We start from the raw sequence: 55,698 nt of genomic DNA, 5'->3' as shown, positions 1-55,698 counted from the left end.
CCCCACGTGACGAAGACGACGGGGATGCCCTGGATGCGCCCGCCGTCGATGTCGTGATGGCGGTCGCCGATCAGCACCGGCCGCGACGTGTCGACGCCGGATGCGCGCAGGCGCCGCAGCGCCTCGGCGATGATGTCGGACTTGGCGCTGAGCGTCTTCTCGTCCTGCGTCGCGCCGGCGATCGCGGTGAAGGCGGGCGACAGGTCGAAGTGGTCCATGAGCGCGACGACCTGCACCTCGGGCTTCGAGCTCGCCGTCGCCTGCGGGATGCCGGCCGCAGCGATGTCGTGGATGAGGGTGTCGACGCCGTCGAAGACCCGGGCGCCGGTGGTGTACCCCTCCTGCTTCGACAGCGAGCGGTAGAACGCGACGGCTTCGGTGGACTGCGCCGGAGTCATCCCGACGTTCACCTGGAAGGACTCGTACATCGGCGGGCCGATCCAGTGCACGAGCTCGTCGCGCGTGGGGGCGGGGAGGCCGAAGTGCTCGAGGGTGACGGTCAAGCGGTGGAGGATGCCGACCGAGGCGTCGACGATGGTGCCGTCGACGTCCCACAGCACGCAGGTCCAGGGAGAACGGGAGGGCATGCTCTCAGCCTATGGGCGTTCCCGCGCACGGCTCGCGTCAGAAGAGCCGGAGGTGCCCCGAGTCCACGCCCTTCATGCCCTCGTAGTCGAGGGTCACACAGCGGATGCCGCGGTCCGCGGCGAGCACCTTCGCCTGCGGCTTGATCTCCTGGGCGGCGAAGACGCCGGTCACCGGAGACAGGTGCGGGTCGCGGTCGAGGAGCTCGAGGTAGCGCGTGAGCTGCTCGACGCCGTCGATGTCGCCGCGGCGCTTGACCTCGACCGCGATCGTGCCGCCGGCGGGGTCGCGGAGCAGCAGGTCGACCGGACCGATCGCGGTGGGGAACTCACGGCGGACGAGCGTGAGGCCGTCGCCGATCACCTCGACCTGCTCGGCGAGGAGACGCTGCAGGTCGGCTTCGACGCCGTCCTTCTGCAGGCCCGGGTCGATGCCGAGTTCGTGCGACGAGTCGTGCAGCACCTCGTAGATGCGCACGAGCAGCGCGTCGCCCGTCTTCGCGTGCGTGACGCGCCAGTACTCCTGCACGCCCGCGGCGGCGGAGTCGGCATCCGGCTCCTCGACGTCCAGACGGCACGGCGGGCTCATCCAGTTCAGCGGCTTGTACGATCCGCCGTCGGAGTGCACGAGCAGGCTTCCGTCGCCCTTGTGGACGAGGAGGCGGGTCGCCAGCGGAAGGTGAGCGGTGAGGCGCCCGGTGTAGTCGACCGAGCAGCGGGCGATGACAAGACGCACCCGTCGAGCCTAGTCGCGCGCGGGCACCTCGTCGCGGTCGCCCGTCCGGTCACCGGAGACGGGGGTGCGGTGGCCGCCGCCCACGGTCGAGGTCGCCAGGGGCTTGGCGGCGCCCGAGGCGAAGCCCGACATCGCGATGAGGGCGACGATGATCCACAGGGTCGGGAGGATGCCGATCTGGTGGCTGATCCAGCCGAGCACCGGCGGGCCGCAGAGGAACGCGAGGTAGCCGATGGTCGCCGCCGCCGACACCGAGGCGGCGGCGCGCTTGGGATCGTCTGCGGCCGCCGACATCCCGAGCGGGAAGCCGAGCGACGCGCCCGCGCCCCACAGGGCGACACCGACGAGGGCGATCGGGAGCGACGGCGCGAGGATGAACACCACGAGACCGACGCCTGCGGTGACGGCGAGGATGCGCAGCGTCCACACGCGACCGAAGCGGTCGACCAGCGGACCGCCGATGACGCGGAAGACGGTCATCGCGACGGAGAAGACGGTGAGGGCGACCGCGCCGAAGGCCTCGGTCTCGCCGTGGCCGTCCACCATCGCGATGGTCAGCCAGTCGTTCGCGCTCCCCTCGGCGAAGGCCATGCCGAGCATGATCACGCCGATCGCGTAGGTGCGCGGGGTCTTCCACACCGCGGCCAGCTCCGCGAAGCGCTCGCGGCGGGTCGGCGTGGGCGCGTCGCCGTCGAGCACCTCGTCGCGCTGGGGCACGAAACCGAGCGCGACGATCCCCGCGACGAGGGCCAGGATGCCCGCGAGGCCGAGGTGCCACTGCACGCCGACCTGCCACGCGGCCATCGCGATGCCGGCACCGGCACCGGCGACCGTGCCGAACGAGAAGAAGGCGTGGAAGAGAGGCATGAGGGTGCGGCCGAAAGACTGCTCGACGGCGGCCGCCTCGACGTTCATCATGACGTCGGTCGCGCTCATCCCGAGCCCCACGAGGACGAGGGCGGCGGCGGCGAGCTCGAAGGACTGCGCGACCTGCACGGCGAGCCCGACGAGGATCAGGCCCGCCGAGAAGCACGAGATCGTGGCGACCATGCCGCGCCGTGCTCCCCATCGCGCGACGATGAGGTTCGCCAGCGAAAGGCCCACGATCGAGGCGGCACCCATGACGAGGAGCAGGATGCCGATGCCGAAGTCGTCGGTGTCGAGCGCCTGCTTCACGGCCGGCAGACGCGACGCCCAGGAGGCGAAGCCGAGGCCCACCACGAAGAAGATCGTGAAGATGGCGGTCCGCCAGCGCACGAGCTGGGAGCGGGTGAGGGTCTGATCCACCGGTGCATGGTATCGAATCGATTCGACCGTCCGCTACGCGGTGGGTACGATCGGGGCGTGAACATGCGCCGGGCGACCATCGCCGACGTCGCCCGCGAGGCGGGCGTCTCCCCGTCGACGGCATCCGTCGTCTTCAGCGGCAAGACGCCGGTGTCCGAGGCCACGCGGGGGCGCGTCCTCGCGGCGGCCGCGTCGCTCGGGTACACCGGGCCCGACCCGCGCGCCGCCTCGCTGCGCCGCGGCCGTTCGGGAATCGTCGGGGTGGTGTTCGAGGAGTACCTCGGCGCAGCCTTCCTCGATCCGGTGAAGACGCTGATGATGGACGGCCTCGCCGATGGGGTCGCCCCGCTCGGGGCAGGGCTGCTGCTCCTTCGCGACGACATCGCCGGCTCCGGTGCCTCCCTGACGACCGCTCCGCTCGACGCCGCGGTCCTCATCGGCTGCAGCGGTCATCTCCGTGCCTCGCTCGACGTCGTCCGCGCGCGCGGCATTCCGGTCGTCGTGGTGGAGGGGGATGCCGGCGACGACGTGCCACGGATCGGCTTGGACAACCGCGAGGCCCAGCGTCAGGCGGCCAGCCACGTGTGCACGCTCGGCCACCGCCGGGTGGCCGTCGTCGCGCTGCCCCTGTCGGGCGGGTGGGAGCGCGGCTGGATGCCCGACGACGCGCGGATCACGGTCGACGTCACCCGGGAGCGCCTGGCCGGTGCGCGGGAGGTCTTCCCGGATGCCCGGGTGTGGGCGGCCGCGGGCAGCTTCATCGCCGAGGGGCTCGAGGCCGGGCGTGCGCTGTTCGCCGATGAGGCCGAGCGGCCGACGGCGGTCCTCGCCCAGAGCGACCTGCTGGCCGCCGGAGTCATCCGCGCTGCCGAGGAAGCGGGGCTTCGCGTCCCCGAGGACGTCAGCGTCACGGGATTCGACGGCATCGCCGTGGACGGCCTCGCCCCCTACGAACTGACGACGCTCCATCAGCCCGCGGCCGAGAAGGGCCGCGCCGCCGGGCGGGCCGTCACGGCGATGATCGAAGGCGGACAGGCGGCGTCCATCCACTTCACCTGCGCATTCCGCGAGGGCAATACCACCGGCCCCCCGCCCGGGGAATCCGGAATCACGCGGTAGACTGTTCGCTGACCCCGATCGCCCGAGCCGTGCACGCCCGCCGGCCGACGACCAGAGGAGGCCGTCCCTGCTCGCCCTCCTGCTCGCCTTCGCGATCGTCCCCCTCCTGCTGCCGCTACTGACCGCGAAGCTCGGCCCGCGGGTCTTCCTCGTCGCCGCCGCCCTCCCGCTCGCGGCCTTCGCGCACACCGTCTGGCTCGGCCCCGAGGTGCTCGCCGGCGGCGTTCCGTTCTCGTCCTACACGTGGATCGCGCCCCTCGGCATCGAGCTGTCGATGCGCATGGACTTCCTGTCGTGGCTGATGACCCTCATCGTCACCGGCGTCGGCGCGCTCGTGATGATCTACTGCCGCTGGTACTTCCGCGGCAAGTCCGACGGGCTCGGCCAGTTCTCCGCCGTCCTCCTCGCGTTCGCGGGGGCGATGTACGGTCTCGTCCTCACCGACGACCTCGTCGTGCTGGTGATGTTCTGGGAGATCACCAGCGTCCTGTCCTACCTCCTCATCGGGTACTACAACAACCGCGCCGCCAGTCGTCGATCGGCGCTGCAGGCGCTGCTCGTGACGACCCTCGGCGGTCTGGTCATGCTGATCGGCGTCGTCCTGCTCGTCGTCGAGTCCGGCACCACGTCGATGACGACGATGCTGTCGGATGCCCCGACCGGAATGGTCGTCGACGTCGCCCTCGTCCTCGTGCTCGTCGGCGCCCTGAGCAAGTCCGCGATCTTCCCCTTCCACTTCTGGCTGCCCGGTGCGATGGCGGCGCCCACTCCGGTGAGCGCCTACCTCCACGCCGCGGCGATGGTCAAGGCCGGCATCTACCTCATCGCCCGCTTCGCTCCCGTGTTCGCGTTCGCCCCCACGTGGCGACCCATCGTCATCGGGCTCGGGGTGTTCACGATGCTCCTCGGCGGGTTTCAGGCGCTCCGCGAGACGGACCTCAAGCGCGTGCTCGCCTTCGGCACGGTGAGTCAGCTCGGCTTCCTCACCGTCATCCTCGGCTTCGGCACGCGCGACGCCGCCCTGGCCGGCCTCGCCCTCCTCCTCAGCCACGCGCTGTTCAAGTCCGCACTGTTCCTCGTCGTCGGGATCATCGACCGCCAGCTCTCCACGCGAGATCTCCGCGAGCTCAGCGGCTTGGGCCGCCAGGCCCCCGTGCTCGCGACCGTGTCGATCGTCGCGGTCGCATCCATGGTCGGCGTCATCCCGACCCTCGGATTCGTCGGCAAGGAGACGGCGCTCGCCGCGCTGCTCACCGAGGCCGAGAACGGCTCGGTCTGGGGTCTGGTCGCCCTCATCGGCATCCTCCTGGGCTCGATCCTCACCGCCGCCTACGGCGCGCGCTTCGTCTGGGGCGCCTTCTGGTCCAAGAAGCGTGCCGACGGCGGCATGAAGCCGCGGACCGAGTGGCCGACGCCGCCGATCGGCTTCGTCGTCTCGCCCCTCGTACTGGCCGGCCTGACCGTGGTCGCGGGTCTCGCCGCCCCGGCGCTGGACCGCGCGTTCGCTCTCTACGCCGATCTGTCCCCGGTGTCCTCGCCCGGCATCGCGGCGCCGGAATACCCGGGATACCTCGCCCTGTGGCACGGCCTCGAGCTGGAGCTCTTCCTGTCGCTCGGCACGATCGTGATCGGGTTCGTGGTCTTCTGGCTGACGGCGCGGCGCGATCTCGCCGCGCGCATGCTGCCGTTCACCGCCGCCGACGTCTACAACGCCAGCCTCCGCGGCATCGCGCAGCTGTCGGTGTGGACGACGAGTCTCACCCAGCGCGGGTCGCTGCCCATTTACGTCGGCACGATCTTCGTGGTCCTGGTGGCCGCCGAGGGGACGGCGCTCCTCGCGAGCCCGGCGTGGCAGGCGGAGCTCGTCGCGTACCACACGCCCATGCAGCTCGTGGTCGCCCCGATCATGATCGCCGCCGGCCTGGTCGCGGTCCGTGCCCGCAAGCGCTACACCGGCGTTGTCCTCGTCTCGGTGACGGGTCTCGGCATGGTCGTGATCTTCGCCACCGGCGGCGCCCCCGACCTCGCCCTCACCCAGATCCTCGTCGAGACGGTCACCCTCATCGCCTTCGCGCTGGTGCTCCGCCGCATCCCCTCCCGCATGGGCGACCACAACGCCTCCGTCGCGCCCATCACGCGCGGCGTGATCGGCGGCGCCGTCGGCCTCACCATGATCGCGATCGCGATCGTCGCCACCGGCGCGCGCGTCGACCCGCCGGTGTCCGAGAACTATCCCGAGCTCGCCTACGAGCTCGGGCACGGCAGCAACGTGGTCAACGTCACGCTCGTCGACATCCGCGGCTGGGACACGATGGGCGAACTCTCGGTCCTCGTGCTCGCGGCCACCGGCGTGGCCTCCCTCGTCTTCGTCACTCACCGCTCCGACACGCTGTCGCGGGCGATCGCGCCGCTCCCTGCGGCCTCCGGTCGCGGTCGCCGACCGCTCGTGGAGACCTCCGAGGGCGTGCAGCCGCGCGAGACGGGATCGACGCGCGGGCGCACCGCGTGGCTCGTGGGCGGGCAGAAGGTGCGTCCCGAGGAGCGCTCCTTCATCCTCGAGGTGATCGTGCGGATCCTCTTCCACTCGATCATCATCGTCTCGCTCTACCTCCTCTTCGCCGGTCACAACCTGCCCGGCGGCGGCTTCGCCGGAGGCCTCGTCGCCGGTATGGCCCTCGTGATGCGCTACGTCGCGGGCGGACGCTACGAGCTCGGAGCCGCGGCGCCGACGGATGCCGGGCGCCTCCTCGGCGTCGGCATGACGATCGCCCTCGCCTGTGCGATCGTGCCGCTGTTCTTCGGCGTCGCGCCGCTGACGAGCACCTGGTGGGAGGCGGAGATCCCCGTCTTCGGCCACATCGAGTTCGTCACGTCGACGCTGTTCGACGTCGGTGTGTACCTCGTGGTCATCGGACTCGTTCTGGACGTGCTCCGCAGTCTCGGGGCCGAGGTCGACCGACAGGGCAAGCAGGCCCGGCTGGGGGTGAACGCCTGATGGAGGCATCCCTCGTCCTGATCATCATCATGGGCGTCCTCTTCGCGTGCGGCGTCTACGCGATGCTCGAGCGCAGCCTCACCCGCGTGCTCATCGGCTTCCTGCTGCTCGGCAACGCCGCCAACCTGTTCATCATCATCTCGATGGGTCCCCCCGGCATCGCGCCGTTCTACGGCGCGGGGGAGCGCGACGAGATGTCCGATCCCCTGCCGCAGGCCCTCACGCTGACCGCGATCGTCATCACCTTCGCGATCTCCGCGTTCCTCCTGGCCCTCATCTACCGTTCCTGGCAGCTCGGTCAGGCCGATGACGTGTCGGACGACGAGGCCGACATCGCGGTGCGCGAGCGCACCGGCGACCCCGGCGACACGATGGACGACGAGACCGAGATCGAAGACGCCGACGCGGAGGACACCACCGACTTCGTGGGGCTCGCCTCGACCCCCATCACCGTGCTCGGGAACCGCGATCTCGCGGGCCTCTCCGACGACGCCGGCGTCGATCGGCCGGCACCCCTCCGCCGCGACCACCGCACGGTGAGCGAGGACGATGACGCATGACCGAGATCGCCCCCGCCCTTGCACCCCTGCTGGTGACCCTGCCCCTTCTCGGGGCGGCGATCGCGCTGATCGCCGGTCGTCACCGTCGCACCCAGGTCGTGGTGTCCGTCCTGACCCTCACGGTCGTCTGCATCATCGCCGCCATCCTCCTCGTGGTCGTGGACGGCGGCGACCAGGCGATCGCCGTCTCGGTCGGCGGCTGGCCGATCCCGGTCGGCATCGTCATCTACGTCGACCGGCTCGCGGCGCTCCTGGTCATGGTCTCCAGCGTCGTGCTGCTCGCGGTCCTCCTCTTCTCCGTCGGCCAGGGCGCGGCCGACGGCGACGACGACACACCGGTGACGATCTTCCACCCGACGTATCTGATCCTCGCCGCGGGCATCTTCACCGCGTTCATCGCGGGAGACCTGTTCAACCTCTACGTCGGCTTCGAGATCCTCCTCGTCGCCTCATACGTCCTGATCACGCTCGGCGGGACGGAATCGCGGATCCGCACCGGTGTCGTCTACATCGTCGTGTCGCTGGTCTCGTCGATCCTCTTCCTCGCGGCGATCGCGGCGATCTACGCGGCCCTCGGCACGGTGAACATCGTCCAGATCTCCGAGCGGATGCCGCAGCTCCCGCAGGAGACGCAGCTCGTGCTGCACCTCCTCCTCCTGGTCGCCTTCGCCATCAAGGCGGCGGTGTTCCCCCTGTCGTTCTGGCTCCCCGACTCGTATCCGACGGCTCCCGCCCCCGTGACGGCGGTGTTCGCCGGACTCCTCACGAAGGTCGGCGTCTACGCGATCATCCGCACCGAGACGGAGATGTTCCTCGACAACGACGTGAACACCCTCCTGCTGTGGGTGGCGATGGCGACGATGATCGTCGGGGTGCTCGGCGCCGTCGCCCAGGCGGAGCTGAAACGCATCCTGTCGTTCACGCTCGTCAGCCATATCGGCTACATGATCTTCGGGCTCGCAATCGCGACTCCGGCGGCCATCGGCGCGACGATCTACTACATGGTCCACCACATCGTGGTGCAGACGACCCTGTTCCTCGCCGTCGGTCTCGTCGAGCGTCGCGCGGGCAGCACGTCGATCCTCAAGGTCAAGGGGCTGATGAAGGCGGCGCCGCTCATCGCCGTGCTCTACTTCATCCCCGCGGTGAACCTCGGCGGTCTCCCCCCGTTCTCCGGCTTCATCGGCAAGTACGCGATCTTCGACGCCGCGGCCGAGGTCGGCAGCCCGCTGATGATCACCCTCATCGTCGCGGGCATCGTCACGAGCCTCCTGACGCTCTACGCGCTGATGCGCGCGTGGAACCTCGCCTTCTGGCGCGAGGGCGACGAATCGGTCGAGGCCGACGCGCGCATCGAGTACCTCGGCGACGCCCCCGCCGCCGGCATCCAGACCGAGCGTCGTGTGATCCCGCGCATCATGACCGCCTCGACCGCCGGCATGGTGGCCCTCACCGTCGCGCTGACGGTCTTCGCCGGCCCGCTGTACGACGTGTGCACCCGGATCGGCGCGGCGCTCCTGGAGCCGGTCACCCTGGTGCAGCTCGAGGAGCAGCACCAGATCAGCACCGGCGGCGACGACAAGAGCCTCGACGTCGACCAGGGGGGGACACCGTGACCGCACCCGCGACCCTCCCCGACGGACGCGCGCGCCGCGTCTTCACGATCCTCTGGCGTCAGCTGCCGTTCTTCGTGTGGCTCATCGCGCTGTGGATGTTGCTGTGGGGACAGTTCACGTGGACGGCCTTCGTGACGGGGCTCGTCGCGGCGATCGTCGTCACCCGGATCTTCCGCCTGCCACCGGTGGAGCTGTCGGGCCGGGTGAACATCTGGTACGGACTCGTCTTCGTCGTCACCTTCTTCCTCGCCCTCATCCGCGGTTCGCTCCTGGTCGCGTGGCAGGTGATCGATCCGCGTCGACTGCCCCACAGTGCGATCATCGCGGTGCCGCTGCGCACCGACGACGACCTCATCATGACGCACACCGCTGTCACGGCATCCCTCATCCCCGGGTCGCTCCTGGTGGATGTCGACCGGCCCCGTCGGATCCTGTACCTGCACGCGCTCGGCGTGGCCACCCCGGAGGATGCCGCGCACCAGCGCCGCGCCGTCCAGGGGTGGGAGGCGCGGATCGTCCGGGCGGTCGGGTCGCGCGCACAGCTCGAGACCATCCGGAAGGCCGCGGTGGACACGCCACGGCAGGGAGGGGCGTCGCTGTGAGCATCCTCATGATCGCGATCTACGCCGTCTTCGGCATCGCGGCGCTGCTGATCCTGTGGCGCGTGATCGTCGGCCCGTCGATCCTCGACCGCGCGGTCGCCTCTGACGTGCTGCTGACGCTCGTCCTGTGCGTCCTCGGCGCCGACATGGCGATCAACCACCACACGCGCTCGCTTCCGGTGATGCTCATCATCGCCGCCGTCGGTGTGTTCGGGTCGATCGCGATCGCCCGCTTCGTCGCACGGAAGGACAACACCGACCAATGACTCCGGACGCACCCGTGAGCGCCCTCGACGTCGTCGCGCTCGTCCTCATCCTCATCGGGGCGCTCCTGTGCCTCACCGCCGCCATCGGTCTGCTCCGCTTCCGCGACGTCCCCACCCGGCTGCACGCCGCCACGAAGCCCCAGGTGCTGGGGTTTATCCTCATCTGCCTCGCGATCGCCCTCGCCCTGGAATCGTGGGCGGTCGTGGCCTTCCTCGTGCCGGTCGTCCTCGTGCAGCTCGCCACCGCGCCGCTGTCGGCGCACATCGTCGGTCGGCAGGCCTACCGCAACGGCACCATCGACCGTCAGTCGCTGTCGATGGACGACCTGGCGGAGTCGAAGCGCACGCCTCCCGCCGCGGGGGGCTGAGCGGGTCCTGCGCATCCGCCCCGGTCAGCCGGCGAGGTCGACCGGCGCCGTCCGCCCGAAGGTGTGCCGCAGAGCCGATCGGGCGGCGTACCAGCCGGAGAGCCCGTGCACGCCGGGGCCGGGAACGGTCGACGCGCCGCACAGGTAGAACCCGTCGAGAGCCGTGCGCCACGGGTCGCGAGAGAGCACCGGACGCGCGAGCAGCTGCCACAGGGTGGCCGCCCCGGCACTGATGTCGCCGCCGACGTAGTTCGGGTTCTGTCCGGCGAGGTCGACGGCCGTGGCGCTCCGGTGGGCGACGATGAGATCGCGGAAGCCGGGCGCGACGCGTTCGATCGTCCGGGTGATGGCCTCGGTCTGGTCCACGTCGGACCCCGCCGGCACGTGCGTGTACGCCCACAGCACGTGGTGGTCGCCGGGAGCGCGTGAGTCGTCGAGCACCGACGGCTGGGAGACGAGGACGTAGGGGTCCGCCGCGTGACGGCCTCGGGCGACCTGGTTCTCGGCCCACGCCATGTCGGCGCGCGTGCCGCCGAGGTGGACCGTCCCCGCCTTCCGCACCCGTTCGTCGGCCCACGGAACCGGGCCGGAGAGGGCGAAGTCCACCTTCGCCGCCGCGTTCCCGTGCCGGAAGCGCGAGAGCGCGCGCCGGTAGCGGGCGGGCAGGCGATCCCCGGTGAGGGCGAGGAATGCCCGCGGGGTGATGTCCATCACCGTCGCGCGCGCGGGCGGCAGATCGGCCAGGCGCCGGATGTCGTGTCCGGTGATCACCTCGCCGCCGTGAGCGCGGATGTCGGCGACCAGCGCATCGGCGATCGCCTGGCTGCCGCCGCGCGGGATCGGCCAGCCGCCCGCATGGGCGTGCGCTTGGAGGGCGAGACCTGCGCCGGCGGCGACGAGGCTCGGCTGGCGCACGATCGCGTGCGCCGAGACGCCGGTGATCATCGCCGGCGCCTGCTCCTCACGGAAGCGCGCGTTCCACACCGGCGTCCCCTGCTCGAGGACCCGAGCGGCGAAGAACCCCGCGGCGATCGGGTCGTCGGGAATGCCGAGGAGGCTCGAGCCGGTGAAGCGCGCCACGGCGAGGGCGCGGTCCGCGAGCGGCTCGATCATCCGGCGGTACGCCGCGCCGTCCGCACCGAGTTCGTGCGCGGTGCGCGCGAGATCGAGGTACGCCACCCCCGCCGGCCGATCGGGAAGGGGATGGGCGAACGACACCTCGGGGGTGAGGAGCTCGAGACGCTCGGCGAGCCCGAACGCCCGGAAGAACGGCGACGCGACCGCGAGGGGGTGCACCGCCGAGCAGATGTCGTGGTGATAGCCGGGGAGGGTCAGCTCCGCGGTCCGGGTGCCGCCGCCCGGTGCCTCGGAGCGCTCGAAGACCTGCACGCCCAGGCCCGCCCGGGCGAGGGTCGCGGCGGCGGCCAGCCCGTTGGGGCCGGACCCGACGACCACCACGTCGGGAGAGGTCACTCGCGCTTCTCCGGAGGATCGATCTGTTCCGGGTTCTCCGCCGCGTCGTGGGCCTCGTCCGCCTCGGCGACGTCCTCGCGCGCTTCGGGGTCGGCCTGCGGGCCGGGTTCTTCCGCGGGCACGTCGGCCCGGATCACACGGTCGTTCTCGAGTCTGGCCTGCGCCCGCCCCTCGGCGAGGAAGGCCAGGCGGCGCAGGGTCTCGGTGTTGCGCAGGCGCATGACCGGCGCCCACAGGAAGCGGGGGATCCGGGCGGCGATCCCGGCCACCGGCTCCTCGCCCATCCGCACGATGCAGTGATCCCCGCGCGGGCGGACGTCGATGACCACCACCGCCCGACCGAAGGGGCCGATCCGTGCGCGCAGGCGCAGCCGGCGGGGCGGGTCCCACTCGACGACCTCGGTGCGGTCGTCGATGAGGACCGGCCAGATGCCGAGCGAATGGTGGATCTCGGCCCCGGCCTGCGGCCAGTCGCCGGTGACGTCTCGCATGCGCGCGGCACCGACCACCCACACCGGATACAGCCATCCGTCCGAGAACACCGCGAAGACGTCATCCGGCGTGCTGCGGACGATGCGGGCGTTCCCGGTGGCCACGGTGGCCGCCTCAGTCCGTTCCCGAGTCGAAGGCCGCGGCCTCGCTGGCGGCATCCACCGCGTCGGCGAGCTTCTCGCCGCGCGCGTCGACCGGCGTGGCCGACCCGGTGATCTCTTCAGCGCCGCCCGCGCTCAGGGTGCCGACGAGCTCGCCGGTCGCGCCGCCGATGATCCCCGCGGCGGCGTAGTGCTCGAGGCGCGCGCGCGAGTCGGCGATGTCGAGGTTCCGCATCGTCAGCTGACCGATGCGGTCGATCGGGCCGAACGCGGCATCCCCCACCCGCTCCATCGAGAGCTTCTCGGGCGCGTACGAGAGGTTCGGCGAGACGGTGTCGAGGATCGTCCAGTCGTCGCCGCGGCGGAGGCGCAGGGTGACCGTGCCGTTGATCGTGGACCCGACCCACTTCTGGATCGACTCGCGCAGCATGAGGGACTGCGGCTCGAGCCAGCGGCCCTCGTACATGAGGCGCCCGAGCCGGCGGCCCTGCTCGTGGTAGGTCGCGAGCGTGTCCTCGTTCAGGATGCCGTTGACGAGGCGCTCGTAGGCGATGAAGAGCAGCGCCATCCCCGGGGCCTCGTAGATGCCGCGGGACTTCGCCTCGATGATGCGGTTCTCGATCTGGTCGCTCATGCCCAGGCCGTGGCGCCCGCCGATGCGGTTGGCCTCGAAGACCAGCTCGACCGGGTCGGCGTACTCGACCCCGTTGAGGGCGACGGGGCGACCGGCGTCGAAGGTGACCGAGACGTCCTCGGTCTCGATGGCGACCGCGGGGTCCCAGAACCGCACGCCCATGATGGGGTCGACGACCTCGAGCGAGACCTCGAGGTGCTCGAGCGTCTTCGCCTCGTGGGTCGCACCCCAGATGTTCGCGTCGGTCGAGTAGGCCTTCTCCGCCGAGTCGCGGTAGGGGAAGCCGTGCTCGGTGAGCCACTCGCTCATCTCCTGCCGACCGCCCAGCTCGGTGACGAAGTCGGCGTCGAGCCACGGCTTGTAGATGCGAAGAGCGGGGTTGGCGAGCAGGCCGTAGCGGTAGAACCGCTCGATGTCGTTGCCCTTGTAGGTCGATCCGTCGCCCCAGATGTCGACACCGTCCTCCTTCATCGCGCGGACGAGGAGCGTGCCGGTCACGGCGCGGCCGAGGGGCGTGGTGTTGAAGTACGTCTTGCCGCCGGAGCGGATGTGGAAGGCGCCGCACGCGAGGGCTCCGAAGCCCTCCTCCACGAGCGCGCGCTTGCAGTCGACCAGGCGCGAGATCTCGGCGCCATACTCGAGCGCGCGGCCGGGGATCGCGGCGATGTCGTCCTCGTCGGGCTGGCCGAGGTCTCCGGTGTACGTGCAGGGGACGGCGCCCTTGTCGCGCATCCACGCCACGGCGACGGAGGTATCGAGCCCCCCGGAGAAGGCGATGCCGACGCGCTCGCCGACGGGCAGGGACTGAAGGACCTTCGACATGCCCTCCAGCTTAGTGAGCGGCATCCGTCTCTCTATCACGGGGAAATCACCCTCCGCAGGGGTTTGCCGAAGCGGGGTTTGTGAACGAGAGTGTGACGATGGCACTCCACGTCAACGCCGACAACTTCGTGCGAGCCGAAACGGACCGCATGTTCGCCGACATCCAGGCGGATGCGGGCGGCATCGGCGTCTTCCGCCATAACCGCGAACCCGCGTCGATCGACGCCCAGACGGTCATCCGCCTCAACCGCGACACTCTCTACAGCTTCGCGATCGCCGATCTCGCCGCCGGCGCGACGCTGACGGTGCCGGATGCCGGTGCCCGCTACGTCTCGGTGATGATCGTGGACAACGACCACTACATCCGCGCGGTGCTCCACGAGCCGGGGGAGCACGACCTCGCGGAGCTCGCCCCCGAGTCCCGCTACGTGCTCGTCGCGGTGCGCACCCTCGTCGATCCCGCCTCCCCGGCGGACGTCGAGGCGGTCGCGGCCGTTCAAGACGGTTTCGTGCTCGACAACGACGGGGCGGAGACCTTCTCACCGCCCGCGTACGACGTCGCGTCGCTCGACGCCACGCGCACCGCGCTGCTGAGTCTCGCCAGTGGACTGCGCGCTTTCGAGCGCACCTTCGGCGGCCCCGACGAGGTCGACCCGGTCCGTCACCTCATCGGCACGGCCGCCGGGTGGGGCGGACTGCCCCTCACCGAGGCGTCATATGTGGGTGTGGCGCCGAACCTTCCGGTCGGGCACTACGAGCTGACGATGCGAGACGTCCCGGTCGACGCGTTCTGGTCGGTCTCCGTCTACAACGCGCGCGGCTACTTCGAGCCGAACGGCGACGACCGCTACAGCGTGAACAGCATCACCGGCGTCGCCGACGAGGACGGGGCGATCACCGTGCGCTTCACCCCGCCGGGAGAGGCCACCGGTCCGAACGACATCCCCCTGCCCGAGGGCTGGAACTACCTGCTGCGGCTGTACCGGCCGCGCGCGGAGTTCCTCGAAGGTCGGTGGGAGGTGCCCGACCTCGTGCGGCTCGACGCCGCCGTCGTCGCCGAGGTCGAGGTTTCCGATCAGCCCGCGGCTGAGCCCGAGGACGACCCCGAAGAGTCCGAAGCCCCCGCCGGGCGCTGAGCACGGCGGCGTCCGAGGAAGACCACTGCGGCGCCCACGAACAGGATCCCGACGGCGATCCCGACGACGTACACGGCCACACCGGCGTAGCCCGGGGGCTGGAGGGCAGGATTGTTCGGGTTCAGGAACGGGTAGGGGTACCAGAACGGATCGCCCGTGACCGGGTTGGTGACGAGGGTCCCCCGCACCATCGTGTAGACCACCCAGACGATCGGGAACGCCACGATCGCCCACAGCGCCCGCCACACCAGCGCGCGGCGGCGCGGCCCGAGGAAGAGGTCGAGGGCGAGGAACAGAGGCGCCACGACGTGAAGGACCTCGTTCGACCAGGGCACGGTCGTCCCCGGGGCGAGCTCGATCCCCCGCAGCAGCAGGTTGTAGACGATGCCGGTGATGACCATGTAGGTCGTCACCGACGCCAGCGCCACGGCCAGTGGCCTTCCGTCGGTCCTGGCCGGGTGGCGGAGCCCGTGCACCCCCGCGACGGCGAGCACGATCGCCGCGGAGACATTGGAGAGGATCGTGAAGAAGCTGAAGAAGTTCGCCACGGTCGTGGTCACGTCGCGGCCGGCGTCCAGCGCGATGTCGACGGTGAGGGCGAGCTGACTGACGACGGCGGCCACCACCGCGGCCGCCATGGCGAGGCGCAGGATCTGCCAGATCCGATCGCGCGTGCGAGCGTGCATAGGGTGACTGTAGTGGTCTGCGACGCCCGATAGACTGAGGTCTAACCGCGTCGACAACGGGGGGAAAGCCCATGCCAGGCATCGTCATCGTCGGAGTCCAGTGGGGGGACGAGGGCAAGGGCAAAGCCACCGACCTCCTCGGGGAACGCACCGACTGGGTCGTGAAGTTCAACGGCGGGAACAACGCCGGCCACACCGTGGTGATCGGCGACGAGAAGTACGCTCTGCACCTGCTGCCCTCCGGAATCCTCTCGCCCGGCGTCAACGCCGTCATCGGCAACGGCGTCGTGGTCGACCCCGAGGTGCTCTTCAACGAGCTCGAGGCGCTCACCGCGCGCGGCATGGACATCTCGCGCCTGCGCATCAGCGCCAACGCGCACCTCATCACCCAGTACCACCGCACGCTCGACAAGGTCACCGAGCGCTTCCTCGGCAAGCGCCAGATCGGCACCACGGGCCGCGGGATCGGGCCGGCCTACGCCGACAAGATCAACCGGGTCGGCATCCGCGTGCAGGATCTCTTCGACGAGAACATCCTGCGCCAGAAGGTCGAGGGCGCGCTCGACCAGAAGAACCACCTCCTCGTGAAGGTCTTCAACCGCCGCTCCATCACCGTCGACGAGATCGTCGACGAGCTGCTGTCGTACGCCGAGCGCCTTCGCCCGATGGTCGCCGACACCGGGCTGCTCCTCAGCGATGCCCTCGACCGTGACGAGGTCGTCGTCTTCGAGGGCGGCCAGGCCACGATGCTCGACGTCGACCACGGCACCTATCCGTTCGTCACCTCGTCGTCGGCGACCGCCGGTGGCGCGGCGACCGGGTCGGGCATCGGCCCCAACCGCCTCGACCGCATCGTCGGCATCGTGAAGGCCTACACGACCCGGGTGGGCTCGGGCCCGTTCCCCACGGAGCTCTTCGACGAGAACGGCGACTTCCTGCGCTCGCGCGGGTTCGAGTTCGGCACGACCACCGGGCGCCCCCGCCGCGTCGGCTGGTACGACGCCCCCATCACCCGGTACGCAACCCGGATCAACGGCATCACCGACCTCGTGCTCACCAAGCTCGACATCCTGACCGGACTTGACCGGATCCCGGTGTGCGTCGCCTACGACGTCGACGGTCAGCGCTTCGACGAGGTGCCGGTGAACCAGTCCGACTTCCACCACGCGCGGCCGATCCTGGAGTACCTCCCCGGCTGGAAGGAGGACATCTCGGGCGCCCGCACGTTCGAGGACCTCCCCGTCGCGGCGCAGGAGTACGTCCTCGCTCTCGAGGCGATGAGCGGCACGCGCATCTCGGTGATCGGGGTCGGCCCCGCGCGCGACGCGGTCATCGTCCGGCACGACCTCGTGGACTGAGCCCGTGCGCTTCCTCGTGGGCGGCTACACCGCGGACGCGGAAGGTTCGGCGACGGGCATCGCGCTCCTCGATGCCGGGTCCCCCGACGATGCGCTCGCCGGGGGTGTGTTGCGCGGTGCTGGGGATGCCGTCGCAGTGACGGGGTCTCCGTCCTGGATCACCCCGCACCCGACGCTCGACGTCGTCTATGCCGCTCTGGAGGGAGCGGGGACCGTGCAGGCGTTCCGTCGTGTCGGCCCCGAACGCCTCGCGGCCCTCGGCGTCGCGGTCCCGGCGGGGGACGCGGTCTGCCACGTGGCGGTCTCTCCCGACGGCGCCTTCCTCGTCGCCTCGTGCTGGGGGGACGGCCGCGTCGTGCGGATGCGCCTGGATGCCGCAGGGCTCCCGTCGCGCCCCGTCGAGTCCGCTGCTCCCGTCGATCCGCATGGTTCGGCTGGGACGCAGGCCCTTACGGCGGCCGCGTCGGGCGGGACGGAGGAGGTCATCGACCTCGCCGCCGCCGCCCGCGCCCTCCGCGAGGCGGCGGGCGCGGAGTTCGCTCACCTCGTCCCGGAGCACGATCGCGATGAGGTCCCGCACCCTGCGACGCCGGAGCAGCCGTCCGCGGAGACCGCGCGCACCCCGCACGCGCATCAGGCGCGGTTCCTGCCACGCGGCCTCGTCGCCACCACCGACATGGGGTACGACACCGTGCGCCTCTGGAGCGTCACGGCCGACGGCCTCCGCCATCGGCAGGACGTCGTGCTCCCGCGCGGATCCGGCCCGCGCCACACCGTGTGGCATCCGAGCGGTCACCTCTACGTCGTCACCGAGCTGTCTCACGAGGTCTTCGCCCTCGCCCCCGACGTCACGGGGGCGTGGCGCATCGTCGCCGGGACGAGCCTCGGCGCCGGCATCCTCCCCGATGACACGGCGGCCGAGCTCGCGATGTCCCATGACGCCGAGACGCTGTATGCGGGCGTGCGCGGGACCGACACCATCGCGGTCCTCCGCGTCCACGGCGGGGGCGAGGCGCTCAGCCCGGTCGCGCTCGTCGAGGCGGACGTGCGGTGGCCGCGCCACCACCTCGTGGTCCGCGACACGCTGCTGGTGGCCGGACAGCATTCCGACGACGTCGTTTCGCGCCCGCTCGATCCCCGCACGGGTATCCCGGGACGGGTCCGGCACCGCGCGTCGGTCGCGTCGCCGAGCTGCCTGGTGCCGCTCGGCTGAGTCCCGGTTCGCCTCCGCGTCGAGACCCCGCGTCCCGCTAGGTGACCGGTCGGGTCTTCGCGTCCTGCCGGGGGATCACGACCTGCTTGATGATCAACAGGATCGAGGCGGTGACCGGCACCGCGACGAGCGCACCGAGGAGGCCGAGGAGCGTCCCGCCCACGAGCGCGCCGATGACGACGAGCGATCCGGGCACCGAGACCGCCTTGTTCATCACCTTCGGCGTCAGCACGTACGCCTCGACCTGCATGTAGACCAGATACGCCAGGGCGAAGATGAGCGCCGCGAGCGGGTCGAGGAAGAGGGCGACGCTGGAGCCGATGATCCAGAACAGCACCGGACCTACGAGCGGGATGATCGTGATGCTGAACGAGACCACCGCCATGAGCGCCGCGAACTGCAGGCCGAGCAGCAGGTACATGATGAAGGTGAAGGTGGCGTTGAAGAAGGCCAGCACCACCATGCCCATGAGGTAGCCGCCGATCGAGTCGGTGATCTGCTCGGTGAGGTCGGCCGTCTTGCCACGCGCGTGCGCGGGGACGAGCCGGTAGAGGCCCTGCTTCATCGACAGCAGCGACGCCAAAAAGTAGAGGCTCAGGACGATCACGATGATGCCGCCCGAGATCGCCGAGCCGATGCCGACGACCACGCGGAGCACGCCGCCGCCGAGGGTCGCGATGTTGCCCGGGTCCGAGAGGAACTTCTGGATCTCGGCCGTCAACGCCTCGACCGGGTCGCCGAAGGTGCTCTCGGCCCACCCGTAGAAGGATGACTGCTGGAAATTGGCGATGAGGGAGGGGACGTCGTCGATGAACTGCGCGATCTGACCGACGACCGTCGGCACGATGAGCAGGAGGACGCCGATCAGGATCAGCGCGAAGACGGCGTAGACGATGACGATGCCCCACGCGCGGGGAACGTTCTTGCGCTCCAGCCACCGCACGGCGGGATCGAGTCCGAGGGCGACGAAGAGGGCGAGGGCGACGTAGATGATGATCGTCGACAGGTTGCCGAACGCGATGCCGAGCGCCAGGGCGACGAGACCGCCGAGGGTGAGGGTGAAGCCCACGGCGAACGGGTTGTTCAGGCTCGCCCAGCGCTGCAGGGCGGCCCGCGGGGGAAGGCCGCGGCGGGAGTCGTCGGGGGCGTCGGAAGAGGCCTCGGTCGGCGCGGGCACCTCGGCGGGCGAGGCTGCGGTCGAGGGCGGCTCGGCGGTCATCCTCACACTCTAGGACCGCGGCGTCGCGCGGTAGTGTCGGGGCGAGGAGGATTCACCCATGAAGGACGACCCGCGCGCCACCCTGCTCCGCCTGCGCAGCAGCATCGACAACATCGACGCCTCGCTGGTGTATCTCTTGGCCGAACGGTTCAAGTGCACCAAGCAGGTGGGCGAGCTGAAGGCCGAGTTCGGGATGCCGGCCTCGGACCCCGCGCGGGAGGAGCAGCAGGTCGCACGCCTGCGGGCCCTCGCGGAGGAGGCGGACCTCGACCCCGCCTTCGCGGAGAAGTGGTTCAACTTCGTCGTCGCCGAGGTGATCCGCCACCACACCGAAGCGGCCGACGGGCGCTGAGCACCCGCCGGCCGCGTGCCGGTGCGTCCCCGATCAGGGAGTCGCGCGGCGGAGGATGCCGTACGCCGTCGCCGACAGCACCGCCACCACGCCGAGGACGAGGAACGCTCCGCCGAGGATGCCCAGCTCGGCGAACCAGGTGAAGACGGGTCCCCACGCGTTCAGGCGCCCGATGAGGAACATCGCCAGGACCAGCAGCGCGCCCAGCCCCACGAGCACCACCGTCAGGGCGATGCCGCCGAAGCGCTTGTAGATCGTCGCCGAGGTGAACCCGACGATGAAGAAGAGCATCGCGATGCTGAAGTAGAACAGGCCCGCAACGGCCGCGCCGGCATCCCAGATCCCGGGCAGGGCGAAGAAGTAGCCGTTCATGCCCCAGCCGTTCGTCACCGTCTCGATGAACGCACCGAGGACGAACACGATCGCCAGGATCAGCGCGGTCATCGCGGCGGTGAGGAGGGTGCCGAAGAAGAACTCCCGCCGGCTGACGCTCATCGCCTGCGAGAACGGGAAGGTCAAGGTGAGGGCCTGCACGCCGACGACGCCGAAGTACCACAGCGGCGCCTGTGCCCCGCCGCCGAAGAGGTTGCCGGACCCGCCGTTGCCGATGATCACGCCCCAGATCGCGAGGGTGATCAGCAGCGTGCCGAACAGCACGATGAGGGGGATCCAGATGTATGTCTGGCGATTCACCAGCTGCATCCGGACCACGTTCAGGAGGCGGGGCCCGCCGGTGCGGCGGGGTGAAGCGGTGACGGCGGTCATCGGAGGGCTCCTTCGTCGTGACGCGCGGACGCGGACTGCTGGGTGGTGCGCACGATCAGCTGCTGCAGCGAGACCGGGGCGACGTCGAGGCCGTCGTCGGCCAGACGGACGCGGTCGGCGTGGGTGAGTTCGCCGAGGACGGTGACGCTCGACACGTGGCCGAGGCCCTCCCGGTGGAGCACCTCCCGGTCGGCCACGAAGGCTTCGACCCGGGCGCTGTCGCCGACGATGGTCGCGGCGCGTCCGCGGACGGCATCCGTCTCCTCGTCCATGATGATGCGCCCGCCGTCGATGACGAGGACGCGCTCGATGAGGTTGGAGACCTCGTCGATGAGGTGGCTGGAGAGGATGATCGTCCGGGGGTGCTCGGCGTAGTCGGCCAGCAGGCGATCGTAGAAGATCTGCCGGGCCACGGCGTCCAGGCCCAGGTAGGGCTCGTCGAAGAAGGTGATCTCGGCGCGGGAGGCGAGGCCGATCACCACCCCGACGGCGGACAGCTGGCCGCGCGAGAGCTTCTTGATCGTCTTCTTCATCGGCAGCTGGAAGTCGTCGACCAGCTGATCTGCGAGGTCCTGGTCCCAGTTCGGGAAGAACAGGCGCGCGATGCGGAACGCGTGACGCGGGGTGGCGTCGTCGGGGTACTTCTGGCTTTCGCGGACGAAGCACATCCGCTGCAGCACGCGAGGATTCTCGTATGGGCGCTCCCCGAAGATGCGCACATCGCCGGACGTGGCGAAGTTCTGCGCGGTGAGGATCGACATGACCGTGGTCTTGCCGGCGCCGTTGCGGCCCAGGAGGCCGTAGATGGTGTCCTTCTCGATGGCGAAGCTGATGTCGTCCACCGCGACGGTCTCGCGGTAGCGCTTGGTGAGGCCGGTGACCTCGATGACGGCGGTCATCTCGGGAGTCCTTCCGTGGTCGGGGGAGTGTGGTGTTCCGCACGTTCGCGGATGAGGGAGGCGAGGGTGTCGGCGCTCAGGCCGAGGCGCGCGGCCTCGGCCAGGAGCGGCTCGAGATAACGATCTGCAAACGCTTCGCGCCGGTCCGAGAGGACGCGGTCGCGGGCTCCCGGGGCGACGAACATGCCCACCCCGCGTCGCTTGTACAGCACGCCCGAGTCGACGAGCATGTTCACTCCCTTCCCCGCGGTGGCGGGATTGATGCGGTAGAACGCGGCGAGCTCATTCGTCGACGGGACCTGGGATTCTTCGCTCAGAGTCCCGTCCACGATCTGCTCCTCGATCGCCTCGGCGATCTGCAGGAAGAGTGCTTTTCCGTCGTCATTCACGGACCCTCCGATCGGGGTGCTTGCCCGGTTCATTACTTGACTAACTAACCATGCAAGCAGCCTCATGTCAAGACGCCGTTCTGCACTCGGGCGGGTTTGCGTGCGGCCTCCATCTCTGATTGCCTCGTAGGAGGGCCGTCTCGGCCCACACGACCAGTCCGCGCCCCCGTCACCCCGAGAAGAATCGGGTGAGGAGATGGGGTCGTACGGTCGGTGATCTGGGTGGGGAACCCGATGTACCCCACCGGTAGCGATGTCGCTGGGGCGCCCTGCTGCCCTGCCGTCGCCGGTGATCACCACCCGGGCGCGACCGATGCGGCCCTGCCTGCTTGCGGGCCGTCGAGGTGTGACCAGTGACCGTCGCTCATGCAATCGAGGTCGAGAACCTCTACAAAGTGTTCGGGAAGAACCCGAAGCAGGCCGTGAAGCGGCTGAAGGCCGGGGAGAGCCGGACGGATGTCGCGGATGCCGGCACCGCCGCCGTCATCGACGCCGGCTTCACCGTCTCGCCCGGAGAGATCTTCGTCATCATGGGCCTCTCCGGCTCGGGGAAGTCCACCATCATCCGGATGCTCAACGGACTGCACGATGCCACCGCCGGCACGATCCGGGTGCAGGGCGACACCATCACCGACATCCCCGCGAACAAGCTTCGGGAGATCCGCCGGGACCGGGTGTCGATGGTCTTCCAGCACTTCGCCCTCCTGCCGCACCGCACCGTGGCCGACAACGTCGCCTACCCGCTCGAGCTCCGCGGCGTCGGCAAGACCGAGCGGCTGGCCAAGGCGGAGGAGATCCTCGGCATGGTGGGTCTCGAGGGATGGGGCGACAAGCTCCCCTCGGCGCTCTCGGGCGGCATGCAGCAGCGCGTGGGCATCGCCCGGGCCCTCGCCGCCGACACCGACATCCTCCTCATGGACGAGGCCTTCAGTGCGCTCGACCCCCTCATCCGCCGCGAGATGCAGGAGCAGCTGCTCTCGCTGCAGCAGAAGCTGCAGAAGACCATCGTCTTCATCACCCACGACCTCAACGAGGCGATGTTCCTCGGTGACCGCATCGCGGTGATGCGCGACGGTCGCATCGTGCAGATCGGCACGCCCGAGGACATCCTCACCGACCCCGCCAACGACTACGTCGAGCAGTTCGTGCAGGACGTCGACCGGGCGCGCGTCCTCACGGCGGCGAACGTCATGGAGCGGCCCCGCCCCGTCGTCACCGACAGCGGCGGCCCTCGTACGGCCCTCCGCCAGATGCGCGACGCCTACTCCTCGGCCGCGTACGTCGTCGGTCGCGATCGGCGCCTCCTCGGCATCGTGACCGACCGTGACGCGGTGAAGCTCGTGCGACGCGGCGAGAACGCGCTGACCTCGGTGCTCAAGGCCGTGCCGCAGAGCGTCCCGCAGGACGAGGTGCTGATCAACCTCTTCGTCCCCGCCGTCGAGTCCCAGCTGCCGCTCGCGGTGACGGATGACGAGGGACGCCTCGTCGGCGTCATCCCGCGCGTCACCCTGCTCGCCGCCCTCGGGCCCGGGCCCACCGACACCTCGGAGATCACGATCCTTCCCCGCCCCATGCCCTCCACCGAGATCGACGCGCTGCTCGAGGACTCCGTCGACGGAGTGCCGGCCGCCGACAGCGAGGGGGTGCGCTGATGGATGGTTTCCGCGTTCCCGTCGGCGACTGGATCGACACCGGCGTCGATTGGCTCCGCGACAACCTCTCCGGCCTGTTCGACATCATCAGCATCGTCGTCCGCTTCCTGGTCGACGGACTCACGGACGTCCTCATCGCCGTCCCCGTGCCGCTGGCGATCGTCGTCTTCGCCCTGCTCGGCTGGTTCTTCCGCTCCTGGCAGATGGCGATCGGCACCGCGGCGACCTTCACGCTGATCGTCGCGATGAACCTGTGGGTGCCGGCGATGCAGACGCTCTCGCTGGTCCTCGTCGCCACGGTGGTGGCCCTCCTCATCGGCATCCCGCTGGGGATCTGGTCGGCGCGCAACGATACCGTCCGCGCGATCCTCAAGCCGATCCTGGACTTCATGCAGACGATGCCTGCCTTCGTCTACCTGATCCCCGCCATCACGTTCTTCAGCATCGGCGTCGTCCCGGGCGTCGTCGCGACGGTCATCTTCGCGCTGCCCCCCGGGGTGCGTCTGACCGAGCTCGGCATCCGCGGGGTCGACTCCGAGACCGTCGAGGCGGGGCACGCGTTCGGCGCGAAGCCCGGGCAGATCCTCCGCGGCATCCAGCTGCCGCTCGCGATGCCCACCATCATGGCGGGCGTCAACCAGGTGATCATGCTGGCCCTGTCGATGGCGGTGCTCGCGGGCATCGTCGGCGCGGACGGCCTCGGCAAGATCGTCGTGCAGTCGGTGTCGACCGTGAACCTCTCCCTCGGCGTCGAGGCGGGCCTCGGCGTCGTGATCCTCGCCGTCTTCCTCGACCGCGTGACCGCCTCGCTGGGCAACCCCGCCGACTACCCGCGGTCGCTCCGGGCGAAGCTCGGGCGCGGGCGTGCGATGCGCGGCTCCGGCGGGCCCGCCGTCACCGAGAGCGCGGACGCGTCCGCCGAGGCCGAGCGCGAGGTCGCGTCCCCGCGGCGCGCTCCGGTCGGCGGCGGCGGAGCGCTGTAGACCTCAGAACCCACAACTGAACACCGATACGGAACGAATGCGATCACACATGAAGAAGATGAAGGGAAGCACCATGCGAAATCGGAAGCTCACAGGAATCCTCGCCCTCGGCGCGGCGGCGACGCTCGCGCTCGCCGGCTGCTCGAGCGACGGCGGCGACAACGGAACCGCGGACGCCGGCTCGGAGGAGATGGGCACCATCACGCTCGGGTTCCTCCCGTCGTGGACCGACGGCCTCAGCACCGCGTACCTCCTCGAGAACCAGCTCGAGAAGCTCGGCTACACCGTCGAGATGCAGGAGCTGACCGAGGCGGGTCCGCTCTACGCCGGTCTCGCCCAGGGCGACGTCGACATGTACCCGTCCGCGTGGCCCGAGGTCACCCACGCCTCCTACATGGAGGAGTACGGCGACAGCATCGAGGACATCGGCGCCTACTACGAGGGCGCGGTGCTCACCATCGCCGTCCCCGACTACGTCGACATCACCTCGATCGAGGACCTCAAGGGCAACGCCGACATGTTCGGCGGCGAGATCGTCGGCATCGAGCCGGGCGCCGGCCTCACCGGTGTGACGCAGGACTCGATGATCCCCGCGTACGAGCTGGGCGACGAGTACACGCTCCTCACCTCGTCGACCGCGGCGATGCTCACCGAGCTCGAGAACGCGATCGCAGCCGAGGACGACATCGTCGTGACGTCGTGGCGTCCCTTCTGGGCCAACGACGCCTACAACCTCCGCGACCTCGAGGACCCGCGCGGCGCCATGGGCGAGCCCGAGGCGCTCCACTTCCTCGGAACGAGCGACTTCTCGGAGCGCTTCCCCGAGGCGGCCGAGCTGATCGCCGGCATCCAGCTGGATGACGCGCAGTACGCCTCGCTCGAGGACATGGTCGTGAACGAGTACGGTCAGGGCCAGGAAGCCGAGGCCGTCGAGGCGTGGATCGAGGCCAACCCCGACGCGTTCAGCACGCTCATCGCGGACTGATCTGAGAACCTCTCACGGGCGGGCGGCCTTCGGGTCGTCCGCCCGTGGCAGTTCCCGCATGACCTTCTTCTCCAGCGTCTCGATCGCCTCATCGGACACCGCGATCAACCCGTCCAGCTCCTCGCGCACGCGGCGGTAGGCGCTCTGCCGTTCGGCAGGGGTCGCGGCCTCGTCCACGGCGATGTTCAGCAGTCGCTGGGCGGTCGCGAGGCGCTTGCGCTCGGCATCCGTGAACTCCGAATCGCGCAGGCGCTTGGCGTCGCGCTCGGCGAGGTCGAAGGCGACCTCGAAATCGGTCACCGCCTCGCGATACTCGCGGAGCTCCTCGGCGGTGATGCGGGCGTCGAGCCCGTCAGGCCGCAGATGGTCGGCCCGGCGCTTCGCTCGCAGGAACGCGGCGGTGAGGGGCTGGCGCCCGTCGCTCATCGCGGGGTACGCGATCATCTTCGCGACGTCGAGCTCGTAGTCCAGCCATCGCGCGGTGATCTCGTCGTGCGTCGCGAACAGCCGCTCGAGGGTGCTCGGTCGCTTCTCGCCGGACGTGACCTCGGACTGCTTCTGCTTCTTCTTCTCCGGTTTCGCCGGAGGCGGCGGCAGGATCACACCGGTCTCGGCGGCGCGCAGCTCGGCGCGGGCGCGGATGAGTTCGAGCTTCTGTTTGTGGCGGCGACGGGAGGCTGCCTGCAGGGAGTTCCACGCGCCGGCACCGACGCCGAACAGCGGGAACGCCAGCCACCAGAAGTTGCCGAGGAAGTCGAAGAAGGGTTCCACGATCTCCTCAGTGGTCCTCGGTGGGCGCGCGCCGCGAGGGCACGGGCCAGGTGGGGTGCGCGGTCGTGGGCTGCGGGGTCGTGGGCGGCGTGACGGCCGGCGGCGGGCTGTTCCAGCGGAGTCCCGCGACACCGCGCCGCGCGGTGTCCTGCGCGTCGCGCTCGGCGACATCGAACGCGGCTTCCATCGCGGCCACGGCGTCGCGGTACTCCACGAACTGCGCCGCGGTCATCTTGGCCCGCGCGGTCGCCGGTCGCAGCCGCTGCGCCTCGTACTGCGCTCGCAGGAACGCGTGGGTCGACGGATGCCGCGCATCGAGCATCTGGGGGAAGGACAGCGCGGCCCCGGCATCCGTTTCGTACACGAGCCAGCGCGCGGCGATCGCATCGTGACGGGCGAGGAGCTGCTCCAGCGGAAGCGGGGCGCTCCGCCCGCTCTGCGCGAAACGCACCTGCACCGCCTTCAGTCGATCGCGGCTCGCGCGCAGGTGCATGGCCGCCGCACGCTCGGCGGCCTTGGCGGCCTGGATCGCGCGGCGCTCCTCGGGTGGGGTGGCGGCGAACGGCACGCCCCCGCGCGCGGCCTTGGCGCTCAGCGCATCCGCGCGCGCGGCCCGCACGTCGGCGCGCGCCGACTGCAGGGCCTGGTAGGCGCGGTACTGGTCATGGCGGGCAGCGTCGAGTTCGAGACGCCGCGCGCGTCGACGCGGCATCGTGACGGCGCCGTAGCCGACCGCACCGAGGCCTGCGGCCGTCGGAGCGATCCACCACCAGCTGCCGAGGAAGAACAGGACCGGCTCCACGGTGACATGCTAGTCGCGCCGGGAAGCGCGTGCCGAGGACTCGGGGTCAGCGTTCAGCCGCGGGGTGTCCACCGCCGCTGATCAGCCGAACAGCAACGCGAACACCGTCGCCCCGCCGCCGACGAGCAGCAGGGAGACGATCGTGACCCACGCCACGACCTTGATCCGCTTCTGCCGGGTGTCGGCGAAGCCCGCGTATTCGTCGTCCTGAGCCATGGCGACAGTTTAGGACTCGGTGATCACAGCGCCGAACGCTGCGGGGAGCGTGGCGGAGGAGACCGAGCGCAGCTCGGCGACCGGGACGGTGAACTGCCCCTGGACCTCGAGCTCGGCGGTCTCGGCGACGTCGGTCACGCCGATGCGGAGGACGGGGTATCCGCGTCCCTCGCACAGGCCCCGGAACTTCACGTCGTCCTCGCGCGGCACGCTGACGATCACGCGGCCCGTCGACTCCGAGAAGAGCGCGGTTGCGGCATCCACTCCGTCGCGCTCGATGATCTCGTCGAGCCACACGCGGGCGCCGACGCCGAAGCGCGTCACGGCCTCGGCGAGGGCCTGGCCGAGGCCGCCACCCGAGAGATCGTGGGCGCTGGAGATCAGACCCTGGAGCGAAGCGGCGTGTACGAGCTCGGCGAGACGCTTCTCGGCGCCCAGGTCGACCGCGGGCGGGCGTCCGCCGAGGTGGTCGTGGATGGTCGCCGCCCACTGCGAGCCGCTGAGCTCGGTGGAGGTCACCCCGAGGAGGTAGATGTTCTCGCCCGCGTCCTGCCAGCCCGACGGGATGCGGCGGGCGACGTCGTCGATGATGCCGAGGACGCCGACGACCGGGGTGGGGAAGATCGGGGTGTCGCCGGTCTGGTTGTAGAAGCTGACGTTGCCGCCGGTGACCGGGATGCCGATCTCGAGGCATCCGTCGGCGAGGCCCTCCACGGCGCGGGAGAACTGCCACATGACCTCGGGGTTTTCGGGGGAGCCGAAGTTCAGGCAGTCGGTGACGGCGGTGGGGACGGCGCCGGTGACGGCGACGTTGCGGTACGCCTCGGCGAGGGCCAGCTGCGCGCCCTGGTACGGGTCGAGCTGGCAGTAGCGGCCGTTGCAGTCGGTGGCGATGGCGAAGCCGAGGCCGGACTCCTCGTCGACGCGGATCATGCCCGCGTCGTCGGGGAAGCTGAGGGCGGTGTTGCCGAGGACGTAGTAGTCGTACTGGTTGGTGATCCACGACGTGTCGGCGAGGTTCGGGCTGGCCACGAGCGTCAGGAACTGCTCCCGGAGCTCGGCCGGGTCGCTCGGACGTTGGAGAGCGGATGCCGAGTCCTCGCGCAGCGCGTCGATCCACGTCGGGTAGGCGACGGGGCGCTCGTAGACGGGGCCGTCGACGGCGACGGTGGCGGGGTCGACGTCGACGATCTTCTCGCCGTGCCAGTAGATCTCCAGGCGCCCGTCCCCGGTCACCTCGCCGAGGACGCTGGTCTCGACATCCCACTTCCCGACGACCTCGAGGAAGGCGTCGAGCTTCTCGGGGGCGACGATCGCCATCATGCGCTCCTGGCTCTCGCTCATGAGGATCTCCTCGGGCGTGAGCGAGGGGTCGCGGAGGAGCACCTTCTCGAGGTCGACGCGCATGCCGCTGCCGCCGTTGGCGGCCAGCTCGCTCGTCGCGCACGAGATGCCCGCGGCGCCGAGGTCTTGGATCGCCTCGACGAGGTCGTCGCGGTAGAGCTCGAGGCAGCACTCGATGAGCACCTTCTCGGCGAACGGGTCGCCGACCTGGACGGCCGGGCGCTTGGTGGGCCCGCCCTCGGAGAAGGTGTCGGAGGCGAGGATCGAGGCGCCGCCGATGCCGTCGCCGCCGGTGCGCGCACCGAAGAGGACGACCTGGTTGCCGGCACCGGTGGCGTTGGCGAGCTTGATGTCCTCGTGGCGCATGACGCCGACCGCGAGGGCGTTGACGAGCGGGTTGCCCTGGTAGACCGCGTCGAACACGGTCTCGCCGCCGATGTTCGGCAGTCCCAGGCAGTTGCCGTAGAACGAGATGCCGCTGGTGACGCCGTGCACGACGCGGGCGGTGTCGGGGTCGTCGATCGCGCCGAAGCGCAGCTGGTCCATGATCGCGACGGGGCGGGCGCCCATGGAGATGATGTCGCGGACGATGCCGCCGACGCCGGTGGCGGCGCCCTGGAACGGCTCGATGTAGCTCGGGTGGTTGTGCGACTCGACCTTGAAGGTCACCGCCCAGCCCTCGCCGATGTCGACGACGCCGGCGTTCTGGCCCATGCCGACCATGAGCCGTTCCTTCATCGCGTCCGAGACCTTCTGGCCGAACTGGCGCAGGTAGATCTTGCTGGACTTGTACGAGCAGTGCTCGCTCCACATGACGGAGTACATCGCCAGCTCGCCCGAGGTGGGGCGGCGGCCGAGGATCTCGCGGATGCGGTCGTACTCGTCGGGCTTCAGTCCGAGGGCGCCGTAGGGCTGCTCCTTCTCGGGCGTCGCAGCGGCATTGTCGACGGTGTCGGCGGCGGGGCGCGCGGGCGTCGAGGGGGTGAGGGTGGTCATGCGGCTGAGCTCCAGGAATCGCGGGCGCCGGACGCGATCAGTCTAGTTGTGCCCCGACATCACTCGCGAGCAGCCCCGGGCGGTGCGTGAGGCTTATCGGCGAGGAGCCACTAGCGTGAGGGCGGGTGCCTCCGGCGGCCGCGTCCGGGCGGCTGTCCGTGCACGAAGGAGAACCGCATGTCCGTAGGCCTGCTCGCCGTCGTCGACGACATCCTGTCCGCGGCGCTGAAGGCGAGCGCGAAGACCGCGGGCGTGGTCATCGACGACGCGGCCGTGACGCCGCAGTACGTACAGGGCATCACGCCCGCGCGGGAACTGCCGGTCGTGTGGAAGATCGCCCTCGGAAGCCTCGTCAACAAGTTCGTCATCATCATCCCCATAGCGCTGCTGCTCACGGCCTTCGCGCCGTGGGTGCTGCCGTACCTCCTCCTCATCGGCGGCGGGTTCCTCTGCTACGAGGGTGCCGAGAAGGTGCTCGAGTGGTTCGGCGCGCACCATGAGAGCGAGGATGATGGGGCGCGGGATGAGAAGAAGCTCGTCTTCGGTGCGATCCGCACGGACCTCATCCTGAGCACCGAGATCATGCTGATCGCTCTGTCGAACCTCGACCCGGATTTCGGGCTCGGCATGACGTTGGCGGCCCTCTCGGTCATCGGGCTCGGCATGACGGCGCTCGTCTACGGCGTCGTCGCGCTGCTCGTGAAGATCGACGACATCGGCCTCCGGTTCATGAAGAGCCCGTCGCGACGCGTCCGGCGGACCGGTGCGCGCGTGGTCGCGTCCATGCCCACGGTGTTCCGCGTGATCAGCGTGGTCGGCACCGTCGCGATGCTGTGGGTGGGCGGTCACCTCGTCATCGCGAACCTCGCCGAGACGGTGTGGCACGGCCCGTACGACCTCCTCCACGCGATCACCCACCTCGTCGAGGCGGCAGGCCCCGTGGTGGTCTGGGTGGTCGACACCGCGGTGTCGGCCGTGTTCGGCCTCGTCGCCGGTCTCGTCATCGTCGGCGTCGTGATGGGAGTCCGGCGCCTTCTCCCTTCATCGCGGAAGGCGGGCGCAGGACACGCGGCTCCTCCCGCGGAGTGATCGTACGGTCACGAGAAGCCTCTTGACGCTCCGCCCGCCCGGGCGTAACGTGCAACCAAATGGTTGTACAAAGTGAGCTGACCGATGCCGAGATCGACCGTGTCTTCCAGGCCCTCGCCGCGGCCACGCGCCGCGACATCCTGCGACGCACGATCGCGGACGAGTGCTCCGTCTCCGTGCTCGCCCGCGACTACGACATGTCGTTCGCGGCCGTGCAGAAGCACATCGCCGTGCTCGAGGCGGCGGGCCTGGTCATCAAGAGGGCGGAGGGGCGCGAACGGCTCGTGCGCGCCGATCCGGCGATGATCGCCCGCGCCCGAGCGCTGCTCGACCGCTACGAAGCGCTGTGGCGCGCGCGCATCGATCGGCTCGATGCGCTGCTGGCCTCGGCATCCGACGAAGAACCGACCGAAGGAGGGTGACATGCCCGTCACCGACATCACCACCGACCCCGACGCCCTCATGATGACCCTGACCGCGGAGTTCGCCGCGCCCGTCGAACGCCTGTGGGCGGCGTTCACCGATCCGCGCCAGCTCGACCGCTTCTGGGGTCCTCCCGGATGGCCGGCCACCTTCACCGCCTTCGACCTGAGCGTCGGCGGTCGTGCCGAGTATCAGATGACGAGTCCGCAGGGCGAGGTGTCACGCGGCGGCTGGGAGTTCCTCACCATCGACGCCCCGCACCGCTTCGACGTGCTCGACTCGTTCCTCAACGGCGACGGAGAGGTGCTCGAGGGAACCCCGACGATGCGCGTGGAGTTCCACTTCGCCGCCACCGAGGCGGGGTCGACGCTCACCAACATCACCCACTTCGACTCGCTCGAAGCCCTCGAGCAGGTCGTCGAGTTCGGTGCCGTCGAGGGCTCGCGACTGGCGATCAACCAGCTCGACCTGGTTCTCGCAGGGCTCCGCGCCTTCGCACAGGGGAAGGGCACGCAGGTCGAGCTGCTGGACGACACCCACGTGCGCATCACGCGCCTCATCGAGGGACCGATCGAGCTGGTGTGGCGCGCCCACAACGAGGCCGAGCTCACTCGGAAGTGGATGCTGGGGCCCGACGGCTGGCGGATGTCGGTGTGCGAACTCGACCCGACCCCCGGCGGACGCTACCGCTACGAGTGGGAGCCGATCGAGGGTACGGAGGGCGAGGCGTTCGGATTCGACGGCGAGACGCTCGTCTCGGAGCCGCCGCGCCGCGCGGTGACGACCGAGCACATGACCGGCACCGACTACCCGCCCACCCTCAACGACCTCACGCTCTACGAGGAGGACGGCGCGACGCTCGTGACGGTGCTCATCGAGTATCCCGACCGCGAGACCCGCGACATGGTGCTCGCCACAGGCATGGCCGACGGCATGGAGTCCTCGTTCGCCCGCCTGGAGCGCGAGGTGATCGCGGTCTGAGGGTGCTCAGGCGCGCTCGAGGGCGTCCTCGAGCGCGACCCACGCGAGCATCGCGCACTTCACGCGCGCGGTGAACTTCGACACCCCCGAGAGGGCGGCGGCGTCGGCGAAAGTGTCCTCGTCGAGGGGCACGGTGCCGCGCGAGCGGAGCGCGGTGCGGAACCCCTCGATGCGGGCGTCGACGTCGGCGCGCGGCATCCCGTCGCCGTCGGCCTCTTCGCCGAGCTCGTCCACGAGGGCGGACAGCATGGATGCAGAGGCCTGTGAGATCGAGCAGCCGGCGCCGTCCCATGTGACATCGAGCACGCGCTCGCCGTCGTCGCTCACGCGGACGCGGAGGGTGATCTCGTCGCCGCAGACGGGGTTCCGCTGCAGGGACGTGGCGGTGCGTCCGGTCTCTTCGGCCAGCTCCTTGCCGTGCGGGCGCTTGGAGTGGTCGAGGATGAGCTCCTGGTACAGGGATTCGAGGCCGTTCATGCGTCCGCTCCGAAGTAGTCGCGCACCGCGGCGACGCCCTCGAGCAGCGCCGTGATGTCGTCGTCGGTGGTGAAGACCGACGCGGATGCCCGCACCGAGGCGGTCAGTCCGAGTCGGCGGTGCAGGGGTTTGGCGCAGTGGTGCCCGACGCGGACGGCGATGCCGCGCGCGTCGAGGAACTGCCCCACGTCGTGCGCGTGGACGCCGGTGACGTCGAAGGAGGCGAGCCCCACGCGTTCGACGCCCTCGGCGTCGCCGAGGACCCGCACGCCCGGGATCTCGCGGAGCCCGGCGATCATCCGGTTCCCGAGGTCCTGCTCGCGTGCGTGCACTGCGCCCATGTCGAGCCCCTCGAGATAGCGGACGGCGGCGGCGAGCCCGATCGCCTGCGAGACCGGCTGCGTGCCGGCTTCGAACTTCAACGGCGCGGGCAGGTACTCGGCCGACTCGATCGTGACGTCGGTGATCATCGACCCGCCGGTGAGGAAGGGCGGGAGGGCCTCGAGGATCTCGCTCCGACCGTAGAGCGCCCCGATCCCGTAGGGACCGAGCAGCTTGTGTCCCGAGAAGGCGGCGAGGTCGACCCCGAGTGCCGGGAAGTCCACCGGCAGGTGCGGCGCCGACTGGCACGCGTCGAGCACGGTGAGCGCGCCCACCTCCCGGGCGAGGGCGACGAGCTCGGCGACCGGCGAGACGATCCCCGAGACATTCGAGACGTGCGTGAACGCCACGACGCGCGTGCGCTCGGAGATGACGGATGCCGCGTGCGCCGGGTCGAGGGTCGCATCGTCGTGCACGCGGATCGCGCGGATGACCGCACCGGTGCGGGCGGCGAGCTCCTGCCACGGGATGAGGTTCGCGTGGTGCTCGGCCTCGGTGACGACGATCTCGTCGCCCGGGGCGAGGGCGAACCGGGCGCTCGCGGGGGCACCGCGGCCGGCCGTGGCGTTGCCGATCGCGTAGGCGACCAGGTTGATCGCCGCCGTCGCTCCGCTGGTCCAGACGAGGTCGTCGGGTGCGGCGCCGACGAAGCCGGCGACGGTCGCCCGCGCGTCTTCGAAGAGCTCGGTGGCCTCGGCGGCGAGGGTGTGGGCCCCGCGGTGCACGGCGGAGTTGTTCCGGGTGAGGAAGTCGATCTCGGCATCCAGCACCACGCGCGGCTTCTGCGCGGTCGCACCGGAATCGAGGTAGACGAGGGGCTGCCCGTTGAGCGTCTCGTCGAGGATCGGGAAGTCCGCCCGGATGGCGGCGAGATCGAGCACGGACGCGGGGGAAGTCATCCTCCCAGGCTACGCTTCCCCGCGTCGTCCCGGGTGAGCTGGAAAGCTGGCCCCATGGACGACCAGATCACCCTCGGCATCCTCGCGATCGTGCTCGGCACCCTCGTCGGCGTGGTGCTCTTCGTCCCCTTCGTCGCGATCAGCTATCGGCGCCGCGGCGGACTGTCTCTCGGGCGCTCCCTGCTGTGGGCCGCGGCGCTGGTGTACTTCCTCGCGATCTGGACGTACACCCTCCTCCCGCTCCCGGATCCCGACGCGATCCGCTGCGTGGGGACGAACCTCGACCCCCTCGCCCTCGTCGACGACGTCCGCACTGCCGTGGGGCGCTCGGACAATCCGTGGTTCGACCCCCTGGCCTTGCAGCTGCTGCTCAATGTGCTGCTGTTCGTGCCGCTCGGGTTCTTCCTGCGGGTGCTGGGCGGACGCGGCATCCTCACCGCCCTCCTCGTCGGGCTCGGTCTCTCGGCGTTCATCGAGACGACCCAGCTCACGGGAGTGTGGGGTCTTTATCCGTGCGCGTACCGCGTCTTCGACGTCGACGACATGCTCACCAACACCACGGGCGCCGTCGTCGGCTCGATTCTGTCGCTGGTCGTGCCGCGCCGCCATCGCGGCATGGCGCAGGCGCCGGATGCCGATCAGCCGCGACCGGTCACGCGCGGTCGCCGCGTCATCGCCATGCTCTGCGACGTCCTCGGCATCATCCTGGCCATCTCCGTGGTCGGAACGGCCACGCAGCTGTGGCTGCAGTTCGTCGTCGGCGACCGGCAGGCGGTGCTCGACGGAGGGATCGCGGATGCCGTCTCCACCGTCGTGCCGCCGCTCGCCTGGCTCGTCGTGATCCTCGTCACCGGCCGCTCGATCGGTGACCTCGCCGTGCAGCTGCGGTACCGCGGCGGCCCGCTTCCGGCCCCGCTCGCGCGCGTGCTCCGCTGGGCGGGAGGGGTCAGCGGGTGGGTGCTTCTCGGCTACCTCCCCGGATGGGGGCAGCTCGGGGCGCTGCTGTTCGCCGCCGTGAGCATCGTGCTGGTGTTCACGACCGCGCGCGGGCGCGGCCTCCCCGGCATCCTGAGCGGTATGCGGCTCGAGGACGCGCGGGAGGGCGGTGCGGTTCCGGGCGAGGGCGTCAGCCCCGCGCGCCCAGGAACTCCCGCGCCGCCACGACGAGGTTCTCGACACCCCGACTGAGCGTCGGCTGGAGCACCGGGGCGAAGAACGGCGAGTGGTTGGTGGGGATGTCGCGCTCGATCGTGCCCGCCTCGGTCGCCGCGCGGAACGCCGCCGGGTCGACCCCGCCCCAGAACCAGAACACGAGCGGAACGCCGGCTTCGCGGGCGAACCACGACACGTCCTCGCTGCCGGTGAACATGCCCGGGTCGATGACGGTGCCCGCCCCGAAGGCGGTGTCGAAGGCGCGGGAGAGGCGGGTGGTCGCCTCGTCGTCGTTGATCGTCGGCGGCAGGGAGTGGTCGACGGCGATCACCGGCTCCTGCTCGGCTCCGGATGCCTGCGCCTCGGCGCGGACGATCCGCTCGACCTTCTGCATGACCTTCGCGCGCGCCTCGTCGTCGGGGTAGCGCAGGCTCAACTCGAGCTTCGCCTCGGCGGGGATGATGTTGTTCTTCAGTCCCGCGTGGATCGAGCCGACCGTGACGACCGCGACGTCGCGCGGGTCGACCTCGCGCGAGACGATCGTCTGCAGGCGCATGACGGTCGCCGCCGCCATGACGACGGGGTCGATCGTGGCGTGCGGGCGCGAACCGTGCCCACCCCGGCCGTGGAGGGTGACGGTGAGGCCGTCGGAGGCGGCCATCTGGGTGCCGCTGCGCACCCCGATGGTGCCGGCGGGGAGCGGCGTGACGTGCTGCCCGAGCACGATGTCGGGGCGGGGGAAACGGTCGAGGACGCCGTCGGCGATCATCGCCTGCGACCCCGCGCCGTACTCCTCGGCGGGCTGGAAGACGGCGACGATCGTTCCAGACCACTCGTCCTTCGTCGCCACGAGACGCTCGAGGGCGCCGATGAGGGATGCGACGTGCATGTCGTGCCCGCACGCGTGCATCACGGGGACGTCGAGCCCCGCCGGGTCGACGCCGCGCGCCGTGCTGGCGTAGGCGAGGCCCGTGCGCTCCTCGACCGGCAGGCCGTCCATGTCGGCGCGCAGCCACACGACGGGGCCGTCGCCGTTGCGGATGATCGCGGCGATGCCGGTGCGGCCGATTCCCTCTTCGTAATCGATGCCGAGCTGGGCGAGGAGTCCGGTGACGACGCCCGCGGTGCGGGTCTCCTGGAAGGACAGTTCCGGATGCCGGTGCAGGTCGGTGTAGAGCGCTTCGAGGTCGATCGTCATGACCTCGAGCCTATCCGCGCGACTCCGAGGGCCGGGCGGTGGAGCCGCGGACGATCAGTTCGAACGGCAGGGCGCCCGGCTCGTGCTGCGGGGTCGGCGCCTCGGGGTCGTCGATGTCCTCCAGGAGCGCGGCGACCGCGCGCTCGCCCTGCGCGCGGGGGAACTGGTCGACGGTCGTGAGCCGGAAGAACTCGCCCAGCTCGTGGCCGTCGATGCCGCTGATCGACAGGTCTTCGGGCACGCGGTAGCCCAGTTCGCGCGCGGCGAGGATCGCGCCGATGGCCATCTCGTCCGACGCGGCGAAGATCGCGGTGGGGCGGCTCCCGGGGCGCCCGAGGAGCTGCTTGGCGGCGCGGAAGCCGCCCTCGATGGTGAAGTCGGCGGGTTCGTAGAGGTGCGGAGAGGCGGGGATGCCGGCATCCGACAGCGCCAGCTCGAAACCCTGACGACGCCGCGTGGGGATGTGGAAGTCGATGTCGAACTGCGGGTTCGCGCCGATGTGCGCGATCTCGCGGTGCCCGAGTGCGAGGAGGTGCTCGGTCGCGAGCCGCGCGACGGCGACGTCGTCGACGGTGAGGGTGGGAAGGCGCGAGCTCGGGCCGCCGATCGCGATGACGGGCAGGTCGAGTTCGCGGAGGTGTTCGGTCTCTTCCTCGCCGAGCTCGATGGAGATCGCGATGACCCCGTCGACCCGCTGGCGGCGGAGGAAGGTGTCGAAGATGTCGCGACGCTCGGCACGGTCGTCGGTGAGGCTGTACAGCGTGATGTCGTAGCCGCGGCGCATGAGCGCCGAGGCGATGCCCGCGAGCACCGTGCTGAAGAACCACCGATCGAGGTAGGGCACGAGCACGCCGATGTTGCGCGTGCGCCCGGACGCGAGGCTCGACGCGGAGGCCGAGACCACGTAGCCGAGGCTCTTCGCCGCGTCCTCCACGCGCCCCCGGGTGGGGAGGGAGACGTTCCCGCGCCCGCTGAGCGCGCGCGAGACCGTCGCCGTGGAGACCCCGGCGAGTCGGGCTACCTCATCGATGCTGACCACGTCGTCACCTTCTTCCGGGGCTCGCGCCCCCGATCAGTCCTGCGCCAGCCACACCGCCGTGTCGCCGGGGAGCGTGCCGTCGCCGAGAGGGCCGGAGGCCACGAGCACGCGTCCCGTGGGGAGCGGAACGGCGGTGCTCCCGGTGTTGGCGACGACCGTGAGCTCGCCCGTGCGGAAGGCGAGGACGTCGGCCTCGTCGGCGCCGTCCGGGACGTCGATCCACTCGAGGTCGTTGGCGCCGAGGCCGTAGGCCGCGCGCTGCGCGATCAGCGTCCGGTAGAGCGACAGGGTGGAGTCGGCATCCGTCGTCTGCACGTCGCGGGCGAGCGTCGCCCACTCGGCGGGCTGCGGCAGCCAGCTCTCACCCGACGGGCTGAAGCCGTATGCGGCGCCGTCGGAGGTCCACGGGATCGGCACGCGGCAGCCGTCGCGGCCGTAGCGCTCGCCGTTCGTGCGGAACCACGTGGGGTCCTGACGCGCGTCACCGGGGATGTCGATGACCTCGGGGAGGCCCAGCTCCTCGCCCTGGTAGAGGTACGCCGAGCCGGGGAGGGCCAGCATCACCGTGGTCGCCGCGCGGGCGCGGGCGAGGCCCACCTCCGGGATCGGCTGGCCGGGGGAGTCGGGGCCGATGCCGTGACCCTGCGGGTTCTCGGCGCTCAGCGCGAGACGCGAGGCGTGACGGACGACGTCGTGGTTCGACAGCACCCACGTGCTCGGGGCGCCGACGGCGGAGTACGCCGCGATCGAGCGGTCGACGACGGTGCGGAGGGCCGCGGCATCCCAGCCGGTCTCGAGGTAGGCGAAGTTGAACGCCTGGTGCATCTCATCGGGACGGACCCACTCGGCGGTGCGCTCGGGGGTGGGCAGCCACGCCTCGGCGCAGAGGGCCCGGTCGCCGTCGTACTCGGCGAGGAGGAGGTGCCAGTCGCGATAGACCTCGTGCACGCCGTCCTGGCCCCAGTACGGCACGTTCGCCTCGTCGCCGCCCATCGAGCCGCCCTCGGGGGAGGGGGTGTAGTCGGGGAGGCCGTCGGCCTTGATCAGGCCGTGCGCCACGTCGACGCGGAAACCGTCGACCCCGCGGTCGAGCCAGAACCGCAGGATGCGGCGGAACTCCTCGCGGACCTCTTCGTTTGTCCAGTCGAAGTCGGGCTGGGAGGTGTCGAAGAGGTGCAGGTACCACTGGCCGGCGGTGCCGTCGGCCTCGGTGACGCGGGTCCAGGCGGGGCCGCCGAAGACGGAGTCCCAGTTGTTCGGGGGCAGCTCGCCGTTCTCGCCACGGCCGTCGCGGAACATGTAGCGCGCGCGCTCGCGGCTGCCGGGAGCGGCGGCGAGGGCCTGCTGGAACCACTCGTGCTGGTCGGAGGAGTGGTTGGGGACGAGGTCGACGATGATCCGGATGTCGCGGGCGTGCGCCTCGGCGAGCATCGCGTCGAAGTCGTCGAGCGTGCCGAAGATCGGGTCGACGTCGCAGTAGTCGGAGACGTCGTAGCCGGCATCCTTCTGCGGTGAGCGCTGGAAGGGGCTCAGCCAGATCGCGTCGATGCCGAGGTCTTCGAGATCGGCGAGGTGGGCGGTGACGCCGCGGAGGTCGCCGATGCCGTCGCCGGAGCTGTCGGCGAACGAGCGGGGGTAGATCTGGTAGATGACAGCGGTGCGCCACCACTCGGCGCCGGGGCGCGAGGCGGCGGTCTCGGTGAGGACGGCGGACTGGAGGGATGTCATCCGCCCAGGCTACTGCAAGCGCTTACATCGTGCGGAAGAGCGGCCCTGAGGAGTTCCCCAGGATCACCTCGGGCTACGGTGGGCGAGTGGATGCCGCCCCTCTCGCACGCGCCGAATCGCTGATCCGCTCGATCCCCGACTATCCCGAGCCGGGCATCGTCTTCCGCGACATCACCCCGCTCCTCGCGGATGCCGCGGCCCTCGGCGAGGTCATCGATGCGCTCATCGCCCCGTTCGCCGGGCGCTTCGACGTGGTCGCCGGGATCGAGGCGCGCGGATTCCTCCTCGCCGGCGCCATCGCCACGCGCGCCGAGGTGGGTCTCGTCCCGATCCGGAAGGCCGGCAAGCTGCCCCGGCCCGCGGCATCCGTCTCCTACGCCCTCGAGTACGCCACCGCGACGATCGAGGCGCACGACGACCTGCCCGAGGGGGCGCGCGTGCTGCTCGTGGACGACGTGCTCGCCACCGGCGGGACGCTCGTCGCGGGCCACCAGATCGTCCGCTCGCTCGGCGGCGAGGTCGTGGGGTCGGCCGTGCTGCTCGAGATCGCCGCCCTCGGCGGACGCGCGGCCACCGGCGACGTGCACGCGGTCTTCACCGTCTGAGATCCGTCCGAGGGTTCTCTTGACCCTCACACGGTGTCAGGCTCTTTCCTGGGATCACCATGTTGAGTATCGGAGAGTTCGCCCGGCTGGCCGGCGTATCGGTGCGGATGCTGCGTCATTACGACCGGCTCGGCCTCCTGCGCCCGGAGCGGGTCGATCTGCACAGCGGCTACCGGCGGTACGCCGCGGCCCAGCTCGAGCGCGCCAACCAGCTCGTCGCCCTGAAAGACCTCGGGTTCACTCTCGAGCAGGTGGGCGTGCTGCTGGACGACGGGGTGGATGCCGCGGCGCGGGACTGACGCAGCTGCTGCGCGCACGTCGGGACGCGCTGCACGCGCAGATCGACGCCGACCGAGATCGGCTGCGGTCGGTCGAGGCGAGGCTCCGGAGTATCGAGAAGGAGAATCCCATGTCGGAGTTCATCGAGACCGCCCTCTCCGAGTTGCACCTCGTGCAGCTGTCGGCGCGGATCACGGAGATGGCCGAGGTCGAGCAGGAGATCGGACCCATGTTCCAACGCGTCGCCGACACACTGGATGCCGCCGGGGCTGCCCGGGTGGGTCCGGGGGTCGCGACCTACACGGTGGAGGGCGAGGGGATGGTCGCCGCCGCCGCCGAGCAGATCGGAGAGGCGCCCACCCCGGCTGGACTCGAGGCCGTGACGGTGGCCGCCGCGCCGCGCGCGCTGACGACGCGGTACCGCAGCGCCGACCTCGCCGGCATCCAGCAGGCATGGCAGGAGCTCGTGGCCGAGGTGGAGCGGCGTGGCCTCATCGCGGCGGGCACGTGCCGCGAGGTGTACCTGTCCACTCCGATGGACACGCCGGGAGCGGCGTGGGAGGTGGACCTCCAGCAGCCGGTGCGATGAGCCGGCGACGGGTCTGACTCCTCCGCGTGCCGGCTCAGACGAACTGCGGGATGTCGAGCCACGCTTCGGGGGCGGGGGCGGCGCCGTCGCGGGTGACCGTGCCCTCGATGAGCCCGTAGGGGCGGTCGGCGGCGTAGAAGACCTCGTTGGGGTTGTCGAGACCGAATGGGGACAGGTCGTAGACGAAGTGGTGCTTGTTCGGCATCGCGAAGCGGACCTCGGCGATCTCGGGGCGTGCCTCGATGACCGCCTTTCCCATCGCGAACAGGGTCTGCTGGAGGGCCAGGGAGTGCACCGAGGCGAAGACCTCGAGCATGACGTCGACGACCTCGGTGTAGAGGGCGTTGTAGTCGATGCCGGCGGACACCGCGTCGGGGAGGAAGCGCCAGCGTCCCGTGACGGAGGTGGCCATGATGCGGTCGTCGGTCTCGACGAGGGTCGTGTACCGGTCGCGCGGGAACCCGGTGAAGGCCGATCCGCTGGACTTCAGCACCGTCAGGTCGCGGATGCCGCCGATGACGTGCGTGGCGCCGTCGGCCTTCTGCACCGCGGCGAGGCGCGTGGCCTGTCCGCGCCGGACGAAGGAGTGGTCGTGCGGGCGGCCGCCTGCGGTGATGCGCTCCCACTCGTACTGCTCGGCCTGCCAGAGCCCGCCCTCGACCCAGTCGAACTCCGAGACGAAGTGGTTCCCCAGGGCCAGCAGGTACTCCTCGGGCGAGGGGATGCCGACCTCCTTCGCGAACGCGAACGCGGTGTTCTTCTGGGTGTCGGTGGCCACGATCAGGGAGTTGTCGCCGGTGAGGAACGAGTCCGAGAACGCCTGACCGCGCAGCTGCGAGGTGACGTTGAGGTCGACGATCTCGTGGCGGGGCGTGTCGCGGTAGATGCGCACGACCCGGTTCTCGGCCTTGCCGTACTTGTTGGCGCCGAGGCTCACGGTCACGTCGGTCATGTCAGCTCCCTCGGTAGGTGGAATAGGCGAACGGGCTCAGGAGCAGCGGCACGTGCAGGTGCCCGTCGCCCGCGACGGTGAAGGTGACGATCGCCGCGGGGTAGAACGTCTCGACCTCGCGCGCGGCGAAGTAGGCGCCGGTGGCGAAGGTCAGGGTGTGCACGCCGTCCTCGAGCCGGTCGGGGCCGAGCGCGAGGCGCCCGTCGGCATCCGTCACGCCCTCGGCGATCGCGGTGACGGAGCCCGTACCGTCGCCGGGGTCGGCGACGCGGGCGAGGGTGACCCCGACGCCCGTGGCGGGGCGACCGGTCGCGGCGTCCAGGACGTGGGTGGTGAGGTGGCTCATGGCTCGATCATCCCCCGCAGGCGCAGGATCGCGATCTCGCCGAGCTGGCCGAGCGCCTCGTGTGCTTCGGCGGCGTCATCGCCCGCGAGGCGGCGCTCGAGCTCGGCGCGCATCTCCTCGGGGGAGCGCCCGGCGGCGCGGATGAGGAACACGCGCCCGAACCGCTGCTCGTACGCGGCGTTGCCGGACGCGATCGCGGCGGCGACGTCGCTCTCTGCGGTGCGCATGGCCGACTGCTCTCGGGCGGATGCCGCCGCCTCCGCCCCCTCGCCGGTGACGCGTTCCCCGATCCGGGGGTGGTGCGCGAGGGCGATGTCGAGGTCGTCCCGGGTCCAGGTCGCGGCGAGGGCCGCCGCGCGCTCGGCGAGGGCATCGACCGACGCGTATGGGCGCCCGGCGACGACGTCGTCCACCCAGCGGGGGATCGCCGCCCACACCGAGACGACGGATGCCGCGGTCTCGGCATCCGCCGCGTTGAAGTCGTGCAGGAGCATGCCCCGACGTTAGGCCCCGCCGCGTTTCGATCGCATTACGCGGCCAGGTCCCGGAATGTTGGTGTGGGTAACACGCGGGAAATCCGCGCGGCCTAGCGTGGGCGGCATGACCCAGGTCTCCGTGTCGTCCATCGCCGCCCCCCGCGTCTTCCTCGACGGGGAGTTCGCGCCCGCGACGGTCGACGTCGACGGCGGCGTCGTGTCCGGCATCCGTCCGTTCGACGCGGATGCCGCACACGTCGTCCCCGACGACGCGGTGCTCATTCCGGGCCTCGTCGACTCGCACGTTCACCTGGATGAACCGGGCCGGACGGAGTGGGAGGGGTTCCTCACCGGCACCGCCGCTGCCGCCGCGGGCGGCGTGACGACGCTGTTCGACATGCCGCTGAACAGCGTCCCGGTCACCACGACCGTCGAGGCGCTCGCCGACAAGCGCGCCGCCGCACAGGGCAAGCTCGCCGTGGATGTCGGGTACTGGGGCGGCGCGGTGCCCGAGAACCTCGGGACGCTCGTCGAGCTCGCCGACGTCGGCGTCGTGGGGGTCAAGTGCTTTCTCTCGCCGTCGGGCATCGACGAATTCGGGCACCTCGACGCGGCGCAGCTGGAGGCCGCCCTGGCCGAGCTCGCCGTGTTCGACGGGCTGCTGATCGTCCACGCCGAAGACCCGGCGCACCTGCACGCAGACGGCCCGCTCGGCCCGCACTACGCCGACTTCCTCGCCTCCCGCCCGCCCGCGAGCGAGGAGGCCGCCATCACCGCGGTCATCGACGCCGCCCGCCGGACCGGTGCCCGCGCGCACATCGTGCACGTCTCCGACGGCACCGCGCTCGACGCCGTCCGCGCCGCGAAGGCAGAGGGCGTGCGGCTGACGGTCGAGACGTGCCCGCACTACCTCACCCTCCACGCCGAGGACGTTCCCGACGGCGCGGGAGCGTTCAAGTGCTGCCCGCCGATCCGCGACGCGGCGAACCAGGACCTCCTCTGGGCGGGCCTCCTCGACGGCACGATCGACGCCGTCGTGAGCGACCACTCGCCCTCCACCCGCGCGCTCAAGGAGCAGGGCGGCGGCGATTTCGGCCTCGCGTGGGGCGGCATCGCGGGCCTGCAGACGGGGCTTTCGGCGGTGTGGACCGCGGCGCGGGCCCGCGGCATCCGTCTCGAGGATCTCCTGCCGCTCATGACCACCGGGCCCGCGCGCATCGCCGGGGTCGACGGCCTCGGCGCGATCCGCCCCGGCGCTCCGGCGCACCTCGTCGTCTTCCGCCCCGACGCGGGATGGACGGTGGATGCCGAGCGCCTGGAGTACCGCAACAAGCTCTCGCCGTGGCACGGACAGCGCCTCTTCGGCGTCGTCGCCGAGACCCTCGTGCACGGCGTGCCGGTCTGGCGTGACGGCGAGGGCCTCCTCGCCCGGGCGGGACGTGAGATCCTGGCGGAGCCGACGGCACTGACAGCACTGCCCGCCGGCGGAGGAGACCGATGAACGTTCCCCCCTTCCCCGTCCTGCAGCCCGGGACCGGCGCCATCCCCGGCGAGCACTATCTGCGCGCGACGCCCGAGACGATCCTGTGGGGGCGGCTCCCGTGCGCGGCGGATGCCCCGGTCCTCCGCATCGCTGACGGCGCGACGGTCACGGTCGACACCGTCAGCCACGAGGGCATCCTCGAGGACCACGGCAAGGACCCGATGACCTACTTCACCGGACAGGGGGTGGACGCGGCATCCGTGCTGGAGGATGCCGTGACGATCGCCGCGGAGTGCGCGCGCGACCCCGAGCGCGACGGCCCGCACGTCGTGACCGGACCGATCTTCGTCGAGGGCGCCGAGCCCGGCGACCTCCTGCGGATCACGGTGGAGGCCCTCGCCCCGCGCGTGCCGTACGGCGTCATCTCCAACCGGCACGGCAAAGGCGCCCTCGTCGGCCAGCTCCCCCGCGGGGATTTTCACGTCAGCGTCTTCACTCCCGTGGAGGAGCGCGACGGCGGGCTCGTCGGCCTCCTCCCGATCGTCGACGGCGGCGAGCGGGTCATCGCGTTCCCGCTCGCGCCCTTCCTCGGGACGATGGGGGTGGCCGTCTCGGGTGACGAGCGGCCGCACTCGGTCCCGCCCGGGTCGCACGGCGGAAACATCGACATCAACCTGCTGGTCGAGGGGACGGCGCTCTATCTCCCGGTGCAGGTCGCCGGCGCCCTCGCCTACGTCGGCGATCCGCATTTCGCGCAGGGCGACGGCGAGGTCGCGCTGACGGCGCTGGAGGCGTCGCTGCGCGCGACGCTCCGTTTCGACGTGATCCCCCGCGCGGAGGCGCTCGCCGAGTTCGGCGAGGTCACGGGACCGCTCGTCCGCACCCCCGAGTACCTCGTGCCCACGGGCCTGGATCCCGACCTGAATGAGGCGATGCGCGCGTGCGTCCGCTCGGCGCTCGACCTCATCGAGGGGCGCTGGGGCGTCGAGGAGCACCTCGCCTACGCGTACCTCAGTGCCGCGACGGACTTCGACATTTCGCAGGTCGTCGACATCGTCTGCGGCGTGCACGCCCGCATCCGCGAGGCCGACTTCGAGGGGGTCCCCCGTGCCGGACGCTGAGACCACGCCCGCCGAGACTCCCCGCGAGATCCCCGCCGACCTGGCGGAGGCATTCCACGCGTACGAGCGCGCGATCATGGCGAACGACCTCGACGCCCTCGATGCGGCGTTCATCGACGGCCCCGACGCCCTCCGCGGCGATGCGGCAGGTCTCCTCGTCGGCCACGATGCGATCTCGGCCTTCCGCGGCACGCGCGGCGGAGTGCCGACGCGCGTGATCGAGCGCATCGAGTACCGCCCGCTGGCGCCGGATGCCGCACTCCTGGTCTCCGTCTCGCGGTACGCCGGCGGCGGGACGGGACTGCAGACACAGCTCTGGCAGAAGCAGGACGGCGGGTGGAAGATCGGCGCCGCCCACGTCACGCCCCGCGCGGCAGCTCTCGACCGCTCGGTGTGGCGGACGGTCGGCGACCCGCTCTTCCAGGGTGCGTGGGACGGGCCGCTCCAGGGCCTCACGGTCGCGGTGAAGGACCTCTTCGCGATCAAGGGCTACCGCATCGGCGCGGGGAACCCGGTCTTCCTCGACAGTGCGCGCCCCGAGACGACGACCGCGCCGGCGGTGAGCGACCTCCTGCGGGCGGGCGCATCGTTGCGCGGCATCGCGCGCACCGACGAGTTCGCCTATTCGATCGCGGGCGACAACGCCCACTACGGCACGCCCCCCAACGGCGCGGTTCCCGGCACGCTGCCGGGTGGCTCGTCGAGCGGGCCGGCCACCGCCGTGGCGACCGGCCAGGCCGACATCGGTCTCGCCACCGACACCGCGGGCTCGATCCGCGTGCCCGCGTCGTACCAGGGGCTCTGGGGCCTGCGCACGACCCACGGCCTCGTGCCCCGGCAGGGACTCCTTCCCCTCGCGCAGAGCTTCGACACGGTCGGCTGGCTCACCCGCGACGGCGCGACCCTCGAGCGCGTGGCGGACTGGTGCCTGAGCTACGACGGGTCCGACTCGACCGAGAGCGTCTACGGTCCCTCGGGCGTCGACCTCCCGTGGCGGTTCACGGTGCCGACCGAAGCCCTCGCGGCGGTCGAGGACGCCACGCGCGCGGCGTTCGAGGCCTTCGTCGCGGGGGTCCGGGATGCCGGTGCCGAGGTGGTCGAGGTCTCGATCGGCGATCTCGACGAGTACCTCGTCCCGTTCCGGACGGTGCAGGGCGCCGAGGCATGGCGGAACAACGGCGAGTGGCTGCGCGAGCACCCGGGGGCGGTCGGCGCGGCGGTCGCGGAGCGCTTCCGCGCGGCATCCGTCCTCACCGCCGATGACGAGCGGTACGCGCGCCGACGCGTCGCGGACCTGCGCGCACGCCTGGCGGATGCCGTCGCCGAGACGACCCTTCTCCTGCCGACCGTGCCGGGCCCGGCGCCGCTGCGCACCCACGATTCCGCCCACCTCGACGCGGTGCGCGCGGCGACCCTCCGCCTCACCACCCCCGCCGCGGTCGGCGGGCTCCCCGCGCTGTCGGCGCCGCTCCTGCGGGTCCCGTCGGCGACGGGCGTGGCCCCCGTCGGGGTCTCGGTCGTCTCGCGGGAGAACACCGACATCGCCCTCGTCCGTCTCGCCCGCCGTCTCGCGCCTCTCGGCGCGACGGCGGCACCCCGATCCCCGCAGGAGTCCCCGTGACCGACGCCGCCCCCGCCACTGCTTCCCCCGCCGACCTTCCCGGAGAGATCGCTCCGCCCCGGCGCCTCCTCATGGGGCCGGGGCCGATCGACGCGTACCCGAGCGTGCTGCGCGCGCTGTCGGCGCCGCTCACCGGCCAGTACGACCCGTTCATGACCGCGACGATGACCGAGACGCAAGTCCTCTACCGGCAGGTCTGGGGCACCGAGAACGAGGCGACGGTCATCGTCGACGGGACCTCGCGCGCCGGGATCGAGGCGGCAATGGTCTCGCTGATCCGACCCGGCGACCGCGTGCTCGTCCCGGTGTTCGGCCGCTTCGGGCACCTCCTCGCCGAGATCGCGGAGCGCGCGATGGCCGAGGTGCACACGATCCACGCCGAGTGGGGACAGGTGTTCCCCGTCTCCGTCGTCGAGGAGGCGATCGCGCGCGTGCGCCCGACGCTGGTCGCGATGGTGCAGGGCGACACCTCCACCACGATGCTCCAGCCGCTCGACGAGATAGGCGAGGTCTGCCGTCGCTACGGCGCCCTGTTCTACTCCGACGCGACCGCGTCGCTCGCCGGCAACCCGTTCGAGGCGGACGCCTGGGGGCTGGATGCCGCCACCGCAGGTCTCCAGAAGTGCCTGGGCGGACCCTCAGGCGCAGCGCCCCTCACCCTCAGCCCGCGCGCGGTCGAGGTCGTGACGGCCCGGAAGCGCGTCGAGGCCGGCATCCGCGAGGAGGGCGACCCGCAGGCGCCGGACTTCGTCCGGTCGAACTACTTCGACCTCGGCATGATCCTCGACTACTGGGGACCGCGGCGCCTCAACCACCACACCGAAGCGGCGTCGATGCTCTACGCCGCGCGCGAGTGCGCCCGTCTCGTCCTGGTCGAGGGGCGCGAGGCCGTCATCGCCCGCCACGTCCGCGCGGGCGAGGCGATGCTCGCCGGGGTCCGCGCGCTCGGGCTCACCACCTTCGGCGACCTCTCCCACAAGATGACGAACATCGTCGCGGTGTACATCCCCGAGGGCGTCCCCGGTGACGCCGCCCGCGCGGCGATGCTCGAGGACTTCGGCATCGAGATCGGCACGTCGTTCGGTCCGCTGCACGGCAAGGTGTGGCGCATCGGGACGATGGGCTACAACGCCCGCGAAGACGCCGTGATGGTCACCCTCGCCGCCCTCGAGGCGGTGCTCCGCCGCTTCGGCCACACCGCGTTCACCGCCGGCGGCGGGGTGGATGCCGCCGCAGACATCTATCGGGGCGCGTGACGTGACGACACCCCTCCTCGCGGTCGATCGCGACCGCATCGCGGCGGCCGCCCGTCGGGTGATGGCCCGCTGCGAGGAGCTCGCGCGCGTCACGGCCACGCCCGGCGCGATCGAGCGGGTGTACCTCTCGCCCGAGCACGCGCGAGTGAACCGGCTCGCCGCCGAGTGGATGCGCGAGGTCGGCATGACCGCGCGACAGGATGCCGCGGGCAACCAGTACGGCCGCATCGACGGCGCGCGCGGCGCCGAGACGCCCGCGCTGATGCTCGGGTCGCACCTGGACACGGTGCCGGACGCCGGGCGGTTCGACGGCATCGTCGGGGTGCTGATGGCGCTCGAGGTCGTCCGCCTGCTCCGCTCACCGGACGCGGATGCGCGCCGGGTCGACCTCCCGTTCGCGCTCGAGGTGATGGCGTTCTCCGATGAGGAGGGCACCCGGTTCGGCAAGGCGCTGCTCGGCTCCTCCGCCGTCGCGGGCACGTGGGACGAGTCGTGGTGGACGCTGACGGATGCCGACGGCACGACGCTCCGGGAGGCCTTCCTCGAGTTCGGTCTCGACCCCGGCCGCGTCGGCGAGGCCGCCCGGCGTCCGGATGAGCTCGTCGGATACCTCGAGGCGCATATAGAGCAGGGACCCGAGCTCGATGAGCGCGGCGAGTCGCTCGCCGTCGTCTCGTCGATCGCCAGCGCCCGCCGTTTCCAGCTCGTCGTCGAGGGGGAGGCCCGCCACGCGGGCGGCACGCCGTACGACCGGCGCCGCGACGCGCTCCTCGGTGCGAGTGAGGCGGCCCTCGCCGTCGAGCGCATATGCCGCGCGGAGCATCACATCATCGGCACCGTCGGTCAGCTCGAGACCTTCCCCGGCGCGGTCAACATCGTCCCCGGCGAGGTGCACATGAGTCTCGACCTGCGCGGCGAGTTCGACGATGCCCGTGACCGCGTGTGGGACGCCCTCGCGCGCGACCTCGACGCGTCGATGGGACGCCGCGGTCTCCGCTGGCGCGCGCGGGAGATCCACCGGGCGCCCGCGGTGTTCTGCCGTCCGCTCCTGCAGGACGTCGTGCGCGAGGGCATTCTCGCGACTCGCGCGGGCGACACCCGCGAGGACACGACCGCCGAACCCGCGACGCTCTTCTCCCGCGCCGGTCATGACGCGATGGCGATCGGCGCGGTGACCGGGGTCGGGATGCTGTTCTTGCGGAACCCCGACGGCATCAGCCACCACCCCGACGAGGCCGTGTCCGCGGGCGACGTCGCCCGCGGCATCCGTGCCCTCGCCGAAGCGGTCCTCCACCTCGCCCACGACCCCGCCCACGCGCAGCCGTAGCAGGCTGGAAACACACCGCGGGTAGCGTGAACGCCCCCGCACGATCCGGAGTTCCTCATGTCGTCCCTTCTCGTCACCCGCGCCCGCCTCCTCACCGTCGCCGACGGCGCCCCCGACCTCGGCCACATCGACGAAGGGTGGATGCTGGTCGAGGACGGCCGAATCGCCGCCCTCGGCGCGGGTTCCCCGCCCGCGGGCACGACGGCGGACGAGACCCTCGACGCCGCCGGCGCGTTCGTGGCCCCCGGGTTCGTCTCGAGCCACTCCCACCTGTTCACGTCGGGACTTCGCGGACTCGGCGTCAGCGAGACCCTCTACGGGTGGTGCGACTCGATGCTCGGGTTCACCTCGCACATGTCGGCCGACGACATCTACTGGTCGACGCTGCACGGCGCCCTCGACTTCCTCGGCAACGGCGTGACCACCGCGTACAACTTCACCGACCCGCTGCAGGCGTGGGAGTCGATGGTCGACGGCAAGCGCGTCGGCAACGCGCCGCTCCGCGATCTCGAGTACCACACGCGCCAAGCCGACGGATGCCGCGACGCGGGCCTCCGCTTCGTCGACGCCATCGGCATGGACGTCACCGCCGGCACCGACGACGAGATCTTCGACCGTTTCGCCGCGGAGGTCGCCCACACCCGGTCGATGGACCCCTCCCTTGCGCTCGGCGCATCGATCATGGGGCAGGTGCAGTGGTCGCCGCGGCCCGAGGCGGCGGAGTTCGAGGTCGAGGCCATGCGCCGATTCGGTGTGACCAATCAGGCGCACTTCCTCGAGTCGCCCGAGGCGGTTCCGCTGCAGCAGGCGAAGTTCGCGCTCTACCGGGATGCCGGGGCGCTCGGGCCCGACATGATGTTCGGCCACTTCATCCAGACCACCCCCGAGATCATCGAGGCCACCGCCGCGGGCGGGGCGTCGATGTCGTGGCAGCCGGCCTCGAACGGGCGCCTCGCGTCGGGGGTGGCGCTCGTGCCCGAGATGCTCGAGCTCGGCATCCGTGTCGGCATGGGCCTCGACGACCAGGCGTGCACCGACATCTCCGACCCGTGGGGCAACATGCGCGCGGGCATCTTCCTCCAGCGCGCCCGCACGAAGGAGCCGCTGTCGATGACGCCCGAGACGGTGCTGCGCCTGCACACCCTCGGCAGCGCCGAGATCCTCGGGGTCGACGACCGGGTCGGCAGCCTCGAGGTCGGGAAGTTCGCCGACTTCGTCGTCGTCGACCCGCGGATGCCGGATGTCGGACCTCTCTGGCATCCCGTCCGCTCCTACGTCCTGTCGATGAGCCTGCGTAACCTCAAGAAGGTGTACGTCGGCGGAGTGCTCGTGAGCGAGGACGGGGTCAGCACCAACCCCCTCGCCGCCGAGGCGAGCGCGCGCCTGCACGCCGACCTTCCCCCGCAGGCGGCCCGGTTCGGTCACCCCCGCTGATGCGCGACGTCCTCGAGCCCGCCCGCACCCGGCTGGACCGGGGGGAGCCGTTCGCGCTCGCGGTGCTCGTGGACGCCTACGCCAGTGCTCCGCGCGAGGTCGGCACGGCGATGCTCGTCGACGCGGCCGGTCAGGTGTTCGGCAACGTCTCGGCGGGCTGCGTCGACGGCGCCGTCTACGAGCTGTGCCTCCAGGCGCTCGCGTCGGGCGAGAGCACCCGCTCGCGCTACGGCATCTCGGACGAGCGCGCGTTCGCCGCGGCGCTCACGTGCGGCGGTGTGATCGACGTGGTGGTGGTGCCCGTCGTCCCCGGCTCGCGTGCCGCCGAGGCGCTCCGCGTGGTCATCGACGCCGTCGAGCGTCGCGAGGCGGTCGCCCTCGGGATCGTGACGGATGCCGCGTCCGGCGGTGGCGCGCTGCTCGCGGTCACGGATGATGACAGCCGTGACCGCGCCGTGGGTGATTCGCGCATGCTCGCGGCGGCGTTGGCGGACCTCCGCCGCGCCGCGTCGGCCTCTGCTCCCGTCACCCTTCGGTACGCGGATGTTCCGGGTGACTCCGTCGAGGAGAGCGGGGCCACCGAGGTGCTCGCGGTGCCCTTCCCGCACGCGCCGCGGCTCATCGTGGTCGGTGCGGTGGAGTTCTCCGTCGCCCTGGCGCGCCTCGGTGCGGCATCCGGATTCGAGGTGACCGTGTGCGACCCGCGGGAGGTCTTCGCGCACCCCGATCGGTTCCCGGGCGCCACCATCGTCCACGATCAGCCGGGGCGCTACCTCGCCGCGACACCGATCGATGCGCGGACGGCGATCTGCGTCCTCACTCACGACGAGCGCTTCGACATCGAGGCGATCGCCGCGGCCCTCGCCTCACCCGCGGCTTACGTGGGCGCGATGGGCAGCCGCCGCACCCACGACGATCGCCTGGCCCGGCTCCGCACCGCCGGAGTGACGGATGCCGCGCTCGCGCGCCTGCGCTCCCCGATCGGTCTCGCCCTCGGGGGTCGCACCCCGGAGGAGACGGCGCTGTCGATCCTCGCGGAGATCGTCCTCGTGCGCTCCGGCGGATCCGGCGAACCGCTCCGCGAGACGCACGGACCCATCCACCCCGACGCGGTCGTCCCGGGCGGCGGACGGCGGACGGACGCTCCCGCGGCCGTCTGCGCCGATGCGGTCGACGCCGTCGTCGCGCGGTGGGATGGCGGCGGCATCCGTCTCTGACGCTCGTGCGGGCGGCTCGGAAGACGTAATCCCTCCGAAACACTCCGGCCAGTGTTGGTGAAATCTACATCGCCTAGCGTCGCTCTCACGCACCCCGTCGAGGCCCAGGGCGGGTGCGCATACCCGAGCACCCCCCTCTGACTGGAGTTCCCATGACATCCCTTTCCTCGCGCCGTGTCTCGCGCGTCACCGCCGCGCTCGCCGGCATCGCCGTCAGCGCTCTCGCCCTCACCGCCTGCGCCGGCGGGTCCGGGACCGCCGCCGAGCCCGCTGCGGACTCCGCGGATGCCGCCGCCGAGGGCTTCGGCGACCTGACGCTGCAGCTCAGCTGGATCCTCAACGAGGAGTTCGCCGGTGAGTACTTCGCCGACACCAACGGGTACTTCGAGGAGGCGGGCTTCAGCTCGGTGAACCTCGTCCCCGGCCCCTCGACCGGTGTCGCCGAACTCCTCGGCGGAACCGCCGACATCGCCCTCAGCGACTCGGTCTCGATCGGCTCCGCCGTCGCGAGCGAGGGCGCCCCGCTGAAGATCATCGGCGCGACGTTCCAGGCCAACCCCTTCACGATCCTCTCCCTCGCGGACGGCGGCGACATCGCCACCCCCGAGGACCTGATCGGCAAGCGGATCGGCGTCCAGGACTCCAACACCTCGCTGTTCAACGCGCTGCTCGCCGCGAACGACATCGACCCGTCCGAGCTCACCGTCGTCCCGGTCCAGTACGACCCGGCGCCGCTCGTGAACGGCGAGGTCGACGGCTTCGTCTCGTACATCACCAACGAGGCGATCACGGTCGAGATGATGGGCCTGGAGACCACCAACCTCCCCTTCGCCCAGAACGGCCTGCCGTTCGTCGCCGAGACCTTCACCGTCACCGACGAGCAGATCGCGAGCAACCGCGAGATGCTGAAGGCCTTCCTCGTCGCCGAGCTCCGCGGCTGGACCGACGCGCTCGCCGACCCGCAGGGCGGCGCGGACTTCGCCCTCGAGGTCTACGGTGCCGACCTCGACCTCGACCCCGAGAAGACGCTCGCGGGCTCGCTCGCGCAGAACGAGCTGGTCGTCTCCGAGGAGACCGAGGCCAACGGCCTGTTCACGATCTCGGAGGAGCTGCAGGCCCTCACGATCGAGAGCCTCGCCGGCGCCGGTATCGAGCTCGAGGCCGCCGACCTGTTCGACCTCAGCCTCCTGGCCGAGGTCTACGAGGAGAACCCGGACCTCCTCGACTACGCGGGCTGAGCCCGCTCCCTCGAGCGCTTCACCATCGAGCGCTCTCCATCCAGCAGAGATCCATTCTGGAGTCGATACCGTGACCGAAACGGCCACCCAGACCGGTGCCCAGGGGACGACCCTGGGCACCGGCCTGCAGATCACCGAGCTGAACAAGGTCTTCACCGTCGGGCGCAAGAGCGTCGTGGCGCTGCAGGACGCGAACCTCCACACCGACCAGGGCACGTTCCTGGCGCTGCTGGGGCCGTCCGGATGCGGCAAGTCCACGATCCTCCGCATCCTCGCCGGGCTCGAGGATCCCACCAGCGGCACCACCCGTGTCGACGGCAAGAGCCCGAAGGAGCTCCGCCGCGGCAACGAGCTGGGGATCGCCTTCCAGGATGCCGCGCTCCTGCCGTGGCGGAGCGTGCAGTCCAACATCCAGCTGCCCTTCGAGGTGGCGGGGAAGCCGGTCGACAAGGCCTACGTCTCCGAGATGATCGCGCTGGTGGGTTTGAAGGGCTTCGAGAAGGCCAAGCCCGCGCAGCTGTCGGGCGGGATGCGCCAGCGAGTGTCGATCGCCCGCTCGCTCATCATGAAGCCCTCGGTCCTGCTCTTCGACGAGCCTTTCGGCGCGCTCGACGACATGACCCGGCAGAAGCTGAACCTCGAGCTCCTGCGGATCTGGACCGAGAAGCCCGCCACGACGCTGCTGGTCACCCACGGCATCAGCGAGGCGATCTTCCTCTCCGACCAGGTCGCGGTGATGAGTCCGCGCCCGGGCCGGGTGAAGCACGTCATGACGATCGATCTGCCGCGCCCGCGGACGCCCGATCTCATGCGGAGCCCCGAGTTCCATGCGTACGTCGACGAGGCGCAGGAGCTCCTCTTCGGCGTCGGAGGGGCCGCGGCGGATGACCACTGAGACCCCCGCCCGCTCCCGCACGATCCAGTGGGAGGATGTGCGTCTTCCCGCGTGGGTCACCGGGCTCATCGGCGGCGTCGGGATCATCGCGCTGTGGTGGATCCTCGCCGCCACCGTGTTCTCGAACGTCGGGCCCGGCGGTGTGCAGGCGATCCCCACGCCCCCGCAGGTGATCGCGGAGTTCTTCGCCACGGGGTGGGAGTTCTACGTCCGTAACTTCTCCGTCACCCTGACTGAGGCCGGCATCGGGTACCTGTGGGGCAACGGGCTCGCCCTCGTCCTCGCCGCGCTCGTCCTGGTCGTCCCGCGCCTGGAGGGCGTGGTGATGCAGATCGCGATCATCACCTACTGCGTGCCGATCGTCGCCCTCGGCCTCCTCCTCGTCGTCATCGCGCCGATCCCGGGCGCGGGCGAGCCGTCGGTCACCGCGATCTTCCTCGCCGCCCTCAGCTGCTTCTTCACGACGGTGGTCGGGGCGCTCCTGGGGCTCAAGGCCGCCGACAAGGCCAGTCTCGACGTCATCACCGTGTACGGCGGGTCGAAGCTCACTCAGCTGCGGAAGGTGCGGCTCATCGCCGCCCTCCCCGCGACGCTCAACGCCCTGCAGATCGCCGTGCCCGCCGCCTTCCTCGGTGCGGTGCTGGGTGAGTTCTTCGGAAAGATCACCGTCGGGGTCGGCCCGGCGATGATCGCCGCCCAGCAGGCGCTGAACGCGCCGCGGGTGTGGGACATCGCCCTGGTCTCCGGGGCGGTCGCCCTCGCCGGATACGCCCTGCTCGGTCTCGTCGCGCGCGCGGTCGCGCCCTGGTCTCGAGGAGGTGCGCGATGACCGCCACCCTTTCCGCTCCGGCATCCGTCGACACCGACCGGACCGCAGCACTCAACGCGGAGGTCCGCCGGGAGGTGCGGCGCTCGACGCTGCGTGCGCTCGGCCGGAGCGTCCTCACCTTCGTTTTGACCATCGTCGCGGTCGTGGTGATCTGGGTCGGATCGCTCTGGGTGTTCGGCATCTCGCCCTACGTCGGTAAGGGGCCGGTGGAGGTGTACGAGTTCCTCTTCACTGTCCCCGCCGCCGCAGAGAACCGGGAGCGCCTCTTCGGCCAGCTCGCCGTGACCCTCGGTCACGCCACCGTCGGCTTCGCCGCGGGGCTCGTGGCGGCGCTGGTCGTGGCGATCCTCTTCCAGCTCAGCAAGGGCGTCGAGCACGCCCTCATGCCGCTGGCGATGCTGCTGCGGTCGGTGCCGCTGGTCGCGATGGCTCCGGTGATCATCCTCATTTTCGGGCGCGACTTCGCCTCGATCGCCGTGATCGGCGGCATCGTGGTCTTCTTCCCGGCGCTCGTGACGATCGTGTTCGGCCTGAAGTCGGCATCCCCGCAGATGAACGACCTCGTCACCGTCTACGGCGGCACCTCCTGGACGCGTCTGCACAAGATCGCCCTGCCGAGCTCGCTGCCGGAGTTCTTCGCTGCGGTCCGCATCTCCGTTCCGGGTGCGATCACCGGTGCGCTGCTCGCGGAGTGGCTCGCCGTCGGCGGCGGGATCGGGGGCGCTGTGGGAGGCTATGTCGCGCAGGCCCAGTTCTCCGCCGTCTGGACCGCGGTGGTCCTCGTGACGGCATCCGCTCTGATCCTCTACAACCTCGTGCAGATCGTCGAGTCGGTCGCCCTCGCCCGCATGGGCATGGCCGACCGGGCCTGACGGTTCTCTCCGCCCCCCGCCCGAGCTCCCCGAAAGGACCTCGCATGACCGTTTCGCTCCGCGACTTCGCCCTCGGCCTCCCCAAGGCCGAACTCCACCTGCACCTCGAGGGCACACTCGAGCCCGAGCTGAAGTTCGCCCTCGCCGAGCGGAACGGCATCACTCTGCCGCACACGAGCGTGGAGGAGATCCGCGCGAGCTACGACTTCACCGACCTCACGAGCTTCCTCGCGATCTACTACCCCGCCATGGAGGTGCTGCAGACCGCGGACGACTTCCACGACCTCGCGTGGGAGTACCTCGTCCGGGCGAAGGCGCAGGGCGTCGTGCACGCGGAGATGTTCTTCGACCCCCAGGCGCACACGAGCCG

56 protein-coding genes (2 of these 56 only partly in view) are annotated in these 55,698 nt (G+C 70.9%); 33 read left to right on the top strand and 23 right to left on the bottom strand.

Annotation, left to right across the window (positions count from 1 at the left end):
- The 3 genes in view from KZC50_RS04005 to KZC50_RS03995 are tightly spaced (at most 37 nt apart) and all read right to left on the bottom strand, a layout consistent with a single transcriptional unit that may run on beyond the window.
- Positions 1-587, bottom strand: the 5' portion of a protein-coding gene (locus tag KZC50_RS04005) for an HAD hydrolase-like protein (protein ID WP_053546660.1). The gene continues 97 nt to the left of window position 1, outside the view; only the first 587 of its 684 coding nucleotides appear in the window; it begins with the start codon at positions 585-587; its stop codon lies off the left edge, out of view.
- Positions 588-624: 37 nt separating this feature from the next.
- Positions 625-1,320, bottom strand: a complete 696-nt coding sequence (gene nucS / locus KZC50_RS04000; RefSeq protein WP_301134341.1) for an endonuclease NucS — start codon at positions 1,318-1,320, stop codon at positions 625-627.
- A gap of 9 nt (positions 1,321-1,329) precedes the next feature.
- Complete coding sequence (locus tag KZC50_RS03995) at positions 1,330-2,607, bottom strand: MFS transporter (RefSeq protein ID WP_301134343.1); 1,278 nt, start codon at positions 2,605-2,607, stop codon at positions 1,330-1,332.
- Positions 2,608-2,664: 57 nt separating this feature from the next.
- Here KZC50_RS03995 and KZC50_RS03990 point away from each other — a divergent pair, with 57 nt between their 5' ends.
- The 7 genes from KZC50_RS03990 to mnhG all read left to right on the top strand — a co-directional run bounded on the left by KZC50_RS03990 (position 2,665) and on the right by mnhG (position 10,133).
- Positions 2,665-3,726: a LacI family DNA-binding transcriptional regulator gene (locus tag KZC50_RS03990; RefSeq protein WP_310890695.1), complete on the top strand. Its 1,062-nt coding sequence runs from the start codon at positions 2,665-2,667 to the stop codon at positions 3,724-3,726.
- A gap of 67 nt (positions 3,727-3,793) precedes the next feature.
- Positions 3,794-6,721, top strand: a complete 2,928-nt coding sequence (locus tag KZC50_RS03985; protein WP_310891525.1) for a Na+/H+ antiporter subunit A — start codon at positions 3,794-3,796, stop codon at positions 6,719-6,721.
- Positions 6,721-7,281: a Na(+)/H(+) antiporter subunit C gene (locus tag KZC50_RS03980; protein ID WP_301134347.1), complete on the top strand. Its 561-nt coding sequence runs from the start codon at positions 6,721-6,723 to the stop codon at positions 7,279-7,281. Before KZC50_RS03985 ends, KZC50_RS03980 begins: the two co-directional genes overlap by 1 nt.
- Entirely contained in the window at positions 7,278-8,897 is a 1,620-nt protein-coding gene (locus KZC50_RS03975) for a Na+/H+ antiporter subunit D (protein ID WP_310890694.1), read from the top strand. Before KZC50_RS03980 ends, KZC50_RS03975 begins: the two co-directional genes overlap by 4 nt.
- Positions 8,894-9,499 carry a Na+/H+ antiporter subunit E gene (locus KZC50_RS03970; RefSeq protein WP_310890693.1) on the top strand — a complete coding sequence of 202 codons (606 nt, stop codon included), beginning with the start codon at positions 8,894-8,896 and terminating at the stop codon, positions 9,497-9,499. The genes KZC50_RS03975 and KZC50_RS03970 overlap by 4 nt, the downstream gene beginning before the upstream one ends.
- Positions 9,500-9,507: 8 nt before the next feature.
- Positions 9,508-9,765, top strand: a complete 258-nt coding sequence (locus tag KZC50_RS03965; RefSeq protein WP_375294584.1) for an MrpF/PhaF family protein — start codon at positions 9,508-9,510, stop codon at positions 9,763-9,765.
- Positions 9,762-10,133 carry a monovalent cation/H(+) antiporter subunit G gene (gene mnhG / locus KZC50_RS03960; protein WP_310890692.1) on the top strand — a complete coding sequence of 124 codons (372 nt, stop codon included), beginning with the start codon at positions 9,762-9,764 and terminating at the stop codon, positions 10,131-10,133. The genes KZC50_RS03965 and mnhG overlap by 4 nt, the downstream gene beginning before the upstream one ends.
- Positions 10,134-10,157: 24 nt before the next feature.
- On the opposite strand, the gene KZC50_RS03955 is transcribed toward mnhG, so the two are convergent.
- Genes KZC50_RS03955 through argG form a run of 3 tightly spaced genes read right to left on the bottom strand, consistent with a single transcriptional unit; the run spans position 10,158 to position 13,655 of the window.
- Positions 10,158-11,606, bottom strand: a complete 1,449-nt coding sequence (locus KZC50_RS03955) for a phytoene desaturase family protein (protein ID WP_310890691.1) — start codon at positions 11,604-11,606, stop codon at positions 10,158-10,160.
- Positions 11,603-12,202 carry an SRPBCC family protein gene (locus KZC50_RS03950; protein ID WP_310890690.1) on the bottom strand — a complete coding sequence of 200 codons (600 nt, stop codon included), beginning with the start codon at positions 12,200-12,202 and terminating at the stop codon, positions 11,603-11,605. The genes KZC50_RS03955 and KZC50_RS03950 overlap by 4 nt, the downstream gene beginning before the upstream one ends.
- Positions 12,203-12,212: 10 nt before the next feature.
- Positions 12,213-13,655, bottom strand: coding sequence for an argininosuccinate synthase (gene argG / locus KZC50_RS03945; protein WP_301134361.1), 1,443 nt, complete (start codon positions 13,653-13,655; stop codon positions 12,213-12,215).
- A gap of 98 nt (positions 13,656-13,753) precedes the next feature.
- Here argG and KZC50_RS03940 point away from each other — a divergent pair, with 98 nt between their 5' ends.
- Positions 13,754-14,791 carry a DUF1254 domain-containing protein gene (locus KZC50_RS03940; protein WP_310890689.1) on the top strand — a complete coding sequence of 346 codons (1,038 nt, stop codon included), beginning with the start codon at positions 13,754-13,756 and terminating at the stop codon, positions 14,789-14,791.
- On the opposite strand, the gene KZC50_RS03935 is transcribed toward KZC50_RS03940, so the two are convergent.
- Positions 14,731-15,477 (bottom strand): Pr6Pr family membrane protein, encoded by a 747-nt coding sequence (locus KZC50_RS03935; RefSeq protein ID WP_310890688.1) that lies wholly within the window; start codon positions 15,475-15,477, stop codon positions 14,731-14,733. The two genes, KZC50_RS03940 and KZC50_RS03935, sit on opposite strands and share 61 nt — an antisense overlap.
- A gap of 71 nt (positions 15,478-15,548) precedes the next feature.
- On the opposite strand from KZC50_RS03935, the gene KZC50_RS03930 reads away from it, so the two are divergent.
- Both KZC50_RS03930 and KZC50_RS03925 read left to right on the top strand, forming a co-directional pair.
- On the top strand, positions 15,549-16,835 hold the full coding sequence (locus KZC50_RS03930) for an adenylosuccinate synthase (RefSeq protein ID WP_310890687.1): 1,287 nt from the start codon (positions 15,549-15,551) through the stop codon (positions 16,833-16,835).
- A gap of 4 nt (positions 16,836-16,839) precedes the next feature.
- Positions 16,840-18,048 (top strand): lactonase family protein, encoded by a 1,209-nt coding sequence (locus tag KZC50_RS03925; protein WP_310890686.1) that lies wholly within the window; start codon positions 16,840-16,842, stop codon positions 18,046-18,048.
- A gap of 37 nt (positions 18,049-18,085) precedes the next feature.
- Here the strand turns inward: KZC50_RS03925 and KZC50_RS03920 are convergent, their stop codons facing one another.
- Positions 18,086-19,267, bottom strand: a complete 1,182-nt coding sequence (locus tag KZC50_RS03920) for an AI-2E family transporter (RefSeq protein WP_310890685.1) — start codon at positions 19,265-19,267, stop codon at positions 18,086-18,088.
- Positions 19,268-19,325: 58 nt separating this feature from the next.
- Between KZC50_RS03920 and KZC50_RS03915 the strand changes: the two genes are divergently transcribed.
- Positions 19,326-19,619, top strand: a complete 294-nt coding sequence (locus tag KZC50_RS03915) for a chorismate mutase (RefSeq protein ID WP_053546644.1) — start codon at positions 19,326-19,328, stop codon at positions 19,617-19,619.
- 33 nt (positions 19,620-19,652) lie between these two features.
- Here KZC50_RS03915 and KZC50_RS03910 read toward each other — a convergent pair whose 3' ends face one another.
- Genes KZC50_RS03910 through KZC50_RS03900 form a run of 3 tightly spaced genes read right to left on the bottom strand, consistent with a single transcriptional unit; the run spans position 19,653 to position 21,672 of the window.
- Entirely contained in the window at positions 19,653-20,384 is a 732-nt protein-coding gene (locus KZC50_RS03910) for a hypothetical protein (RefSeq protein WP_310890684.1), read from the bottom strand.
- Positions 20,381-21,283 (bottom strand): ABC transporter ATP-binding protein, encoded by a 903-nt coding sequence (locus KZC50_RS03905; protein ID WP_310890683.1) that lies wholly within the window; start codon positions 21,281-21,283, stop codon positions 20,381-20,383. The genes KZC50_RS03910 and KZC50_RS03905 overlap by 4 nt, the downstream gene beginning before the upstream one ends.
- Entirely contained in the window at positions 21,280-21,672 is a 393-nt protein-coding gene (locus tag KZC50_RS03900) for a GntR family transcriptional regulator (RefSeq protein ID WP_310890682.1), read from the bottom strand. Before KZC50_RS03900 ends, KZC50_RS03905 begins: the two co-directional genes overlap by 4 nt.
- Before the next feature lie 353 nt (positions 21,673-22,025).
- On the opposite strand from KZC50_RS03900, the gene KZC50_RS03895 reads away from it, so the two are divergent.
- The 3 genes from KZC50_RS03895 (at position 22,026) to KZC50_RS03885 (ending at position 25,292) form a co-directional block, all read left to right on the top strand.
- Positions 22,026-23,324, top strand: coding sequence for a quaternary amine ABC transporter ATP-binding protein (locus KZC50_RS03895; RefSeq protein WP_310890681.1), 1,299 nt, complete (start codon positions 22,026-22,028; stop codon positions 23,322-23,324).
- Positions 23,324-24,307 carry an ABC transporter permease gene (locus KZC50_RS03890; RefSeq protein ID WP_301134379.1) on the top strand — a complete coding sequence of 328 codons (984 nt, stop codon included), beginning with the start codon at positions 23,324-23,326 and terminating at the stop codon, positions 24,305-24,307. The genes KZC50_RS03895 and KZC50_RS03890 overlap by 1 nt, the downstream gene beginning before the upstream one ends.
- Positions 24,308-24,380: 73 nt before the next feature.
- Positions 24,381-25,292 carry a glycine betaine ABC transporter substrate-binding protein gene (locus KZC50_RS03885; protein WP_236966903.1) on the top strand — a complete coding sequence of 304 codons (912 nt, stop codon included), beginning with the start codon at positions 24,381-24,383 and terminating at the stop codon, positions 25,290-25,292.
- A gap of 12 nt (positions 25,293-25,304) precedes the next feature.
- On the opposite strand, the gene KZC50_RS03880 is transcribed toward KZC50_RS03885, so the two are convergent.
- The 4 genes from KZC50_RS03880 to purL all read right to left on the bottom strand — a co-directional run bounded on the left by KZC50_RS03880 (position 25,305) and on the right by purL (position 29,421).
- On the bottom strand, positions 25,305-26,063 hold the full coding sequence (locus KZC50_RS03880) for a hypothetical protein (RefSeq protein WP_301134382.1): 759 nt from the start codon (positions 26,061-26,063) through the stop codon (positions 25,305-25,307).
- Between the two features lie 7 nt (positions 26,064-26,070).
- Positions 26,071-26,865: a hypothetical protein gene (locus KZC50_RS03875; RefSeq protein WP_310890680.1), complete on the bottom strand. Its 795-nt coding sequence runs from the start codon at positions 26,863-26,865 to the stop codon at positions 26,071-26,073.
- Positions 26,866-26,946: 81 nt separating this feature from the next.
- Complete coding sequence (locus tag KZC50_RS03870; protein WP_257730669.1) at positions 26,947-27,081, bottom strand: hypothetical protein; 135 nt, start codon at positions 27,079-27,081, stop codon at positions 26,947-26,949.
- Between the two features lie 9 nt (positions 27,082-27,090).
- A complete protein-coding gene (gene purL / locus KZC50_RS03865) occupies positions 27,091-29,421 on the bottom strand; it encodes a phosphoribosylformylglycinamidine synthase subunit PurL (protein WP_301134385.1) in 2,331 nt (776 codons plus the stop codon).
- A 177-nt stretch (positions 29,422-29,598) separates the two neighbouring features.
- Here purL and KZC50_RS03860 point away from each other — a divergent pair, with 177 nt between their 5' ends.
- The 3 genes from KZC50_RS03860 to KZC50_RS03850 are packed head-to-tail and all read left to right on the top strand — an operon-like array spanning position 29,599 to position 31,914.
- Positions 29,599-30,510 carry a DUF808 domain-containing protein gene (locus KZC50_RS03860; protein ID WP_310890679.1) on the top strand — a complete coding sequence of 304 codons (912 nt, stop codon included), beginning with the start codon at positions 29,599-29,601 and terminating at the stop codon, positions 30,508-30,510.
- 59 nt (positions 30,511-30,569) lie between these two features.
- Entirely contained in the window at positions 30,570-30,932 is a 363-nt protein-coding gene (locus KZC50_RS03855) for an ArsR/SmtB family transcription factor (protein WP_236967740.1), read from the top strand.
- Position 30,933: 1 nt separating this feature from the next.
- Complete coding sequence (locus KZC50_RS03850) at positions 30,934-31,914, top strand: SRPBCC family protein (RefSeq protein WP_310890678.1); 981 nt, start codon at positions 30,934-30,936, stop codon at positions 31,912-31,914.
- A 6-nt stretch (positions 31,915-31,920) separates the two neighbouring features.
- Here the strand turns inward: KZC50_RS03850 and sufU are convergent, their stop codons facing one another.
- Together sufU and KZC50_RS03840 are read right to left on the bottom strand one after the other, a co-directional pair.
- Positions 31,921-32,391 carry a Fe-S cluster assembly sulfur transfer protein SufU gene (gene sufU, locus KZC50_RS03845; RefSeq protein ID WP_310890677.1) on the bottom strand — a complete coding sequence of 157 codons (471 nt, stop codon included), beginning with the start codon at positions 32,389-32,391 and terminating at the stop codon, positions 31,921-31,923.
- Positions 32,388-33,671 (bottom strand): aminotransferase class V-fold PLP-dependent enzyme, encoded by a 1,284-nt coding sequence (locus KZC50_RS03840; RefSeq protein ID WP_310890676.1) that lies wholly within the window; start codon positions 33,669-33,671, stop codon positions 32,388-32,390. Before KZC50_RS03840 ends, sufU begins: the two co-directional genes overlap by 4 nt.
- A 54-nt stretch (positions 33,672-33,725) precedes the next feature.
- Between KZC50_RS03840 and KZC50_RS03835 the strand changes: the two genes are divergently transcribed.
- Positions 33,726-34,859 (top strand): VanZ family protein, encoded by a 1,134-nt coding sequence (locus tag KZC50_RS03835; protein WP_310890675.1) that lies wholly within the window; start codon positions 33,726-33,728, stop codon positions 34,857-34,859.
- Here the strand turns inward: KZC50_RS03835 and KZC50_RS03830 are convergent.
- From KZC50_RS03830 to KZC50_RS03820, 3 genes are read right to left on the bottom strand one after another with little or no spacing between them, the layout of a single operon-like run.
- Complete coding sequence (locus tag KZC50_RS03830) at positions 34,798-36,021, bottom strand: amidohydrolase (RefSeq protein WP_310890674.1); 1,224 nt, start codon at positions 36,019-36,021, stop codon at positions 34,798-34,800. The genes KZC50_RS03835 and KZC50_RS03830 overlap by 62 nt on opposite strands.
- 10 nt (positions 36,022-36,031) lie before the next feature.
- Complete coding sequence (locus tag KZC50_RS03825) at positions 36,032-37,060, bottom strand: LacI family DNA-binding transcriptional regulator (RefSeq protein WP_301131848.1); 1,029 nt, start codon at positions 37,058-37,060, stop codon at positions 36,032-36,034.
- Between the two features lie 33 nt (positions 37,061-37,093).
- Positions 37,094-38,788: a glycoside hydrolase family 13 protein gene (locus KZC50_RS03820; protein WP_310890673.1), complete on the bottom strand. Its 1,695-nt coding sequence runs from the start codon at positions 38,786-38,788 to the stop codon at positions 37,094-37,096.
- Positions 38,789-38,874: 86 nt separating this feature from the next.
- Between KZC50_RS03820 and KZC50_RS03815 the strand changes: the two genes are divergently transcribed.
- The 3 genes from KZC50_RS03815 (at position 38,875) to KZC50_RS03805 (ending at position 40,261) form a co-directional block, all read left to right on the top strand.
- On the top strand, positions 38,875-39,393 hold the full coding sequence (locus KZC50_RS03815; RefSeq protein ID WP_053546627.1) for an adenine phosphoribosyltransferase: 519 nt from the start codon (positions 38,875-38,877) through the stop codon (positions 39,391-39,393).
- Between the two features lie 59 nt (positions 39,394-39,452).
- Entirely contained in the window at positions 39,453-39,692 is a 240-nt protein-coding gene (locus KZC50_RS03810; RefSeq protein WP_310890672.1) for a MerR family transcriptional regulator, read from the top strand.
- 110 nt (positions 39,693-39,802) lie between these two features.
- Positions 39,803-40,261 (top strand): GyrI-like domain-containing protein, encoded by a 459-nt coding sequence (locus tag KZC50_RS03805; RefSeq protein ID WP_310890671.1) that lies wholly within the window; start codon positions 39,803-39,805, stop codon positions 40,259-40,261.
- A 34-nt stretch (positions 40,262-40,295) separates the two neighbouring features.
- On the opposite strand, the gene pucL is transcribed toward KZC50_RS03805, so the two are convergent.
- From pucL to uraD, 3 genes are read right to left on the bottom strand one after another with little or no spacing between them, the layout of a single operon-like run.
- Positions 40,296-41,213 carry a factor-independent urate hydroxylase gene (gene pucL / locus KZC50_RS03800; protein WP_310890670.1) on the bottom strand — a complete coding sequence of 306 codons (918 nt, stop codon included), beginning with the start codon at positions 41,211-41,213 and terminating at the stop codon, positions 40,296-40,298.
- Between the two features lies 1 nt (position 41,214).
- Positions 41,215-41,559 (bottom strand): hydroxyisourate hydrolase, encoded by a 345-nt coding sequence (gene uraH, locus KZC50_RS03795; protein WP_310890669.1) that lies wholly within the window; start codon positions 41,557-41,559, stop codon positions 41,215-41,217.
- The gene (gene uraD, locus KZC50_RS03790; RefSeq protein WP_310890668.1) at positions 41,556-42,053 is read right to left on the bottom strand and encodes a 2-oxo-4-hydroxy-4-carboxy-5-ureidoimidazoline decarboxylase; all 498 of its coding nucleotides are present in this window, start codon (positions 42,051-42,053) and stop codon (positions 41,556-41,558) included. Before uraD ends, uraH begins: the two co-directional genes overlap by 4 nt.
- 106 nt (positions 42,054-42,159) lie before the next feature.
- On the opposite strand from uraD, the gene allB reads away from it, so the two are divergent.
- The 12 genes from allB to add form a co-directional block, all read left to right on the top strand.
- Entirely contained in the window at positions 42,160-43,536 is a 1,377-nt protein-coding gene (gene allB / locus KZC50_RS03785; protein WP_310890667.1) for an allantoinase AllB, read from the top strand.
- Positions 43,533-44,639 carry an acetamidase/formamidase family protein gene (locus KZC50_RS03780; RefSeq protein ID WP_310890666.1) on the top strand — a complete coding sequence of 369 codons (1,107 nt, stop codon included), beginning with the start codon at positions 43,533-43,535 and terminating at the stop codon, positions 44,637-44,639. Before allB ends, KZC50_RS03780 begins: the two co-directional genes overlap by 4 nt.
- Positions 44,626-46,260 (top strand): AtzH-like domain-containing protein, encoded by a 1,635-nt coding sequence (locus KZC50_RS03775; protein WP_310890665.1) that lies wholly within the window; start codon positions 44,626-44,628, stop codon positions 46,258-46,260. The genes KZC50_RS03780 and KZC50_RS03775 overlap by 14 nt, the downstream gene beginning before the upstream one ends.
- A 71-nt stretch (positions 46,261-46,331) precedes the next feature.
- A complete protein-coding gene (locus KZC50_RS03770) occupies positions 46,332-47,516 on the top strand; it encodes a pyridoxal-phosphate-dependent aminotransferase family protein (RefSeq protein WP_301132234.1) in 1,185 nt (394 codons plus the stop codon).
- Between the two features lies 1 nt (position 47,517).
- Entirely contained in the window at positions 47,518-48,843 is a 1,326-nt protein-coding gene (locus KZC50_RS03765; protein ID WP_053546619.1) for an allantoate amidohydrolase, read from the top strand.
- A gap of 57 nt (positions 48,844-48,900) precedes the next feature.
- Positions 48,901-50,277: an amidohydrolase family protein gene (locus KZC50_RS03760; RefSeq protein ID WP_310890664.1), complete on the top strand. Its 1,377-nt coding sequence runs from the start codon at positions 48,901-48,903 to the stop codon at positions 50,275-50,277.
- Entirely contained in the window at positions 50,277-51,494 is a 1,218-nt protein-coding gene (locus KZC50_RS03755; RefSeq protein WP_310890663.1) for an XdhC family protein, read from the top strand. The genes KZC50_RS03760 and KZC50_RS03755 overlap by 1 nt, the downstream gene beginning before the upstream one ends.
- A gap of 152 nt (positions 51,495-51,646) precedes the next feature.
- The gene (locus tag KZC50_RS03750; protein WP_310890662.1) at positions 51,647-52,732 is read left to right on the top strand and encodes an ABC transporter substrate-binding protein; all 1,086 of its coding nucleotides are present in this window, start codon (positions 51,647-51,649) and stop codon (positions 52,730-52,732) included.
- A 70-nt stretch (positions 52,733-52,802) separates the two neighbouring features.
- Entirely contained in the window at positions 52,803-53,627 is an 825-nt protein-coding gene (locus tag KZC50_RS03745; protein WP_053546616.1) for an ABC transporter ATP-binding protein, read from the top strand.
- Positions 53,617-54,456 carry an ABC transporter permease gene (locus tag KZC50_RS03740; RefSeq protein WP_310890661.1) on the top strand — a complete coding sequence of 280 codons (840 nt, stop codon included), beginning with the start codon at positions 53,617-53,619 and terminating at the stop codon, positions 54,454-54,456. Before KZC50_RS03745 ends, KZC50_RS03740 begins: the two co-directional genes overlap by 11 nt.
- Entirely contained in the window at positions 54,453-55,328 is an 876-nt protein-coding gene (locus KZC50_RS03735; RefSeq protein ID WP_301131862.1) for an ABC transporter permease, read from the top strand. Before KZC50_RS03740 ends, KZC50_RS03735 begins: the two co-directional genes overlap by 4 nt.
- 44 nt (positions 55,329-55,372) lie before the next feature.
- Positions 55,373-55,698: the 5' portion of an adenosine deaminase gene (add, locus tag KZC50_RS03730; RefSeq protein WP_310890660.1), read on the top strand. Its footprint extends 709 nt past the window's final position; only the first 326 of its 1,035 coding nucleotides appear in the window; its start codon is at positions 55,373-55,375; its stop codon lies beyond the right edge, outside the window.

The organism is Microbacterium aurantiacum (assembly GCF_031625015.1).
Taxonomy (GTDB): domain Bacteria; phylum Actinomycetota; class Actinomycetes; order Actinomycetales; family Microbacteriaceae; genus Microbacterium; species Microbacterium aurantiacum.
This window is presented reverse-complemented; position numbering and strand designations above follow the sequence as displayed.

Coding starts and splice junctions, on each gene's coding strand:
- KZC50_RS03840 (WP_310890676.1), bottom strand. CDS start 33,671: ATGACTTCCCCCGCGTCCGTGCTCGATCTCGCCGCCATCCGGGCGGAC.
- KZC50_RS03920 (WP_310890685.1), bottom strand. CDS start 19,267: ATGACCGCCGAGCCGCCCTCGACCGCAGCCTCGCCCGCCGAGGTGCCC.
- KZC50_RS03810 (WP_310890672.1), top strand. CDS start 39,453: ATGTTGAGTATCGGAGAGTTCGCCCGGCTGGCCGGCGTATCGGTGCGG.
- argG (WP_301134361.1), bottom strand. CDS start 13,655: ATGTCGAAGGTCCTTCAGTCCCTGCCCGTCGGCGAGCGCGTCGGCATC.
- KZC50_RS03905 (WP_310890683.1), bottom strand. CDS start 21,283: ATGACCGCCGTCATCGAGGTCACCGGCCTCACCAAGCGCTACCGCGAG.
- KZC50_RS03735 (WP_301131862.1), top strand. CDS start 54,453: ATGACCGCCACCCTTTCCGCTCCGGCATCCGTCGACACCGACCGGACC.
- KZC50_RS03820 (WP_310890673.1), bottom strand. CDS start 38,788: ATGACATCCCTCCAGTCCGCCGTCCTCACCGAGACCGCCGCCTCGCGC.
- KZC50_RS03935 (WP_310890688.1), bottom strand. CDS start 15,477: ATGCACGCTCGCACGCGCGATCGGATCTGGCAGATCCTGCGCCTCGCC.
- allB (WP_310890667.1), top strand. CDS start 42,160: ATGACCCAGGTCTCCGTGTCGTCCATCGCCGCCCCCCGCGTCTTCCTC.
- KZC50_RS03835 (WP_310890675.1), top strand. CDS start 33,726: ATGGACGACCAGATCACCCTCGGCATCCTCGCGATCGTGCTCGGCACC.
- KZC50_RS03830 (WP_310890674.1), bottom strand. CDS start 36,021: ATGACGATCGACCTCGAAGCGCTCTACACCGACCTGCACCGGCATCCG.
- KZC50_RS03850 (WP_310890678.1), top strand. CDS start 30,934: ATGCCCGTCACCGACATCACCACCGACCCCGACGCCCTCATGATGACC.
- KZC50_RS03885 (WP_236966903.1), top strand. CDS start 24,381: ATGCGAAATCGGAAGCTCACAGGAATCCTCGCCCTCGGCGCGGCGGCG.
- KZC50_RS03755 (WP_310890663.1), top strand. CDS start 50,277: ATGCGCGACGTCCTCGAGCCCGCCCGCACCCGGCTGGACCGGGGGGAG.
- KZC50_RS03860 (WP_310890679.1), top strand. CDS start 29,599: ATGTCCGTAGGCCTGCTCGCCGTCGTCGACGACATCCTGTCCGCGGCG.
- KZC50_RS03855 (WP_236967740.1), top strand. CDS start 30,570: ATGGTTGTACAAAGTGAGCTGACCGATGCCGAGATCGACCGTGTCTTC.
- KZC50_RS03805 (WP_310890671.1), top strand. CDS start 39,803: ATGTCGGAGTTCATCGAGACCGCCCTCTCCGAGTTGCACCTCGTGCAG.
- pucL (WP_310890670.1), bottom strand. CDS start 41,213: ATGACCGACGTGACCGTGAGCCTCGGCGCCAACAAGTACGGCAAGGCC.
- KZC50_RS03975 (WP_310890694.1), top strand. CDS start 7,278: ATGACCGAGATCGCCCCCGCCCTTGCACCCCTGCTGGTGACCCTGCCC.
- KZC50_RS03760 (WP_310890664.1), top strand. CDS start 48,901: ATGTCGTCCCTTCTCGTCACCCGCGCCCGCCTCCTCACCGTCGCCGAC.
- KZC50_RS03780 (WP_310890666.1), top strand. CDS start 43,533: ATGAACGTTCCCCCCTTCCCCGTCCTGCAGCCCGGGACCGGCGCCATC.
- mnhG (WP_310890692.1), top strand. CDS start 9,762: ATGACTCCGGACGCACCCGTGAGCGCCCTCGACGTCGTCGCGCTCGTC.
- KZC50_RS03870 (WP_257730669.1), bottom strand. CDS start 27,081: ATGGCTCAGGACGACGAATACGCGGGCTTCGCCGACACCCGGCAGAAG.
- KZC50_RS03890 (WP_301134379.1), top strand. CDS start 23,324: ATGGATGGTTTCCGCGTTCCCGTCGGCGACTGGATCGACACCGGCGTC.
- KZC50_RS03910 (WP_310890684.1), bottom strand. CDS start 20,384: ATGACCGCCGTCACCGCTTCACCCCGCCGCACCGGCGGGCCCCGCCTC.
- KZC50_RS03750 (WP_310890662.1), top strand. CDS start 51,647: ATGACATCCCTTTCCTCGCGCCGTGTCTCGCGCGTCACCGCCGCGCTC.
- KZC50_RS03940 (WP_310890689.1), top strand. CDS start 13,754: ATGGCACTCCACGTCAACGCCGACAACTTCGTGCGAGCCGAAACGGAC.
- uraH (WP_310890669.1), bottom strand. CDS start 41,559: ATGAGCCACCTCACCACCCACGTCCTGGACGCCGCGACCGGTCGCCCC.
- sufU (WP_310890677.1), bottom strand. CDS start 32,391: ATGAACGGCCTCGAATCCCTGTACCAGGAGCTCATCCTCGACCACTCC.
- KZC50_RS03770 (WP_301132234.1), top strand. CDS start 46,332: ATGGGGCCGGGGCCGATCGACGCGTACCCGAGCGTGCTGCGCGCGCTG.
- KZC50_RS03965 (WP_375294584.1), top strand. CDS start 9,508: ATGATCGCGATCTACGCCGTCTTCGGCATCGCGGCGCTGCTGATCCTG.
- KZC50_RS03980 (WP_301134347.1), top strand. CDS start 6,721: ATGGAGGCATCCCTCGTCCTGATCATCATCATGGGCGTCCTCTTCGCG.
- KZC50_RS03740 (WP_310890661.1), top strand. CDS start 53,617: ATGACCACTGAGACCCCCGCCCGCTCCCGCACGATCCAGTGGGAGGAT.
- uraD (WP_310890668.1), bottom strand. CDS start 42,053: ATGCTCCTGCACGACTTCAACGCGGCGGATGCCGAGACCGCGGCATCC.
- KZC50_RS03915 (WP_053546644.1), top strand. CDS start 19,326: ATGAAGGACGACCCGCGCGCCACCCTGCTCCGCCTGCGCAGCAGCATC.
- purL (WP_301134385.1), bottom strand. CDS start 29,421: ATGACCACCCTCACCCCCTCGACGCCCGCGCGCCCCGCCGCCGACACC.
- KZC50_RS03930 (WP_310890687.1), top strand. CDS start 15,549: ATGCCAGGCATCGTCATCGTCGGAGTCCAGTGGGGGGACGAGGGCAAG.